This is a genomic window from Sulfodiicoccus acidiphilus (genome assembly GCF_003967175.1).
Taxonomy (GTDB): Archaea; Thermoproteota; Thermoprotei_A; order Sulfolobales; family Sulfolobaceae; genus Sulfodiicoccus; species Sulfodiicoccus acidiphilus.
Genome location: NZ_AP018553.1, coordinates 630,893 through 688,563 on the forward strand (window position 1 = coordinate 630,893; position 57,671 = coordinate 688,563).

Consider the following 57,671-nt stretch of genomic DNA (forward strand, 5'->3'; position numbering starts at 1 on the left):
GGTAGGAGGTTAACTTGAATCCCCATGAGGGCCTAAGGACGTTAATGGCTACTACCACGGAGAAGGCCGCAGCGGCCATTGCGTAAAGTAGGACATCTTGATAACCGGTAAGTGTGCCGTAGGGATTGACGAATACGTGATTGGCAGCCCATATCAAGGACGACGTCTTGTCGAGGGATCCCACAGTGAGGAGGAAGTAGTTCACCGCCGCCACTGAGAAGAAGGCTGAGAGAGCGAAGAAAGGAGGCATATTGAAAGCCAGTGCGACCCCCAGAATGGCCCCTAGGGGTCCGTTAAGGCCTCTTGATATCCACACGTAGTCGCCGCCTGTCCTAGGAACCGAGACTATGAGACCAGTGTAAACTAGGAGCAACGGTACAGTGAGGAGGAAGGTAAATAGTGCAGCTAACCAAAGGACACTTCCCTTGATTTCGTAGGGGCTAACTCCTGTGAAGATGGCTAGCCCTGCCCCATGTTTGCCACGTTGAGCATCGTGGCGTCCAAGAGCGAAGCCCTCTTCACTAGTCCAGACGTCTCCCTCACGAAAGGCTTCATATAGGGCAATAAGCGAACAAATACTTAAGACTTTCGACCGAATGTGTGTTCTGCAAGAATAGTGTGAGAATAATATTAGCTTGAAAACCCTTACACACACTCTCGACTCTAAATGGGTCACTCCTTCGATGAGAAGGCAACGGCCAACAGAGCCAAGGAACTCACGCCGACCTTGAGTACGTCCTCGTCTATTTTGAATCTAGAACTGTGGTTCGGGTAGACGCAACCCTTCTGTTCGTTCCTAATACCTAGGAAGTAGTACATGCCGGGAGCCCTCTGGAGGAACCTCGAAACGTCCTCCCCTCCCATTATTGGCTCGATCTCCACAAGTGGGAAACCGGCCTCGCGGAGAACCGCAATGGCCTTGGCCGTCACGGAGGGATCGTTAACTGTAACGGGATAAGCGTTGGGTTCAAAGAAGACCTCGCACTGCGCCCCGAGGGCTTCACATACTCCCCTCACAAGGTTACCTAACTTGATCTTGACGGACGACCGCAGTTCCTCGTCTAGAGTCCTTATTGTACCTTGGATCACGGCCTCGTCGGGAATTATGTTGTCCTTAGTTCCAGAGTGCACGCTACAGATCGATAAGACCAGAGGCCTAGTCTGAGGCACCATCCTAGCTCTCAGACCGTAGATCGCGTTGATCAGTTGGCCCGTTACAAATATGGGGTCTACCGTGTCGTCTGGCTTGGACCCATGGCCTCCCCTTCCTCTCACCCTCACTCTGAAGGAGTCTGGGGCTGCCATTATGGGTCCAGGGCGGTAACAGATAACTCCAGCTGGACAGTCGGCCATCACATGCAAACCGAAGACGTGGTCCACGTGGGGATCTTCCAGGGCACCGTCCTCTATCATGGGAAGTGCACCTCCTCTACCTCCGTCCTCTTCCGCCGGCTGAAATAGGAACTTTACCGAGCCTCTGAGGAGGTCTCTGTTTGAGGCCAGGACCTCAGCAACTCCCAGCAGGATGGCTGTGTGGGCGTCGTGACCACAAGCATGCATCACGCCAGGCACCTCCGACCTAAACTGAACGTCGGCCTCTTCATTGATAGGGAGGGCATCCATGTCAGCCCTCAAGCCCACGACCCTACCTTCCCCGCCCCTGAGGACTCCAACGACTCCAGTTCCACCTACACCTGTTCTCACCTCCATCCCCAGGGATCTCAGCTTGGACGCCACCAATGCAGAAGTTTCTCTCTCCGCATAGGAGAGCTCAGGCCTCCTGTGTATCTGCCTCCTTATGGAAATCACCTCCCTCTCCACCGCCATGGAGCTTTCCACTATCCTCTTCACAATTCCCGACTCCACGTGTAGAAGTGGAACACTAGGTTATAGGTTAAGAGAGCCTCTGCTCTCCTCTTAGGGCCCTAAACGGGCAGCCTAGAGTTTTCTACACTCAAGGACAGAGAAACTTAAGTTGTCCTCGGAGGAGTTTGTGTCTTGTGGCTGACTTCGGCGATCTCGACTCGGTGGACCTATACTCTAGGTACAGGGCGTGGGCAAGACTGGCCGAGGAGATGGAGCTGGGAGTGGTTAAGCCGACAGCTTACCTGAACCGAAAGGCGAGTCTTCTCGACATGGTGTCTAACGGGGTCGGCGTCAAACTACTGATAAGGTTCTGCGAACTCGGTTTCGTAGATTGGAGAGATGTGGAGAAAGTTAAGGAAGCTGCCCTCGAAGTTATCCCGAAACTTCCCCAACAGTGTAGACCTCATGTATCTGAGAAAGAGCTAGAGAAGAGAAGGGATCTCGCGTTTCAGTTCTACGAGTCTGGACTCATCTCGGCCGGTGTACTTCGTTCCCTCGTCGACATCTACGAGGAGGAGAACTTCGTTCGTGCCGTCAAGCTAGGCCTAGTCAACAATCCGAGAGACTACGCCCTCTCCAAGTTGAAGGTGGGTGAGTTCTGGAATGCGGTAGAGGACCTACTCAATTACGGAGTAGTGAACGAGGAAGACCTGAGGGAATTGAGGGAGAGTTACCTCGCCTGCCTAGATCGCGGTGGGTGCTGGGGTGCCAGTTACCTGACGGTAAGACTTGGTGTAGTCGACGTGGATGAGTTAAAGGAGAGGAGGTCGTTCCTAAGAGACTTGAATTCGTTGAACCTAGAGGCGTTTTCCTTCCTCCTGGACGTGGGGGTGATTGGAGAAGTCGCAGACGAAGAAGGGCTCAGAGAGGAATTGAGGGAAGTCTTGAGGTCTAGGAGGACTGCTAACTCTTAGGAATTATGGCCATTCCTCCATCTGTTGGACTGAGCTCCACCAGTTTGGCCCCAACCTCCTTGGCGAAATTCAAGGGAGCCTCAGTGAAACGGTAATTGTCAACGGCCACGATGCCACTCTTCATGTAGCGCCAAACCGTCCTGAGCTCGAACATGACATTAGAGTAGGTGTGCTCTCCGTCGTGGAGGAAGAACTCCACCTCTCCCAACTCCTTGAGTAGAGGTTCCAGTAGGTCCGAACTCCTTCCAAGGTGAAGCCTCCACTTGGTCTTCAATTCCTCTGGAACTAGGAACCCCACCTTCTCCTCTCCCTCCTCGCCGTACTTAGCTCCTATGTCTATAGAGTGGAGCTCCCCATTTTCTAGGGCCGAGAGGATAAGCGTCGTGGAGACCCCAGAGCCTACTCCAGTTTCAACTGCGACCCTTGGAGAAGCGGCCTTCACGGAGGCGTAAAGGAAGGGCCTCTTGTCCCTCGATAGTTGCCACAGGTTCCTCTTCCCCAACTGGCGATCGAGACGTTCACTGATCATTTCTGCCTCCTCCCTCCACTTCCTCAATTGAACCTCGTTCACACCTAGGAGATCAGCGAGTTTCACCATATCCACAACACTGTGTTGTATTTGTTGTTTTTAAAACTTAATAGAAGTGAAGGCCGTGGGGCTCATTAACTAATTTCACCTTCGTGTGAGAGAGGGCGTGATCTCCCCTAACTTCCTTTTCGTAGTCTCCAAGGTACCCGTGATGGTGGATGGTTTGATGGGAACTTGGGGTATAGGGCCTTAAATTGACTTGGAGCAGGTACAAAAGGTGTTTATACTGTCAGTGTTAAGGCAACCGGTGAGTCGCTTTTGAGGGCGATATTGGTGAGCCCCCCAAAGGAGGGGAGTGAGCTAGCTGATGTCGAAAAACCTCCCGAGCCAGGGAGGGGAGAGGTTCTAGTTAGAACCCTACTAACTGGTATATGTGGAACGGACAGGGGGATTGTGTCGGGTAGGCTAAAGTTCGCTCGCCCCCTTTGAAGAAAGATAGGCTGGTCCTAGGTCACGAGGCAATTGGAGTAGTTGAGGCGGTAGGGAGCGGAGTGGAGCTCAGGAAGGGAGATCTAGTAGTCCCCATAGTCAGAAGAGGGTGTGGCGTCTGCCTTAACTGCAAGGTAGGAAGGCAGGACTTCTGTGAAACCGGAAACTTCGTGGAGGCTGGAATAAGAGGCCAGGACGGCTTCATGAGGGATTACTTCGTGGACCAAGAGGTGTACATGGTGAGGGTGCCTCCACAACTCAGGGAAGTGGGAGTACTTAGCGAGCCCCTCTCGAACGTGGTGAAGGGAGTAGAAGAGCTGTTTACCCTCCAGAGAAGGACCTTATGGACGTGCGAGGACTCTACTTTCCAGTGCAGAACCGCGTTCGTCATTGGTTCTGGACCAATCGGCCTCCTTTTCGCAATGACGTTGGTGACTGAGGGTTTTAACGTCGCTGTGTTGAACAGGAGGGACCCCAACGAGGTGGAGTCCAAGGTGACTGAGGCTATAGGCGTCAAGTTCGAGAAGTTAGGCGACGGTCTTCCTTCGCCCGACCTCATAGTTGACACGGCAGGATCTCCAGTGACCCTCCTTAAGCTCCTCTCCAAGATAAAGAACAACGGAGCGGTGGTCCTCTTCGGAACTACGTCGGGCGAGAGGGAGGAAATCTCCGCCGACCTCATAACGGAACTCGTGGAAAGGAACATACTCGTGGTGGGTAGCGTGAACGCCTCCAAGGAACACTTCGCCAAGGCAGTCACTTACCTTTCCCTTTGGCACGACCGGTTCCCCGAGGCACTGAGGACAATGATAACGTCTGAAGTTAAACCAGAGGAGGCAGGAGAGGCGTTGAGAAGCAAGACCAAGGGCGAAGTGAAGACGGTGCTAAGGTGGTCCCAGTGAGCTAAATGCTGCAATCTGCTCGAGTCTCAAAGCTTCTTAACCTCCCACGTGAAGTACCTCCGTGGTGGAGGAAGGCTTCGTAAACGTGGGAGGAATCAGGCTCTACTATAGACTACATGGAGAAGGGGAGCCGCTCGTAGTGCTTCACGGAGGGCCAGGAGGTTCGTTGGACTACCTCGAGCCTCTGACGGACCTAGTTAAGATGAGGGTCCAAGTCCTGCTCTACGACCAGTTCGGCTGTGGAAGATCTGAGGACCCACCAGACGAGAGCTACTACACCATAGACTACGGAGTGGAGGAGGTGGAGGGTGTTAGAGAAACATTCTTCGGAGATAGGAAGGTCTTCCTGTTGGGCCACTCATACGGAGGAGCCTTGGCCCTGGCCTACGCACTTAAGTACCAAGAAAGCCTGAAGGGACTCATCGTCTCGAGTGGACTCTCTAGTGTCCCACTGACCATCAGGGAGATGAGGAGGTTGATATCTCAACTGCCAGGGCATCAAAGGAGGGCAATAGAGGAGCACGGAGAGAAAGGAGAATTCGACCATCCTGACTACGTAGAGGCAGTGAGTGAGTTCTACAGGAGACACCTATTGAGGGTGGAACCTATGCCTGAAGCAGTGAAGAGGACCTTTCTGTATACCGAACGAAGGAAAACCTACAGGATCATGAATGGACCCAACGAATTCACGATCACTGGAACTATAAGGAACTGGGACGTAACTGAAAGGCTAGACACAATAAGAGTTCCCACCCTAATCACTGTCGGGAAGTATGACGAGGTTACACCCAAAGTGGCGGAAGTGATCCGTTCCAAGATTCGAGGGTCGGAGCTGGTTCTATTCGAGCGAAGCTCCCACATGGCCATGTGGGAGGAGAGGGAGAGGTACATTGAGGTGTTGAGCGACTTCATAGCCAGGACCTCCGCTAAGCGAACTTGACTCCCCCTTCCTTGATGCCGCGCCTGATCCTGTACACCGCCAAGTAGTTCACGAGCATCACTGGCAACGCACTCACCAAGGCAGCAGAACCAAGTTGGCCCCAGTTAACGTATTTGTCACCTAGGGCGTCCAGGGCGAATATGGTAACGGTCTCGGCCCCCTGAGGTGGAAACCCAGGGGAGAAGGGGGTATTGGTCAACACTAAAGGATAGAACAACGCATGCCAAGAAAATATGAAGGAGAGAACGAATGTAGAAATGAGTGAAGGCCCTATCAATGGGAGGATTAGCCGAAAGAACTTGTTCTTCACGTCGAATACCTCCGCGGCCTCGAAGTACGACCTGGGGAGATCCAGGAAAGAGTTGGTGAGGACCCACACCGAGAACGTTGCCGTGAAAACTGGAATGGATAGGACGAGGGCCCACCACGTGTTGACGAGGCCCGCATCATACATGATGAGGTATACGGGGATCACGAAGGAGGTCACGGGCATTGCGTACAGGAAGATGGAGAGGGGAAGGATCCACCTCCCCTTTCCTGTGGAGACCTCGTAAGCTGCTGGAGAAGACAGGAAAACTGAGAGCAGGGCAGCCAATGAGGATACGATGACGCTGGACACCATGTAGGGCCAAGACTCCACCATTGTCTTAAGGAAGTAGTGGGTCGTTAGTCCAACCGGTGCGAGAACGGGAGGACTCCTGAAGTCCAAGGTTGCGCTCCTAAATGCCACCAGCACCATCCAGTAGACGGGAATAACCAGGAAGGCCAGGACCACCACGGAGCCCGATCCCAAGAGAGCCTTGAAGACCAAGTCGGGCAACTTCAATCCCACTGACGGAAGAGTAGGTCTCTTGGCCCTCAACACCCTGAGGAGCCCTAGGGCTGGAACCACTGCTATCAACGACAACACTGCGGCGAAGAAAGCCCCTCCTGTCACGTTGTTCAAAACGCTCATCTGCTCGTAGACCACGAGAGGAAGTGTAGTGGAGGAGAACCCAGGACCTCCTCCCGTCAAAACGAAGGGAAGGTCGAAGTTGCCCACCGAGAGAGTGAAGGACAGGAGGAGGGACACTAATATCGCCTTACCCACGTAGGGTATGGCAAGCTCTCCGTAGTACTTGGAGAGGGGTATGCCCATCACCTTGGCCGTCTCCCTGAATTCCTTGGGAACGGACCTTAGAGAAGAGTAGGTTATCAAGAATGGTAATGGGACGGTACTCCATACCCCCACCAACGTGATTCCCCATATGGCTGTGGAGGCCAAGTTCAACGGATCGAACCTTATTCCAAGTAAGTACGTGAACCAACCGTACCCACCGTAGAGACTTATTCCCCAAATGAGGGCAGATGAGGTGAAGGGAATGGAGTAGGGAAGCATCGCGAGTCCAGAGGTCACCCTGTCTTCTAAGGCGTCCGCTGAGACGGCGAGAAGTAGCCCCAGTCCCGTAGAGGCCAGTGCTGTGATTGTGGCGAACGCGAAGGTGTTGTAAAGTATGAGCCCCACTGGTAGACCCTTCAGGGCCTCGCTTATGCCAGCGGGATTTAGTCCAATGAGGAACGTCCAAAGGAAGGGAACCAAGCCCAACAAAAAGAGGTAAACTAAGTAAGGGGCCGAATACCTCAAGCGCTCACCCGAGCTGCTGCGTCCAAGCCTTCGCTGCATTCTGGAGAACGAGGGTGGCGTTTGTCTCCTGGCCTGTCAGGTAGTTATAGACCTGGCCGTTGAAAGAAGGTATAAGGTAGGAGTACGTAGGAGGTATGTTGGGGGGGTTGGCGTATGCCAGCTGAGCGTATTGGTAAATCAGCTGGAGGTCAGCCCTAGCCGTCTCAGGAAGGGAGGTGTTGGAGAGTAGTAGCGGGTATACAGATTTGGACACTGGGTAATCGTGGAACTTATAGTAGAGCGTCTCTTGCATCTGTTTCGAGAGAAGGAACTGCAGGAACTCTATGGCCAAGGCCTTGTGATGAGAGAACCTGCTCACTCCTAGAAAGTCAGTCCCTGTCTCCATGTACCCACCTGGTAAAGGTGCTATACCAGTTGTAGAGGAGACATTAGTGGGGAAGTGTGCTATCTGTGTCGAGAAAACGAAGGCCCCTGGGGAGACCCCCTCCTCGTAGAGAGTTATTATGTTGTCGTAGTCCACTTGCAGTTGCGTCGGGGACGGCTCGTAACTAATTAACTCGGCGTAGGTCTGGAGGGCATCAACTCCCGCGGTACTGTTGAAACTAGGTATGGGATAGCTAAGCCCCTTAGGAACGTAACCTGTGAACATCACGTTGTATCCAGCTATTCCCTTGGGGTTTCCTCCGGTTAGATTGGAGTCCCTGGAATAGTACCAGTAGAACACCGCTGGGAATGCGTCTATTATGCCGTGTGACTCATGGTCGTCTATGAGGAAACCGTACTTCGTGATGTGATGCGACGTCAAGAACTGATCTGCGTCGACTACGTCAGTCCAGTTCTGCCAAGTGAGAGGAGAGAAGTTAACGTGATACTCCTGCTCGAACTGGTTGGCGAGAGTTTGGTTGTCAAATATTGTCTCGTTGTAGATCATTAGGTAGACTGCGGTTGTGAGAGCTACACCGTAGTACTGCTGCTTCCCTGTAGTAGTGTTGTAAACCACCCCTCCGAAGAACTCCTGGGCGTTCAGTAGGTCAGAGAAGTTGAACTGTGTGGAGTTAAGCGGTAGCAGGTAAGGGGTAAAGGACTGGGCCGAGGTTGAGGTGAAACCGACTAAGTCGTACTGTGAGGAATGTGCCTCTAACGTGGTGAGTTGAGTGCTCACGTAATCACTGAACGGTTCCCCCACGACCTCGACTTTGACTCCAGGGTGTTGAGCGTCGAACTGGTGGGCCGCGTATTGGAGGAAAGTGCAGAGGTTCCCACTGAAGTAGACGAACTTGAGCTCCACCTGTTTGGAAGACGTGTTCAAAAGATAGGCGAATGAGCCCACTGCCGCTACTATGACGACAACTACTACTATCGTGGCTATCGTGATTCTGGAGATTGCCTTCATATCTGAAACAAAAGTTCAGGTAAGAGTAAAAAAGATATTCAGTACTCCCCTTTTCTCCTAATGAGAGTTACGCCGCTCCTGTACCCCCAGAAGTAGAATGCTATACTGACGATTACGAACACTACGTTGTCTATGGGGAATGGAAGGTAACCCTGCCCTCCGAAGTAGGAGCTACTGCTGTAGGATATGGCCAGTATCGCCAGCATGTATATGGGGAGCCAGAGACCGTACTTCAGTTCTTCCTTACTCACGCCCTTGTATCTGGCATAGAACACTAGGAAGGGGAGGCCTAGAAACACGGTAGTGAGCAGAATAGAGGTGGCCTGCCACCCGGACCAGAATATCATCAGGCTAGACACTACGAACGCTATAGGTGCAAGTACCTTAGCGGCCGGTAACCTATAAGGCCTTGGCGTGTCTGGATTTGTCTGCCTTAATACAGCGAGGCTGACAGCACCTGGAGCGTAGGCGAAGAGCAGTCCGTCTACGACTAGGCTGAAGATGGACGAGAACGAAGGAAATAGAGCCAAGAAGACTATAGAAACCACTAAGGAAAGAGTCGTAGCAGCTATGGGTATCCCCTTACTGCTCATCCTTGTGAGGAACCTGGGGAAAACGTTGTCGTACTTGGAGAGCGCGTAGGCCACCCTCGAAGCCCCTCCGAAGTATATGAGGCCGTCCTTAAAGGACGCTATGATGGCTAGGATAAGAGCAGATATGCCTATAGCCATCAGTCCAAGGGCGTCAGAGGCAGAGACGTATGGGTAGGGAAGAGAGTTCAACCCAGACCAGTCCCCTGGCTTAAGACCCAGATACGACCAATTCAAAGTGCCAGCGAAAACCAGACTCTCCAAGATGTAGACAACGAAGACTATTAGGAGAGTAGCCAGGATCGCTCGAGGAACAGTTCTACCTGGATCCTTGAGTTCCTCAGCGTAGTCTATGGGTTGCCTGAACCCTCCGTAACCATATATCGTAGCAGAAGTGGCCAAGAAAACGCCAGTCACTCCGAAAGGTACGAAGCCACCCCAGCTGGGTTGACTTAGGTAACTGCCGTGGAAATGGATCCCCAAGGCGACTATGAGGAGAGCTAAGAGTCCTAGGGTAAGTATAGTCAAGCCGTTGTTCACCTCCGCCAAGCGCCTTATTCTCAATATATTGATGATGTATACTAGCAATATCCCGACCCCCGTTACACCTATACCTAACGGGGTGAGTGTTTGGTTGGCGTATAGTGAAGGGAAGAAATAACTCAAATACTCCACGAGGGCAATAATAATAGAAGCAGACGCTAGGGTGTAACCTATGTAGGCTCCCCAGCCGTTAAGTACCCCGACTAAGGGTCCGTTGCTCTTGTAGGGGAAGTAACCCACACCTCCGGCCTTCGGCCACGTGGTACCCAACTCTACGTACACGAGGGCGACAGGGAATATCATTAGGAGGGCGATTATCCACCCGAGTATTCCAGCAGGTCCTCCAGATGCGAGAACCGAGACTGGAGTGAACGCTACAGCTGGGCCCAAGATCGCTCCTGTAGCTAAGAACACCACTGACCAGAAGCCTATTTCTTTCCTGAACTCGGCTTTTCTCTCCTCAGCCAAATCAACCACCAGTCAATCTGTTTGGTGTGGAAAAAACACTCAACATTTCCCTTTTTTCTTTAAGTGTCATGAACACAATAATGCCATTATTTCACTATCTTATATATCTTCATGAGGGGCGATGGATCCGTAGCACAGTGGGACTTTTATATTTAGGTTTTTAACTTCGCTTATGGACTTTCCGAAACTCCTGACGGACGTTCCCAAAAAGGTGGAGAACAAGGACTTAGACAACATCCTGGCCTACACTGTCAGGCAGGAAGTCATCAACTTAGCTGGTGGACTACCAGATCCCTCTGTGTTCCCTCACGAGCAACTGAGGGATATAGCGGAGAGGGTCCTCAAGGAGAACTTCGACAAAGCACTCCAATACTCTCCCGCAACGGGAGTTCCAGAGTTCAAGAAGGAGATCGTGTCTTACCTTTCTAGGGGACTCGGGATCACCGGGATCACTGAGGACCAAATCCTCGTCTCCTCTGGTTCGCAAGAGGCGCTCTTCGCACTAGCGATGACGACAGTAAGCCCTGGTGACTACGTCTTTACAGAGAACCCTACTTACTACGTAGCGGTGAGTGTGTTTAGGGCCTTCGACTCGGTTCTCTCGGGAGCACCAATAGTGAAAGGTCAATTGAACGTGGACCTGTTAGAGGGGAAGGTCAAGGAGACCCCACCAGAGAGAAGGAAGTTAGTTTATGTCATGCCGAATGCCCAGAACCCCACAGGTGCGTCCATGTCAGAAGAAACGAAGAAACACCTCCTAGAGGTGGCTGAGAGGTACGATCTGACGATCGTGGAAGACGATCCCTATAGTTTGATAAACTACGAAGGAAAGACTCCAAGGCCCCTGAAGGCGATGGACAAGGAAAACAGAGTGATCTACATGTCGACCATGAGCAAGGTTCTGGCCCCAGGTCTTAGGTTGGGTTGGATGGTGGCAGACCCTTACCTCGTCAAAGCAGTCACCAACGTGAAGCAGGTGATAGATCTCAACACTAACACCCTGTCCCAATACGTGGCTGCGTACGCCCTCAAGTCTAGAGTAATAGAGAACAACTTGGAGAATGTGAGGCGTGTTTACACGTCGAAGAGGAACGCCATGGTGGACGAGTTGAGCGAGGTGTTCAAGGACAAGGTGGAATTCGTGAAGCCCGAAAGTGGTATGTTCGTCTTCGCCTTATTTAAGGGGGTGAACACTAGAACCGCTCTGGAAAAGGCCATAGCTAACTCGGTGCTTTACTTACCTGGAGATTCCCTATACGTCTCTGATCCTCAATACAATTCTGCCAGACTCAACTTCACTTACCCTAGTGAAGATAAAATAAGGGAGGGAGTGAGGAGGTTGAAAAAGACCTTCTACTGAACCTGTCTCGTCTCCACATCGATAGGGTTCCTTATGGCGTAGAGGGCCGGACAGCGGGTCGCGGCCTTCTTCACCTGTTCCCTCACGTCCTTGTCTGCCTCAACCTCTAAGACCAGCTTCCTTATTATAGGGGAATCGGACGGTGCGACTACTGGTCCGACGTCGTAATAGACGTGCCCCTTTATCCTGAGCCTTTCTAGCTTAACTCCGTCAAGGGCGCACTGAATTGCCAATGTGGAAGCGTAACAGGACATCACCCCGAAGAGTAGGTAGCTGAGGGGCGTAGTGTGGACTCCCTGCCCTCCAAGTAACTTGGGCTCGTCTGCCGTAACGAGGAACTTGGAGAGGTCGGACCTAAGTTCGGCCACGAACATGGGACTTCCATCTAATCTAAACTCTCCCTCTATATGCTTCTCAACCCTGATTCCTCCTTCTTTCTCGGCCTTCCTTTTGGCCTCTAGGACTGCGTCCAAATCTATGTTGTTTACTCTCATGATTACTCCTCTATGGCCAGCACTCTAGCTGAACTACCACTGGCACCTTGAATCTTCAGGGGCAACGCAGCTACCGTGTACCTCTTACCTTGTTGCAGTTGATCGAGGCCGTAGAGGTCCTCGATTATGGCAGCTCCGGCCCCTAATAAGAGCTTGTGAACGTGAAAGTCCTTGTGTTCGTAGGGCTCTATACTCAAAGTGTCAATTCCCACTAGTCTGACCTTGTGGTCCAACAAGAATTGAGCTGCGTCGAGTGTGAGGCCTGGGAAATCGTAGAGGAACTCCCTGGTGAAAGCCCTCTTCTTGCTCCATCCGGTGTTGAAGAGGATGGTTGCCCCGTCGTACTCTGGCTTCCAGAGCGATTTTATGGCCTCGGCGGTGATTTCCTTACCCCTGAGCGGAGGGGAGAGACAGTAACCGTCGTTCACCAAAACCGAGAGCTCTAACCTATCAACAGTGGCCCCTCGTTCATCGAAGTGATAAGGAGCGTCCACGTGTGTGCCTGTGTGGGTAGAGAAAGAGAGAGTCTCTATGCTGTAACCGTCCCGGCTAGCTATCCCTGTTGGTACGATCTCTACAGTTGGATGGGTGGGCCAGACTGGCATGTGTGGAGCTAAAGTTACACTCAGGTCGAAAATCTTTCTCCTATTCATTTTAACCCAGTCCACCATCTTACTATAAAAATAAAAAGGATTTTGAGCGTCAGCTCTAAGCTTTCAAGGACTTTTTCCTCAGATTTGAATGGAGTTGGGATCCTGACCTAGAGTAGGGCAAGGAGAACGTCTCTCAACCTAACTCTGGCGAATAGTCGTAATTGAGTCAGATAGGGGTGAACCTGGCCGTCTTTCTGTTCACTACACCACAGAAAGGAGTTGAGGAGCTTTGATGGTACGTTATCAGCGCTAGGGACATCTCTAGTCCAATGTTTCCTCGAGTACTTCCTGGGTTGAACGTGTGAGAAGTAGGTCCCAGGGTATTTAGTGAAGTCGTTTCACGAGGATTTGAGTATTTCAGGATCATCTAAGTTTTTCTAGACGTCCCTTCCTTCGATGTGAACTACCCCGCCCTAACGGACGGGGCATCTCCCGGTGGGGATTTCCTGCTTCTCGGAGGAACCTCGATCCCCCTTCACCCACAGCGGAGGTTCCATCGAACGGAACCGTCCTGTGATGCCCCGTGTGGAAGAGAGGTTACGGGGGGTTTCCTCTCCACGGGCGTGAGTTCCCCCAGTCCCGAGGGTGCGACCCAGCTCTCACAGCCGAGGTCTAAGGAAATTTAGACATGCAAACATAAAACGTTTCTATAAGGGGGCCATCCGTCCCCTCCCTTACGGAAGGGGACTTTCGCCCCCTCAACCCCCGTTAAACTTAGCTCTTTCCCGCCTACCTTTTTCCGTCTTCGATAGGAACGAGGAGAGTCCCCCGATACGTCCGTGGGTGAGGGATCATTAAGACGTCTACCTTGCCTTAAAGACGCTCCTGAGTTCTCTCGTGAAATATGACCCGTTACTACGTTGACTTCTCGTGGATGAAGTCCCCCAGGATCGAGGGCCTGTAGGTGGGCTATGAAGCGTTAATAGACATAGTTTGATGCTAGGGAAGAGTCGTCCCAGAACTCACAACCGAACGATGATGTTATGAAGCGACCTGGATTTTTATTATTCTAAATCAGATTTATAAAATAAAATTACAGATACTTCCTTTAAAAACTATTTAAATAGTACTACTCTAACAGTTTGCCTGAAGGGGAATAGCGTAGAAACCTCCTGGGGCGCACCTTGACTTCCTGCCCCTCCATAAGTTCTAGCTCCGGGGATGCCACCACCTTGACGGATAATTCCCCTGACCTAACGTGCACTATTGTACTCGATCCTTGGTACTCCAAGGAAGATATCGTTCCCTTCACACAACCCACACATTCACTGACCAGCTCAGCGTCCTCCGGCCTGAAGGCCACCCACTCGTCAGAGTTCCCTCCAAATACTGAGGAAGGGACGAGGTTGATCGTTCCCACGAAGCCAGCCACGAAAAGTGTCCTAGGCCTGCGGTAAATCTCGTGAGGTGTTCCCTTCTGTTCCACTAGGCCTCCGTTCATCACAACCATCTCGTCTGCTAGGGCCATGGCTTCTGACTGATCGTGTGTCACGTGAAGGACTGTTATTCCAAGCTTACGCTGGAGAGACTTCAGGTAGGACCTCAACTCGATCCTAAGCTTCGCGTCCAAGTTAGATAGTGGCTCATCTAAGAGAAGTAGCTTAGGCTCCTTGACTATTGCTCTCGCTAGGGCGACCCTCTGTTGTTGTCCCCCAGAGAGTTGCCTCGGATGTTTGAATAGAAGCTCCCCTATTCCCAAAATCTGAGCCACCTCCTTTACCCTCTTTTCCACTTCCTCCTTCTTAAGGCCCTTCACCGTTAGTGGAACTGCTATGTTGTCGAAGACGTTGAGGTGAGGGTAAAGGGCGTAGTTCTGAAAGACCAGCCCGACGTTCCTTTTCCAAGGCGGGTCGTTCGTAATGTCCTCACCATCAAGCACGATTTTCCCGGCATCTACTTTCTCCAAGCCCGCAGTCACTCTGAGGAGCGTGGTCTTGCCTGCCCCTGAGGGGCCTAGTATGACGTTGTAGGTCGCCCTTTCGAATTCGAGCTGCTCGACGTTAAGTACTACTGCACTCCCGAACTTCTTCACTATTCCCTTGAAGCTGAGGAAACCGGTCATCCTTTGAAACCACCTACCCTGTAGAGCTTATCGAGTCTGTTCCTCATGAAGTAGAGAAGGATTACCGCGGGGATAAGACTTATCATACCAGACGCAGCCAATGCACCATAGTGAACCGACTCGTGACCTAGGGTCGCCCCTATGAATATGGAGAAGGTCTGGGCTCCATAGGGTGAGAGTAGGTTCATGTTAAACGGAGAGTAACTCAGAACCAATGGGAATATGAGGGCCCCCCAGGAGATCAGGAAAGAGTAGAGGACCGCGACTGCTATGACGTCGGAGCTGGAGGGGAGTATCATCCTGAAGAAAGCGGTGACCTTGTTCATTCCGTCCACTTGAGCGGCCTCATCGACGTGAGCCGGGAAATTCCTGTAGAAGTTGTAACACATCCAAATGACCACAGGAAGGACGAAAACGGGGTAGGACAATATGAGAGCCCACCAAGTGTTCACCAAGCCGAGGAAATTCATTATTTCATATATTGGAAGCATGAAAATTATGGCTGGCAGAGAGTAGATGAAGAGAACGAAAGTGAGGAAAGCCCTACCTCCGAACCCATATCTCGACATTGCGTAAGCGGCGGGAGCTCCTATGAGGACGGTAATCATGAGGACACCGGCGGCAGTGATGAGGCTGGAAACGATGTAGGGAAGTCCCTGAGTCAACGCATTGAGGTAGTGAACCAAGGTCGGCTGGGAAGTTAAGATCACTGGAGGTATAGAGAACACCTGAGAGTAAGGTTTTATCGACTCCAAAACTAACCACGCCACTGGGAAAAGGAGGAATAGGAGGTACACGGCCGTCACAGTACCTACGGCCCACCTGGGCGACGAACTGTTGGGGAACTTTACCCCTACCCACTGCCACCTCGACCTTCCCCCAGATTTTCCTCCACCCAACATGGAGCGAACGAAGAGGTAGGCCAGAGCGGTAGACATACCGCTCATTATGAGTATCAAGACAGCCGCGTATCCTATTATTCCACCGAAGAACTGCTGGTAGGAGTAGTAGGCGAGGTCTACAGCCGTCATCGGTGGCATCTGCCCCTCGGTCACGAATATGGGATCGAACGTGAAGGTCGCGAAGATGAGCATGAGAACTAGGGCTGTGAGGATGTTGGGTGCGACGTAAGGTAGATCCACCTGCATGAACTTCCTAATTCCCACCAGGCCGTCCATATTCGCTGCCTCCTCTATTTCCCGAGGAATGGACTTCAGTCCGGCGTATATCACCAAGGTGGCCAAGGGGAGGCTCTCCCAGACGTCCATTATCACGATCATCCATATGCTCGTGAACCAATTGAACCTGGCGAAATAGTAGACAGGCCCGTAGAACGGATTCAAGACGAGTTCCCACGAAACGGCTGCCGTCACGAAAGGTATGAACGAAGGTAACATGAAGAGGACCAGGAGTAATTTCGAGTCGACCCGCTTCAGTATCGAAGCGAGAGGGAGCGCCAAGGCTACGTCTATGAGAGGTACTGTAACCATGTAGATTACGGTGTTAACCAACACTTTTCCTATGAAGGGATCCGTGGTTAAATCGAGGTAGTTGGACAAGCCTGCCCACACGAGGGCTCCTGTGGTAGTCTCCTTTTGGAAGGTGAGGACTACGTTCCCTACTATGGGGTAAACTGTGAAGACTAGAAAATATACTAGGGCGGGGAGCGCCAAGGCCGCGCTCCACTTGTCCGCTCTTAGTTTCGTTACAGCACCACCTGCTGCTGTTCTATGTATGTCATCCACTCCTTGGCTGCTGTATTCAAGGCAACAGTGGCATTTGGTTGAGAGCCAGTTAAGTAATCGTAGACCTGGGTGTTGAACTCGGGAATTAGGGTCTCGGAGAAGGTTGATATCCTTGGCACAACCGCGGCGAGCCGAGGAGGTATGACAGCGGTCTTCAGGAAGGGCACGAAGGGTCCTAACCAAGATAGGTTGGAGTTCTGGCTAGCCTCAGCTATCCCGGTGTAGGTACCTGGAATGTAACCTAGCTGTTGGATCCCCTTCTGGTACTCCTCATTTGAAAGCGCGAAAGCAACGAACTCGGCCGCCACCTTGGGGTCGGGACCGTACGGATTTATCCCGAGGAAGGTTGGAGCTAGTCCTGTAGTCTGTCCAGGTAGGAGAGCTATTCCGAGGTTCCCTGCTATCTTTGAGACAGAGGAGTTCTCGTATATTGGGATGAAGCTGGTCCAAGCTATGAACATTGCGTATTGTCCAGTTAGGGGGAAGTGTTCCTGCTGATCGTAACCTATTGGCTGGACGGTGGGAGACGGCTCGAACTGGATTAGCTTCTTCCATATTTGAAGGGCCTGCACTCCAGCAGTGCTGTTGAAGGTTGTGGTCCAAGTCCCGTTTAGGTAGGCAAAGTAGGAGTAGAAGCCTGGGGGGGCCGGAGTGTAACCTGGGGTGTGATCCTGTTGCTCGTAGTAAGCTATTAGGGGAGCGGCCATGTCTATTATGGCGTGGTGAGAACTATCTGGTATGAGAAGGGCGTACTGGGCCGCGTGGGTCTGGTTAATGAACGAGGCCAAGTCGTAGAGCTGGGTCCACGACGTGAGGTTCTCCGGACTGAAGGGGAACCCGTATTCGGCCTCGAATTCCTTGGCCAGAGTCGCGTTCTCGAATATGCTTTTCTGGTAACCCAAAACGTACCCGAACACGCTATGTATCGGAACTCCAACAACCGAAATCACTGAACCGTTTGCTGCGTAGTAGTAGCCTCCGGCTTCCATCTCTGACAGGATTAGGTTGGATCCGTTAATTATCGGATTTGAACCGTTCATGAATTGCTCCAAGTTCATTAGGTAGGGAGCTAGGTCAGGCGCCTGAGACGGGTAATACATTATTATGGCGGGTTGAGGTGCCTTACCTTTTAGCGCAGTTAAAGCTGTAGTCACCATGTCACTGAACCCTACGGGTTCCAAGTTGATGTTGACGTTGGGGTGGAGAGCGTGAAAGTCCTTGGCCACAATTGATAGATACTGCTGAGTTTCACTTCCGCTGTCCACCATCACGGTCAGTGTGATGGGTTTAGCCACGGCCGCTGTGCGAGAGGCGTAATAGGCGTAACCTCCTCCCGCGGCCAAGACTACTATAACCACCACTAAAATCGCCACGGTTAGCTTTCCTATCCCCTTCCTCTTGGGGATCGAACTCTTTCTCACACGTGAATCGTGAACTTTAGGGGTATAAATATTATCATAAGGTTTAACTCCTCTGGGTGATTCGGCTTCCATTGAGCTTGTCCTACAGTTCAACTATTTCTAGTTTCCCTCATTAGCCAGCGTAACCTCATTAGCCTATATAGATTCCCGCTTTTCCACGCGCTTTCGCGTTTTACAAAAATTGGGGGTTCAAAGGGGCGGAAAGCCTCGCCTTTCACGGCGAGGATGGATAGCCCCCTTGTATTTATACTTCTTTGTTAAAATTTCTCTTAGTGGTACTAACGACGCTCCTCCCCAGCTCGATCGAGGGCTTAATGGGACTGAGGGAGGAGCAACCATCGTCTCTCTTCTCCCTTAAGGGACTAGAGCTTTGCGATGAAAGTCCCCTCCTCTTCAAATGGGAGTGGACCTCTGATCCACTCGACTGCCCACCAAACGAGAGATGTAAACCCGAACCGATGGTGGGAACGACGAGCCCTCTGGATGGGAACCCTCGCCCTTTAGGGCGGGGAGGAAGTCAGACGGACTACCTCCATTAGTATAGACTTTGCGAGTAACTTCTTCTATTTTCTTACCCGGGCCATCGGAGACATTAGTCACTTTATAGTGGTTATTGATACAATCAAATCCAACAAGGCTGGTCCAAGGAACAGATGGAAACGATTGAGATCTCCACAAGAGTCTTCTACTTACGAAATTGATCTATTCCACATTCCATATATTTTTCTCTTCGATGTGTGGTCCCGATTATATCGAGAAGTTCCTCACCAAACTTCCCCTTTCTACATCTCCTCTCACCTAGAGAAGGCCTACGTTTTTCACGTGCTAATCGAGGAGTATGGTTACTTTTTACTCGGCTCTGTACCCTGTACAACGTGCTTTACCCTGACTACTTTAGAGACCACAACCTCTATTCCTTGGCTTCTGGAATAGCTAACTTCCTAAATGTGAAGAGGGGGAGAGGCAGACCGGTAGAATTAGGAGGAAGGAGGTTAGTCCTTCTTTTATTTGATGGATTAGGGTGGTCCACTCTTCAGAAATCGGGATTCGTTCCTCCGTCAGGTTCGACCCTTGAGAAGTTCACTACGGTCTTTCCCTCAACCACCTCCACCGTCCTCACTACCCTCTTCACAGCCCAGACTCCAGGAGAGCACGGTGTACTAGGCTATACCTCGTTCTCGAGAAAGATAGGTTCCACTGTAATTCCGATAAAGTACACGTTCTCTGGGTTAGGAGAGAGGGATTCCCTCAAGGAGATAGGACCTTTCGAAGGATTATTTCCAGGTGTGAAGCCCTACATCTGGGAAACGCAAGCTAAGGTCGCTTCAGTCTTACCTAAGGGAATGGAGTCTTCCTCCTTCATAAACACGGTACTCAGGGGGGCGACGATTAGAACGTCCTCCAATTTCTGGGACTCGTTCGAGAGCCTCGATTCGCTACTGTCGGCCCAAGATAGGTACGACTTCATTTACGTATACCTATCGGAGGTGGACTTCCTCTCTCACAAGTACGGTCCCACATCTTGGGCAGCCCTGAGCTCATCTAGGGAACTTCTCGAGGCAACAGCTAGGATGGCCGAGAGGCACAGAGATTATTCCTTCGTCGTGACGGCCGATCATGGCCACGTGGACTCTAAACGGGTCTTCCTGAACCGCGACCAAAACCTCCTAGATATGCTAGATTTACCTCCTTATGGAGACTCAAGGGCCATCTTCATGAAGTCCAGAAGAGAAGTAGGGGTGTACGTCAAGGAGAAGTACCCACAGCTGACACTCTTCGGGCCTGACTCCTTCGACTCGCTGTTTGGCGGAGTCTGGGAGAGGAAGGACATGCCAGACCTAGTTGCTGTTCCCAAGGACGAGTCGGCGTTCATTTTCTCACCTAAACTTAGAGATCCAGAGTACGAGGCCCTCAGGGGGCACCACGGTGGACTGCTGCCCGACGAACTAGAGATCCCAGTCTTGAAGCTCAACCTATGAGGAAAACCAGAATGATGGGCCTGGACATCGATAGTTGTGACAAAGAAGGAGATATTCGTAGCTTACGACGTCGACGTCGTGGCGGGATGGCTAGTATCCTATGGAGGGCAGGACTCCCCTCACGACATCTCCAGGAGAGCGTTAGCTGGAGAGGTGGGAATACCGAGGTTGCTTAAGCTCTTCAGGAAGTACAAGCTTAAGACGACTTGGTTCATTCCACGCCACTCCATAGAGAGCTTTAGGGAGCAAGTGGAGGAGGTCGTGAAGGACGAAAAGGAGCTAGGAACACACGGTTATTCCCATGAGAACCCAGTGAGGCTCAGCCCAGAACAGGAAGAGGAAATTCTAGTCAAGTCCTACAAATTAATTAAGGAAGATCAGGGGATACCACCAGTGGGAGACACCGCCCCCTGGTGGAAGATGTCTCAGAACACAGTACCTCTCCTCTTGAAGTACGGTTGTAGGTACGATAGGAGCATGGCTGATAACGACTTCCAACCATTTTACGCTGGGGTAGGGAGGCCTTCGCGAAGGTAGATTACTCCAAGTCGGCCAGAGAGTGAATGAAAACGACAAACCTTGGATATCCAGTTGACTTGGTCCAGTCTATTGCCAACTGGTACCTAGACGACCCTCCTCCCATGATGTTCGTCGAGGCCTCCCCTAACGGTTAGTGGTTTACCAACGCTAGAGACATAGAACAAATGTGACGGGATCAGTTCGATTGGATGTGCAGGGAGATGGACTACACCGTCTTTCCACTAGCTATACACCCAGACGTTAGTGGAAAGGGAGATGTGTTACTAACGCATAAGAGACTAATAGAATACTTCCTTAAGATATCAAGGGGTTGAATTCAGGCCCTACGCCGAGCTGGCCGAAGAGTTCAGGAGGAGATTTCCCTTCCCTAAGTCCTCCTGAGGTACGTATCTTTCCCCTCAAGCCAGTCCCTGCGTATTGGACTGAATATGTCCACCTCCTCTGTGTCCTCTAGGGCGGTCGCAGCGTGGGGAACGTTAGACGGTATGGGTAGCACCTGGCCCTCACCTACAACCACCTTCCTTCCTTCTATCTGAAACTCCAAGGCTCCCTTGAACACCCAGGTTATCTGTTCACTCTCGTGGTGGTGCTCGGGAACGAAGGTCCCCTTCCTCAGGAAGAGTTTGGCCACCATTACGTTGTTGAGATAGACTAGCCTCCTTGAGATGTTCGGTGAGACCCACTCTTCTGTCACTTGATCCCACTTGATTTTATCTATCATAGTGAAGGTTACACCTCAATAGATTATAAATGTGCAGGTCTTACGCTTTATTAGAAGACTTCACAGATCGACAACCTGAGCTTCAGAGTGAATGGTTCACACTTCTCTCCATCTGGAGAACCTCACTGCTAGGACGGGGTAAACTACTGCTTCTAGAAACAATATCAAGGTAGGTAGGACGTAGCTTCCTCCCCATAGTCCAAACTGGGATTGGAGTGCCAATGATGCGGGGGTCGAGGGGATTACCATGAGAGCGTCTACCATAGACGACGAGAGGACAGAAGCGGGATAATAGAGAGGAGGAATTATAGTGAAAGCAACTGAGAGGAACCCCGCAAGTCCCCACGCATACCTCACATGTTTAAGAGCTGAGGCTATGAGGAAGGAAAGGGACGAGGAGGACATCATTATTAGAGCTACTACGAGCAACGTCCACAGGGAATTGAAAGGAGTGAACATGCGATACACCTCTCCCAAAGCTATGTAGGTTAGAATGCCTGGTGCCGAGAACAACAGGTTACCTAGAGTCAAACCTAAGAGGTAATCTAAGGGCTTCGCTTCGGTGGCGACCACAAGATCTTGGAGCTTTATCTCTAACCTGAGGAAGGCGAAGTCCCCTATAGAGGTCAACGAGTTTCCGACCACAGTGCCTAGGAGCCCTCCTAGTACCGCATACTGAACTAAAGTACCACGGGAGATCACGTAGATGAGGAAGAGCAAAGACAACGGGCTGACCATATAGGAGAGGACGTAGATTGGTCCTCTTTTCAAAGCAGAGAGGCCGTAGAACCAGGCCAAGGCCGCGATAAACCTAGTTCTCCTGTAGCCCATACAACACGAAGAGGTCGTCCAAACTTATAGGTTTGATTACGTAACCATCACCCACCAGATCCCTCGCCCTCTCTTTGTCGAGATACGCTATCTTACTTCTCCCCACCTTGAATCCCTCCTCGTACCCCTCTACCCTCACCTTTCCCTCCAGAGGTTTCAAGAGGGAGCTAGCGGTCCCGGATACAATAACCCTCCCCTGGTGCATGAGAACTATCTCCTTCGACAATTCACCAGCCTCCTCCATGTAATGAGTGGTAAGTACGACCTGCGCTTTCAGGTTCTTGACTATTGACCACACCTCCATCCTTGACAAGGGATCTAGTCCGGTGGTTGGCTCGTCCAAGAACACGACTTCCGCCTCAGAAGCCAAGGCCATGGCCACGAAAACCTTTCTCTTCATTCCTCCCGATAGCTCATCGCAGGGTTTGTCCTTGAATTCCCAGAGGCCTACTTCCTTAAGACTTCGCCTAGCAGACTCCCCGCCTCCTTAAAGGTCATCCCGCGGGCCGTTAGGTACATTACTACGTGTTCGAACGGACTGGCCATCCCTGCGGGTTTGGCCTCTTGCGGGATGCTACATACGATGTCTCTCACCTTCCGCGCCTCCTTAACTACGTCGTACCCATTGACCTTAGCGTGTCCAGAAGTGGGTGCCAGTTGGGTAGATAGTATCCTCATTAGGGTCGTCTTTCCGGCGCCGTTTCTACCTACTATAGTGAGAACATCGACATTTGAAGAGAAAGTTATCCCCTTTATAGCCTCTAAGTGTCCGTATCTCTTCCTAAGGTCCTGTACCTCTATCATTGTTTATTGTGAAGACTTCACCTGGAAATAAGAGTTGGTGCAGATAGGACCCAGTGAACTGCCCCGCCCTCGAGTACATGGCGGCTTATCGACGAGTCCCACTCCCTCGAGCGAACTCGAACCACGTTGATAGCGGAGGTCGCAAGGGGCCTTGTCAACCGTGTGGAAGGGAGGTTACGAGTTTCGTCCTTCACCGAGTTCCCCGCGGTCACTAGGTATCCACCTTTACGGCAGAGGTGCGATCGCTCTCGTTTCACGAGTGAAACGTTTCTACGAGTGGACCTTCCCTGGAGAGGGGACTTTAACCCCCTCAAACGTCAATAAAGTAAGTTCGCGACATTTTATCTCTAAGTAGAAAACGAAGCATTAAAGGAAGTAGGCGAGGTAGGAAGGGATACGTTGGATCAGTGGTCAGTGCTCTGTTTTCCGTGCCCAACGTAGACTATAGATACTGTTAGTTGTGCCTGTAGGTGTGAAGTCGGGGTCAGCTCCCTTCCGGTCGCGTAAACCGTGACAACGAAGTTTCCCCTTTCCAACCTGACGAAGGCCTCAGGATGGTTCGAGCTGAGGATCACTGCCCTTCCATCCTCCCCCTTATTAAACACCACGAGGACGTGCACATCCGACAATGTGGAGGAATTCCAACTCAACTTAACCTCATATATTCCCTCCCTCGATGCGGTGTAAACGAAGTGGTAAGAGAAAGATACGAAAGCCCCTCTTTGACTTGGATGTATAGGAGCGGACCTAATTACACCAAACCCAAGCACTGCGCTGGCCGCAACAGATAGTAGGAAAAAAATTAGAAGGAGCTTGTTCAATTACACCCCCCAGCCTAGCTTCGGTTCCCGTCACTTTGATTGTCGGCGCCTTGGTTGTTGTGACCGTTCCCGTGATCTCCGTGGTGATCTCCGTGGTCGCCTCCACCCACTGGGTGGATTATAAGCAATGGTAGATTAGTTACGTTGGACGGGCCTATAGGTTGTTGCGCCACTTGGTAGTACACGGTTATGTTCACTGTGTATGTACCGTTAGATAAGTATATCTGGTCGCTATGCACTCCAGTCGGGGAAAGGATCAAGACATTCCCAGACACTTTAACTACGACAGTGAAGTTAGAGAAAAGGTTGCTGAGTAACTCGTCGTGTAGGAGATCTATGGAATAGTTGCCTGACTGCCTAAGAGTTACGGTCGCATTAGTGGTGTAGTTTCCCTTCTCACCAGCACTCAGATTTCCAAGATTCAAGTAGGCTGGAATTATGGTGGCTCTTTGCTCGGTGGCCGCGGGGATGTGGAAAGAAACGTAGGCTAATGGGCCGTAACCCATCACCCCGGCCCCAGCGGCACCTGCCCCCGCCCCTGCTAGGAGCAAGGCTATTGCCAACAGAGTTGTTTTCATTTTCGCTCTGTTTGAGCGCTATTCGTTTTCCACCTTATAAGGTTACGGAACGGAACGGCAAAAACTTCCCGTTCCACTGAGTGATATTTGAAAAATATATCGTTTCATCGGCTACACTTGCTTTTCCCTAGAACATTAAGATAAATTGCAGTTACAGAGTTATTACCAAGTTTTATAGGTATAAAAAATTATATAATAAAGTATTATTTAGTTATTTCAGATCTGAATAGAAAGATGAACATGATAAGCGAAGAAGTATATATTAAACCAAGGAGTTCGAAAGAGAGATAGAAGTTGCCTTCTGAGAACAGGTATCCCGAGACAGATGGCCCAGCCGTCCTTATGTAGGAGTTCACCGCACTGAGGAAGCTATCGGCCCTCGCTATTTCCTCCTTCCTCACCGAATTGGTGAGCATGTTAAGTATGATGGGGTTGGAGAGGTTCGACAGGACGTTCCTAGTCAAGTAAAGTACCACGGCAATCGGAACGATGGGAGAAAACGGCAGGAGAACCGTGGCTAGTGTCTGAAAGCCAAACATAATAGCGACAGCCCTCGCTCCACCGAACTTTTTCCTGATGAATGGTGCTAACTGCAGGGTGCCCGCAACCACCAGCGAAGATATAATGGAAATCAATGATATAGTCTCGCGGTCTAGACTGAACCTGAGGTGCCACCAGAGCGAAAAGAGGGGAAGGACTAACCCAGCTCCAAAACCTATTACCCACTGGAAGGTGAACTTGGAGACCTTCCTGAGGGAAGGTACGTTAAATTCCAGCCTACCGGTGCCGGAATAGTTCTCTTTTACGTAGACGTAAAGGAGCAGAGAAGAGAGTAGCACGAAGACCTCAATTAGGAAAACTGTGGAGTAGGGGAGCAACCCAGAGATCAAGTAACCTATCACACCAAGGGAGATGGCCACGCTAGAGGCCAGACTGAAGGCGCTGGTGCTGTCATCGGCCTTCTCCGCCAACAAGGCGGTTATATTTCCGCCTGTAGTGAACGTAAAGAATACGGCGAAAAGGTAGTAAACTCGAAAGTAGTAAAAGGTGAGGAGAGAAGCTACATATATCGAGTTAAGGACTATTGTTGCCTTTCTTCTTCCCCAGGCATCTCCTATGACTGAGAAGATGTAAACTAGCGTAGAGTTAACAAAGTAGCCTAGGGAGTACAACTCGCCGATTAGGAGTGGGGAAAGTCCTTTAGAGTAGAAAAACAGTGGCACTGCAACGTTATTGGCGCTTATGCATATGGATGGGAGTCCAAAAGCTAGCGCGAGGAGAAGTACCTCTCGCCTTGGCACTAGATTTAAGGGAAAAGAATCTATATAAAACTTGAGTTTAGGCCGCGCCCACTATCGCGTCTATTTCTTTGAGGATGTTGTTTTCCACTTCAGCGTTCCAGATCATCTCTGGTACGTCCACCACGAGAAAGAGCTCCGAGAGTAACACTGCCTCCACTAAGGTAACTCCTATGTGCTGGAGCCACTTTCCTACACCCATGGTGACCTTGAAGCCGTCGGACGTCCTAGAGAAGAGGATTGAAAGGGCTCTATCTGCAGCTATTATGTCCCTGAGGATACCCCCTTTCCTTGCCTGGAGTAGAACACCGTTGTCGGTACTTGCGACCTGCGTTTTCCATCCTTGCGCGCTCAGCCTCTCGGAAAGGGAGTTGGCCAACTGTTGTAAGTCGGCGCTCACGTGATACACTTTCTCTTTCTTAAACAAACCCATTAAGTCGTCTACAACCTGGCCATTTTAAGAATTTTCATAACAATGGAATTTCCCTGTGAGTCGAGCTATTCTAAACGACGACTAAAACGGTAGCGGGTTACGACGTGTCTAAGTGAGGTTGTCCATACAGCGTTCAGGTGACGGAGAAACCTAGAGGCGTAGCGAACCGTCCCCTCTACTACAAACTCCCCTCCTGGCTGGACTGTACCTTGAACGTCTAGAGGAAGGGCCATAGACTTCCCATCGAACGTGAAGAAACCCCTCTCCTTCGTATTGGATCACAAAAGAGAAGCAACGGTGAGGGAACCCCTGAAACTGTGGGGAACCTCAAATAGGGGATCGGAAAGGAGTCTACTCTTCTCCATCAAAGAAGTCCGTCCCCCTCGTTGAGAGGAGGGACGGAAAAGATTAAAAGAGTAAACTTGCAGTAGACTGTTTTAAGGTGGCAGCAGTGCACCACAATACAGTGTTCAAGGGAACCGCCTACACGATAGTCGAAGGAGAAGGGGCGGAAGTCCTCCTGTTGGAGGGAAGACCTATAGCCGCGACCTGCGCAGAGCATGGATCGCACCAGATAGGCGACCTCAGTTGTCCAAGAGTGTGGAGATTACTGGAAGATCTGACCTACGACCTATGAGCTATAGCGGCTACCTCTATTTTGGCCCCTCTGGGGAGGGCTGAAACTTGCACCGTAACTCTAGCTGGAGGTTGTTTAAAGTATTTTCCGTAAACCTCATTGTAATCATTGAAATCCTTCAAATCTACTAGGTACACGAAAGTCATTACTACGTCCTCTAGAGCCAGCCCAGCCTCATCCAAGACTGCCTTCAGGTTCTCCATCACTCTCTCTGTCTGCTCCCTTATTCCTCCCCTCACCAACTCGTTAGTGGAGGGATCCACTGGTATCTGACCAGAGATAAAGAGTGTCTCCCCGACATCCACGGCTTGAGAGTATGGACCTATAGGTGTTGGGGCCTGAGTAGTTCTCACGACCTTCTTCATTGATTGAACACACTCTCAAACCAGTTAAAATATGTTCTACTACGGTATAAAATGGCCCTTCATTTCAGATTCAATGGTTCCTTGTACATTTTCTGTGACTACAGCGGAGAGGTTACCTATCCCACCCACTCGAGGAAGCTTCAGCTCGAACATTTTTCTGGGAAAGCCCAAAACTGAGAGGGGGAGCCCTATAACTCACTCCCACTAGTCAAGTGTTTACCCAGGACGTGACTCATCCACTTTTACTTTCGATTCCTCCGCGAAAACCCCTTGAGTGATCACAAACCTTAAACTCATTGGGCCGGTCGAAGAGGCCGCCGCCCTCCCATCAGACATCCGTCACCCCCGAGACCTCTTGGGCGGTGCCCGTCGTCGGTTGGGAGGGCGTCGCGGGAAATTTCTGGGTAATATAGCACAAACTCAATTAGCATCGAAACGATGCTTAGAAGCAATTAAAAGTAACGAATGCCACACGAACGCGTTAAAGTCTAACACTAGGTGAACCCATTTAAGAAAGAGCTTTCTAGAAGGGTACATAAATTTAGGAGTCTTCCTCACATTCGTAGTACCAATAACGCAGGGCCTTCCTAAGGTTTCAGACTCACTCCTTTTCTCCAGTGGTTCTAAGATGCATCTGGTAATGTAGAGCGAGCAACATGTCCCGCTCAGTTATTATTCCTTGAAGCTCCCCAGAACTCACGACCAAGAGCGAACCTATCTTTTTCTGAACGAGGATCGACGCAGCATCCCTCAAGTCGATGTCTGGATCAACTGTGATCACCCTCCGGTTCATTACGTCTCGAACACGTGCTGTTAATATATTCTTGGGGGAATTATTAATCACAGACTCTGCTAGGGACCTAAGCACGTCCGCTGCCGTCAGCATTCCTATTACCTTCCCATTACTTAGAACCGGAAGTCTCCTGAAACCCCTCCTTACCATCCTTCCTGCTGCGTCCATCAGCGGTTCATCATCGCTGACCACGTTGACTCTCCTTGACATGAACTTCCAGACCGGACCGGTACTAGGGAGTTCCTTGTAAGCCAGCAAGAGCTCCCTCTCAGTTACTAATCCACGTGGCCTCCTCTCCTTGTCTGCCACAGGAAGGGAACCGAAGTTACGAGCCACCATTATGGTCAAGGCATCCATTAGTTCGTCGTCAGGACTCACAGTGATGGGATCCCTGTTCATTACATTAGAGATCTTAGTTGACGCCAGCGATGACACCTCAGCCTCTCGACACCCACTGTAACATTGAGTTATGAAGAAGGATATTAGGTCTCGCGTTGATACGACCCCCCTCACCACTTCGTCTGCTACTATGACTCGCCCTATTCCCCTGTCCCTGACCTTACGTAGGGCCTGACCCACGAGCTCCTCAGGCCTCGACAGCGGAGGATCTGGAATCATGAGTGTAGCGATCTTCATGAAAGAAACTCGCCTAACTAGTATTAAAATGGAGCTTTCGGACAAAGCTTTAACTCCGATCATCGAACCCGTTCCCATGAGGTGGAAGGTAATAGTCCCCGTGGCTACTACAATACTAGCAGTCGTGATAGTGCTTTCGCTTTTTATCGTCGCTAGGGGACCGGATCGGTTTGACGGATTCCAGAGGGTCACCTACCAATACTCCACAGGTCCTTTCATCATGGACGGACTCCACGTTGTAAAGTGTGTCAGTGTTGTATACAAGAACGGCAACTCTACCCTCAGCGGATACATGTTAGTCTTCGGAAACCAGACCGCTGCAGGAGAATTCGCACGTCAGTACGTCTCACTCATAAACGATACCAATGTCAAGGAGATAATGGTGGGAGGGGAAAACGTTACCCTATTTAGCTTCAATGAAGGAAAGGGTTACACTCTGATCGCAGAACAGAGAGGTACATTCATAGCAGTCTCATCCTACGACGTGAGCCTACCTACGCTGAAGTCCTTCTACTTCTTCTTTCTGAGCACCTACGATCCTCAATGATGCCTGGCCACTGCCTCTGCTCTCGAAGGGGGAGGAGCCGAGCTCCTAGCGTCGTCCAGAAAGAGATAGAGGGTGGAAGCAGCCAATCTCCCTAGAGCTGCACTTAAGAGTAACAACCTCAAGGAGAAGGTCTGCCCCAGGGGCGCCAGGAGGGTGGCCATGAGCCCTCCCAAGATCCCTCCAGCCAAGGCACCTACACCTGAGAACGCGTTGTAAAAGGCTATACCCCTTCTCTTATCCTCTACCTTGTCGAACAGATATGAGTAATATGCTGTGGAGGATATGGAACCAGTGAAGCCGGACACGATCTGCGCTCCGTATATGTCGTAAACCGAGGTGCCAAGCGCGTAAGCTAGGGGGAAAGTAACGAGGCCGAGTCTCCCGAGGAACATCATGAACTTCCTGTACCTGTCGACTAAAGCCCCTATTCTCCTCTGGAGGATGAGCGTAGAACAACCAGCTATAACAGAGGTGAGGCCAACCTGCAAAGCGTTCATGTGATACACATACACCTGTGCTAAGGGGAAGAGAGGCCATGCAAAGGCCCAAGTTGCGTTAAACGCGGCGGTGATACCAAGGAACTTCCATACTTTAGGGAGGGAGGGTTTGGAGGGCCTGGCTTCGGCTACTTCCTCCCATCTCAGGGTTAGCAGACCATTAGTTAGGTATATGGAGCCCGATGCTAGGAATACTGGCGCGAAGTTAGAGTAATTTGAGCCAACTAGCAAGCCCGTGACCAAGGTGGCGATCAACCCCCCGATGGAGGAGTAGAAACCGTACTCGGCCAAACGCTTTCCTCTGGCTCCAATGCTGAACCTCTCAAGGACTATGAGCCAGCCGAATGTGGACATCCCAGATAGGCAGGAAATGGCGATGTAGATCCCAACGTATGCCGCCGGGTAATTGATTCCTATAGCTACCATGAGGTACCACAATATCCCGACTGAGACGTCGGCTAGGAGGATCAGTTTCTTGGGGGAGGTCTTTATGGAGGACAGTGCAAGTTGTGAGATAGAAGAGAAGAAGGTGTTAGCGGTGGCTATTATTCCGAGATCTATTCCGTCTACACCCAATAAAGCAGCTAGGAAGTTAACGAAGGGTTGAGTCAGACTTGACGCCAAGGTCTGTAACACGGCATACGTCCTTAGTTTAGCCACGAAGCGACATTCATCACCCTGCCGCTTAAATCAGTGAGGGGACGGTTCCTTGGGGGAAGTTAAAACAGGGTGTGCAGGAGACGACTAGGGTTAGGATCGTGGAAGATCACCCTCTGTATTCGGGCCAACAACGCACAGCTTTTTAGCTTAATAACTCACTTACCGTCATGTCCACTCTCGAGGCTGCTCTACTGAAGGCAGAGAAGTGGGGTGCTCAATACGCCGAGGTGAGGTTCCACAAGAACTTCAGTTCTCAGCTAATTATGCTCAACGGCAACATAATAAGCAACGAACAGGACTCCTCATCTGGCTACTCTCTAAGGACGTATAGAGAGGGACACCTAGACTTCTATTCCGACGACACTAGCCCTCCAGAGCCGACTTCTACACCGATAGGTAGGGGTTGGGAAGTAGGTGTGGACTTGCATGGCGAAGTGGGAAATGTCGAGTTCTCCTACGAGGGGAGGCAAAGCTTCAGAGAAGTGGACCTCGCGGAGAAGCTAGAGCTGTTGAAGGGGATCTTCGATCAGGCGAGGGCACTAAAGTTGAACAGCAAGTTGGAGAGATTGACGTTGAACTACTGGGAGGGAGTGGAGGAGAAAGAGGTGGTGAACTCTATTGGGCTGAGGCTTCGCTCTAGGGTGGGCAGAGTTGGACTATGGTACTCTTTCACGCTTAAGGAGGGAGACAAATACATTACGGCCTCCGTAGAGGAATTCGGAAACTCTGGGGGATTCGAGAAGGTGAAAGAATGGAGGGCCATGGAAGCCATAGCTGAAAGGATCAGATCGGTAGACGATTTAGTAAGTAGAGGGAAGGCTCCCAGCCCAGGAAAGAAAGACGTCATAGTGAGCGGCATGATAGCTGGAATAATAGCCCACGAGTCTGGAGGTCATCCCTTCGAGGCAGATAGAGTTCTGGGAAGGGAGGCGGCACAGGCGGGGAGAAGTTACCTAAACAAGGATTGGATAGGAAGGCGTATGGGAACACGGGTCCTGAACCTAGTGGACGATCCTACATTGGAAGGTAGCATGGGGTTTTATATCGTGGACGACGAAGGGGTGAGAGCCAGGAGGAAGTTCCTGATAAAGGATGGAGTAGTCAACGAGCTCCTCCATAACAGGTTCACTGCTTCGCGTTGGGAAACCAGAAGCAACGGCTCTTCTAGGGCGATGGACTACGAGTCTGAACCTATAATAAGGATGTCAAACACGTTCTTCCTACCAGGTAATGCTAAGTTCGAGGAACTCCTCGAGGACGTGGAGGACGGTGTATTCTTGAAGTCGTACATGGAGTGGAACATTGACGATACGAGGTGGGGACAGAGGTACGTAGGACTTGAGGCCTACGAGGTGAGAAGGGGTGAGTTAGGAGACCCACTTAAGTTCCCGGTGCTCGAGTCCACCACAGGTGAGATATACTCGTCAGTAGACATGGTTGACGATACCCTGACTTTCTATCCAGGAACGTGTGGGAAGGGAGAACCAAGCCAGGGGGTTCCAGTGTGGCTTGGAGGGCCAGACATGAGAATGAGGGGCGTGAGAGTGAAGGTGTTGGAGTGATGGAGGAACAGTTTAAGAGCGTAGACAGTTACGCCGTTCTCACCTTCGAGTATAAAAGGACAATGGTGAAGTTCGCCTCCAACGCTATCACGGTGACCCAGCGATGGAAGTCCAAGGCTTACAGCGTCGTGCTAACTTCCGGTGACAGGACAGCGATAGCCGGAGGAAGAGGGAGCGTAAGCGACGCACTGGAGGAGGCGAGGAGGAAGTTACAATACTCCCAGACTCCTTTCCCAGTTGTCTTTCCTAAGGACGAAAGGAAAGTCGTCAAGAGGATCACAAATGGCGAAGTGGAGGGGGCCGTGAAGGATCCCTCCAAAGTAGTGGAACACGTACTCAACTCCTTCGAAGTGGACACGTACGGTACCATAGACATAGCCCTAATGAGTAGGAAGCTTAAGACGTCTGGAGGATTCGAGGGGGAGGAAGAGAACGCGAATGTGACGGCATACTTTAGAGCCTTTAAGGGGGAGAACAGCGGGAGTTGGGCTTGGTCTGGGAATTCGATAGATTACGTTAAGCTAAGGGATACCGTGCGCAGGGCCACGCGATACGCCGAGCTGAGCGGTGAAGTGAAGATAGAAGACGGACGGTACAACGTGGTGCTGTCTCCCTTAGTCTTCTCGAACCTGATAGGGATCGTGGCCTGGATGTCGTCTGCTATGTCCTTAGAAGTGGGAAGCTCCATTTTTCTAGGGAAAAGACCGGGCGATGCAGTGGCCTCAGAGAGACTATCCCTAGTTGACTCTCCCAGATCAACCTATTTCGGGACGTGGGAATTCGACGACGAAGGAGTAGATACTTACAATAAACCCATAATAGAACGGGGAAAGCTCGAGACCTTCCTGTACAATAGGGCCTTAGCAGAGAAGGCCAAGAGGAAGAGTACTGGGAACGCTGGATGGGTGTTCCCAAGGCCGTGGAGTCTGGAGGTGGGAGAGGGTGATGTAGGAGAAGAATCCCTCTATTCTGGAGCCTCTCTGCTCTTCAACAACAATTGGTACACTAGAATGCAGAACTACGTTGAGGGTACGTTCTCGACCGTCGGAAGGGATGCCATAATCGTGTTAAAGGATGGAAGGGAAGTAGGGATAGCTAGGAGATTGAGAATAGCTGACAGTCTTAGGAACTTGTTATTGAACGTGGAATCTCTCTCGAAGACGAGGTATCCCATAAGGTGGTGGGAGGTAGAGACGCCGACTGTAAGTCCCTTTGCCCTAGTGAGAGGACTACGAATATCCAGGGCCTCTTAGAGGAACGAGAGGATGCCCATCCTACCCTTCCTCCATAGGTAGTACTTCTCAATGAACCTCTTCATCAGTCTCCTAATCGGGGACTTCTTGACACTTACGTAGGTTCCTCCCCAGGGGACGTCGCTCCTAATGTGAAGTCCGAACTTTCCGAAGTCAAGTATGTTGATAAATATAGGCTTCAGGACCTTCGCCCTTCCACTGGCGTTGAGGCCAGCGACTGTCCCCATTCTCATTGCTAGCTCCCCCAACTTAGGGCCTTCCAAGAGGTCACCTGCTACGTAGACCCCTGGTTCCACCTCTAGAGACGGGCCGGGCGAGAGGAAACGACCGATCAGCTCGTGGGGTTCAGGGGCCGTTAACTGGAACTCGCAGGACTCACCAACCCTGACTCCTACTTCACTAAGGGAATCGTCTACTACCTTTGAGACCTCCTCTCCTAACCACGAAAGTGGACTTCCACAGTACTTGACCTCGAGACCCCTCTGTCTGAGGTACAATAGGGCCTGAATAGCAATGTATTCATCGTAATTGTACTCAACTCCTAACGACGGCCTGTTAGAGGACCTCAATTCACGCAGCAACTGATCTAGTCTAGGCCTGCGACAGCCTAGTGCAATAACCATCTTGTCTGCTTGGACTTTTCTTCCTCCCACAATAATCCACTTCCCCTTGAGGTCCAAGTCATTGATGCGCTCAATCACTGCTCCCTTCGGAAGCTTCGAAATGTAAGGGGTGACCCTTAATAAGTTCCGCAGGTAGGCTGTGTAGAACTTGAATGTGGAAGAGTCGGTAATCAAGGTGGCCTTTCCCCTGAGCGCGTAATACGCGTTGACTCCAGCGTATCCGGCTCCAAGTACGAGCACATTCAATTTAATCACCAAGGTTTAGAGTGTCTTAGAGAAGACAGAGAAGAGTTTTAACTGTAGAACAGAAGGAAATCAAACAGGATTTCAGGAGGACAAAGCCAGATGTAATGAAATTTAAAGGAGAGCGTCGCCTGCGAAGACTCGCATCCTTTGTAGATAATTTATACGTTTTGAAAATCTTTTCGTGCCATTATTGCTCTATCCCGAAGGAAGTTCAGGACTGGGCTAGGAACAGCGGGAGCTCCTCCCCCCGGAAACCTGAGGAGTTAAATGGAATCCCTAATTATTCAAATGAGATAGTTAGTCCTTCGAATCTCACTACTCCCTAAGTGAGACCTAAAACTCGAAACGATTGCGGGAGCCGCGAACAACTTTGAATTTAACTCTCAATAGCGAAGGGAAGTCAGAGGTCAATAGAGGTCTCGACATGGAGGCTTTTGTTCCCATCTATCGAAGGAGTTGCGTGGAGTTAGCTTATTCGGAGGAAAGGGAGGTTATACCTTGGTCTGAAGTTAGGAACATAACTCTTCGTAAGGTGAGGGAGGACGAGATCAGGTTCGTTGTTGAGGATGTGGAACTCGCCTACGTCCCTATTCCCCTCCTTCCTCAACTTGGAGAGGTACTTGTCCTATCCAACGGAGCTGTATTCTCGGAGGGGATGGAGATAAGGTCGTGGAGAAGCGGAAATAAGCTGTTCGTACCTAGTTCTCACTCAGTCCACTTTTACTTGGCCAGGCTGTTCACAAACAGGCGATGGATTCCAGTCCAGGATAGAGGATCAGCAGATGCAGAAGTAGTAGAGGAGCCTGGAAATCTATGGGAAAAGTGGAAAGGTAGTTGCGGTGATGTCCCTATTCCATTGAAGGTGGTGGTTTCAACTAAGCTGGATCAGAAGACGTTGTTAGGAATCAAGGTAGAGTTGAGAAGGTCCGCCGCCCTCGCGGAAAATCATGGGAGAATAAAATCAGTGACGAAGGAGATGGGCCTCAAAGGCCGGAGCGCCTTAGAGTGTTTCATAAAGCTATGTGAACCTTTTTGTGGAAGAGCCAAGTTACTTCTCCTATAGCTAAGTGAGGCAGATAAGGAGCCACAATGTGTCCTTCGCTAAACTTCCGCGTCCTCAATACATTGTTTACAACATGCTTACCCATGGCGTAACTTGTTCTCACTCTATATTATCCGAAGTTGAAGGGGAAGACCGTAGTGAGGATCCCCTCATTTAAATTCAACCTCAAGAACTCCCCGTGACACTCTCGATAGCGTGAGTCCCCTAAACGTCCAGGAGAAGGTCCGCGAGGCGCTCCTCCGGCTCGCCTAGCAATATGTAGGTACCGAACTAGATCGGGGTTCGGATGAGTATGGGCGCCTGTGGGCAGGGGACTCATCATACATTCACTTTTCCTGGGGGTGTATAGCAAGTCTTCGACGAAGGGAATCCCCACCGCGAGGATGTTCCTTTCGCGGGGGTGAGTTCACCATTCTTTGCCCCACTACAGCGAGTTTCCTGATAAGTTAGGTAGACAAATCAGGGGCTCTTCCCTTTCTTGAAGAGAACTTCTATGACCTTCACAAGGAAAGGGAGTGAAACGGAACCGAGCATAGCTCCGATCTCTAGGGACAACTGAATAGGAGTCGAAGAGACGAGAACTGAGTAAAGTCCATATGTTACTAAACCTGCTGTGAGAAGTGAAAGGAGGGAATGAAGAGGCCTTCTGAAGTAAAAAGGCATCGCGAAAAACGTCAGCCCTAGAGTGAAGTAGAGTAGTGCCACTGATGGAGCTACTGTCAAGTCATAGTAGGAGACTGGATATGGGAGGCCAGCCATCAAGGTGATCAAGAAGACGACGCACAAAAGTAGGAACAGCTTCCTTGATCTGAAGCCTACCCATATTAATCTTTTTATAGCCGTAAATTCTGCAATAACCAAGGCCGCAGCAGAGATGGAACTAAACTTCACGAAGTAGGAAGGAACAGAGAAGAAGGACGATATAACGAACATGATGGAGGACAGCCCGAAGACGTAAAGAACGTACCTAGGACGCCCAGGCTGGGAGTAAGGAATGAGAGTGACACATATGACCACTAGGGCTGACGTGAGGGGAGACAAGAAGTCAATGGGTGGGAAGGCAAGATAAGGAGAAAGCTTCCAGCCTATGGGCAGAGAGAGTAGGACCTGCGAAACCGCCATGATCAAGAGGCCGTAGTATTCCAAGTTTGTTAAAATCAGTACCAAGATAGAAAAACCCAAGGTAGATGTGACAAGGTAGAACTCCACTCCCCTCAATCCTAAAAGCCAATAGCCGATGTAATCTACTGTGTAGGAGAGGTAAAGGAAGTAGCTACCCAACCAGCTTACAAGCTGTACCATGCCCAATTTGGTTGAAACTCGATTGACGTAACTGTAAAGTCCCTGCGAAGGCCACTCGCTTCGCAACATAAGGAAAAGGGTAAGGAAAAGGGGAGAAGTGAGGGCCACTGTCTCTATGGAGGTTAGTAGACCTTCGTGGAGCGCCACTATTCCCATGGGGGCAACGGAATTGACAGCGAAACCTAGAGTTAACACATTCCTCTTGTTCACTAACAAAGATCGCGTGTGCGAGGAGAAAAGCGTTGAGTGAGTCTCTGGCATCTGTCGACTTGCTCCCTCGCCCTAAGGGGCGAGGATTTTCGTCTTTTGTAAAACGCTGCTGGCATTACCTTCAGCCTCTCATTATGATTTTCGGCCAACAGACACCCGTTCTTAAACTGATCTGTAGTGTGAGGTCCCCTAAGTTCCTATATTACGGTAAGACGGATATCAGAAGAATGGATCATTGGTTAACATGGAAAGACGGTGCCCTCCTGATAGAAACACCTGCTTTGAAACAACCCAAACTGAGTCTATGGCCTTTTGATTTGCAAGAAGGAGGCGAGTGGATATATCAAAAGGGAGAAAACCTGGTAAGAGAAGTCGATGGAAGGCAGGAGGTACTGAGAAAGGCTGCGGGTGTTAGATTCGTGAGAGTAGGGGAGGACATCGAACAAGTCCGCCTCATCGGCCATCTCGAGTTCCTCGGAGAAGAGTATGACGAGGTCCAAGAATATTTAGGAACTATCGTTCTTCTCAATGGAAAGAAAGTTACTGTTCTGAGTGGGGGGAAGACCTGGTCAACCGACAGAGGAAAGGTTACCGTGAGGGGGAAATATGTGTCTGTGGCTAAGAATGGACTAACGGACGTGTGGAACGGAGAAGAGGTTTTTACAGTTAACGGAGAAGGTTACGTGGTGGGTCAAGTCTCCAGTAGAGTCGTCTTCAGGGAGAAAAACGGTATCGTAAGAGAGGCCGGGGGAGGAATTATTGGTTTCTGTGGTGGAGACACTTACCTTCTAGGGGAGACTAGAGGAAGGACTGTAATATGGTGCGGCGGATCAGTGCGACTCCTTATGAGGGATGGGTGGAGAGAACTGGGGAAGTCAGCGAGCCCACTCTCGTGCTCCGCGGGAGAAAATTTTGCCGTGATAGTGGGAGAGGAAACCACCATAACGAACATTTTCGACTTCTCAAAGGTATCTGGCCTGAGGAGAGTCTACAGATCCGCCGTTGATGAAAAGAGAGCCTTCCTTACGTCTGAGGACGGTACGTTGGGTATCCTAGACGTTTCGGAGGAAGGTGGAGAGGTGGTTAACGTTCTCTCCCAGGTAACGGAAGGGAGAGGGGCAAAACTGGCAATTAGTGGACCAGGGGAGGTCAAAATAGGGAACGAACTAGTGGAGGTCGCTAGGGAAGATGGAGAGGAAATGGTGATCGAGGTGGAACCACGGTGGTTGGAGCCTGTAGTTGGAAAGGTGACAGTGGAGAACATGTTTTGGAGTTCAATTAACGAGGTGTGGATCGAGGCTCCACCTCCTCAAGTGGAAGTGGAGGGTGTTGAGGCCAAGGTCGCACCCTTGGGAAAGTATAAGTACGGAGAGGGGAACTCCGTGGTTTTCTTGAAAGTGCATTACTCCATTCCTGGCGCTATTGGATGCTCTTTGATTGTAGAAGCCATGGGTAAATCCCAAGCCTTTATTGCGAAGGGAAAGGGAGAGTGCTCCGCTAGGCTAGTGGGTACGCTCAGTCAGCCCTCTCCCTTCGAGGTTAGAGTTTCGCTCAGAAGGTTCGAGAAAGTGTTAACTACCCTATCCAAGACAGTCACTCCCACAATTATCAACAAGCCAGACAGTCAACCCGTGAGGAGTAAGAGTAGATGGGGGAATGTGGAGGAGGAGAGAACTGTGTGGACAGACGGTGAGTTCGTCTGGAGTGCAATCTCTAGAAACCAAGTAGATTACAGGGGAGTCCTCTTCCGTAGGGTGGGAGAATACTCCGAAATTATCGGGGGAGGGTGGAGAAAGGAATTAGGAAGGTGTTGTGGAGGGGAAGGGAATTCATGATAGTCGGAGTAGAGGATCCTTTAGAGGAAGCCAAGGTGGAGATTGAAGGTAGTTGGGTAGTAGTTAAGACAACAAACTACTCTCCAATTGAGGTGATTCATGGCCTTAGGTCAGCTAGAGGAATAAAAGAGGTGAGGGTGCCTCTTGATCCTCCTTACACCGAAATTAGGGTAAGGGCCTACGAAAGCGGCCTAACCTGGGAGAGGACGTTTAAGACTGACATCGTTCTTCATTTATCGATAGCAGTAAAGGACGCTCTATCGATGTTTAGGGAATTGGAAAGTTACGGCGTGGTCTCGGTGTGAGATTTCCCAAGAAGTTGACGTGCAGGAAAATTTGCTAGAGGAATATAACGTGGCCGGAGCCACGGTGCGAATAATTGAGGGAGAGGATGGTGGCAGATACGAGGTGATAGAGCCAGAACCAACGCAAGACGAGAGAAGGACAGAGGAAGAGATAATGAAGGAAATTTACTTGTCCTCAGAGGAAGACGTAGAGGAGGCCATGATGAAGGCCGTGGCCAAAAGAGCCAACAGCCCGGAGTCAGCCGAGAGGATTCTCTACGACCTAAAGAGAAGGACCCTCTATGGTAGGATCACTGTTCCAATGCTTGATCCAGATGTCGAAGAAATCGAGTGTTCCGGCCCAAGCAGGCCAGTCACGGTAATCCACAGGAGGTACTCGCAGATGAGGAGATTGACAACCAACCTGGTGTTCCCAGATGATATAGAGGTATTGAAATTAATAGAGAGGGCAGCGGGGAGAGTTGACAGAAGCGTCTCCATAGCCAAACCATACATCGAGATCTCCCTTCCTGAGGGACATCGTCTGAGTGCTACGATTTCATCCGAGATCTCGATTCCTGGAACGACGTTCGATGTGAGAAAATTTCCACAAGAGCCAGTCAGCGCCTCAAGGTTGATCAAAGAAGGCACCATTACTCCGCTCCAAGCTGCGTATCTGTGGTACCTCATGGAATTCAGGCCATTCATCATTGTGCTCGGAGCGACTGGAAGTGGTAAAACGACTCTGCTGAACGGTCTGCTGAACTTGCTCGATCCAAGAATGAAAATAGTAACTATCGAGGAAACCCCAGAGCTCAATTTACGAACTAAGAACTGGGTCAGGCTCATAGCAAGGATGGGCTCGACGGAGTACAAGGTCGACCTATCGGATCTGGCTAGGCTCTCTCTCCGTTACAGGCCAGACTATATGGTGATAGGTGAAGTCAGGGGTAGGGAAATAGAGGCTCTAGTTCACGCCTCAGCGTCTGGTCACGGTTCCCTGACTACCTTCCACGGAGCTAGGCCCACTGACGCCGTCACCAGAATTCTTGATTTGTTAGATAGAGAAGTGGCAACACTCTTCCTTCAGAACATTTGGGTCATGCCAGTTATGGCCCCATCTTCTTCAGGAGAAAGGAGATTATCTAAAGTGTATGAAGCCGTCAGAAGAAAAGGAAAGGTGAGGTTCGTCGAGGTCCTTAGGCACCCCCTAATTGGGGGAATAGAGGATCCCTCAGTTTTAGTGGAGAAGTCGCCTCGTCTCAGGTCATTAGTCAAAGATTTTGACCTCAGAGAAGCGGAGGTGACAGAGGAACTGAAGACAAGATCCTCCATTCTTTCATCGATGGTGTCTCAGAACCTCCTAGACCAGGACTCATTGTCAACGGGGCTTCTGAGGGAATTGGGGAGGAGGAAGGGTGAAGCTAAAGTCCACGGAACTATTTAAGGGAAAGGTGAGCTTTTATCTAGAGCTTCTTGGAGAAGACGCGGAGAAATTAAGGAAGGTAGAGAACATTCTCCTTTTTGCGACCCTCCCTCTAGCCCTCACAATATCCCTGGCCAGTGTTTGGAATCCCTACTTTTTGGTATGCCTCGCCATCCCAGTTCTCCTTTACTTCTACATCCCTATTTACCTCTGGGCCAAGACAGTCGAACTCAAGTCGAGACTAGCAGTTGAGGTACCCTACTTCGCGATCCTCGCTTACGTGAACGTCTCTGTGGGAAAGGGAATCGTGAGGTCCCTTTCAGAGGCAAGTGAATTCCCAGGCTTAAGAGACGTCGCTAGGGAGTATAGAAGCGTGGTCAGATACGCGAAGGCCATGAGGGTGGGCCTACAAGAGGCAGTAGCCAGGAGAGCGGAATTGCATTCGGGCGACGCTCTAGGTAAGTTCTTTAACACTTACTTAACTTCAGTTAGGGCCGGAGACGAAGTTAACGGATTAAGAAGGGCGGTTAGGGAGGCGTTAGACGAATTAGGTTCAGGATTCCAGGAATACGTGGAGAGGGCCTCTGAACTCGTTGAGGTCTCCTTTTCAGTCCTACTCCTCCTTCCAGCACTACTGGTAGCTTTCTCTGTTCTTTCTGCGTCGAACGGAATGACGCCCTACATTCCTCTACTAACACTGCCACCTATTATTTTGGCTATAGAGGCTTCCCAACCCAAGGTGACTACCTTAGAACTAGGAAAAAGGGAGTTAATCACGCTAGTTTCCTTGATACCTTTTGCTTTCCCCATTCCTTTATACCTCAGACTTTACATAAGTGAAGTGTCGCTGGCCCTCACTTGTTTGCCTCGGTACTTGGAGCTGCTAAGGGGAGAGAAGCTGAACGACAGTATGCCAAGTATCCTAAGGGAACTTTCGGAACTTCACAGGGTAGGTTATGGCGTTAGATATGCGTTATCTAGAGCGTCTAGCATAAGCAGGGGAGTTAGTGGCACCTTATTTAGGAAGATTAATGTGGCCACCAAGTTGAACGGAGAACTCCCCGCTTTAAACTCCACTTCTAATGCCTTCAACTTCGCCTGGGGACTCATAAGAACGCTAGATAAGACAGGCGGAAGAGAGGTGGATTGGTTGGCTGAGCTCTCCAACCTAGTCTGGAACATGAACTCCTCTCTCAAGAAACTGAGATCGAGGCTCAGACCTTTTGAGGCCCTATCTCTGTTGTCTCCCTTCTTGATCTCCTTCACGTTGGGCACGATGGGAAGTATAGTTGGACAAAGTGCTGATCTGAAGGCCGCAATTATGGCCTATACCTTCGCTACTACGGTAATTTTCTCTAAACTATCTAAATTCACCTTAGTGGACGTTCCAACTCTACTCGTCTCATCCTCCTTAGCTTTGGTTGCTATCCAATACTTTCTCCCCACTCTGACGCATCTTTAGACAAAGATTACGTCGATGAAAAGGAAGGCCGTGTCTTCAATCTTGGGGACCGTCCTAGTGTTGGCTGTTACGCTCGCACTGGGGGGTCTACTTTACTCCTACTCTCAGGGTTTGTTTGGGAGTTTAACTCAGCAAGCACAGCTTCAGGTGTCCTCTCAACTGGTGGTAAGTCCTAGTGGAGATGCTGCCCTTCAGTTCTCCCTTCAGAACTACGGAAATGTGGAAATCAACGTAACTCACGTCTCACTACTATCTCCCACGGGCACTATAACATACTCTAACCACACAACCATTGTGATAGAGCCCGGTCAGACGGTACAAGAGGTTCAAGTTGGAATACAGGGAGTTGTTGCTGGGCAATACTACACGTTGTTGATCGAAGGTGTCACGTCTGGGGGAAGACTTATCAGACATCCCAAGAAATCCTGGCCCAGAGCTAAGAGAGGGCTATCCAGCATCCTTTCCTCACTGATAGTAACTGCCGTAACGTTATCGCTTGCAGGGGCGTTATTGGGTGCGTTCTGGGGGAGGGTTTATAATTCGGAATCCGTTCTTCAGCAGAGTGACCATCTTTACGATGAGCAACTCCAGACTAGGCTGGAGATAGTAGGATTTGGGAACACAACGTCGAGCTACTACCTATTCAACTACGGAGCATCTAACGTGACTGTGACTCAAGTCGCGATAGGAAATCGGATAGTAAGAGGAAACTGGGAGATCCCCCAGGAACTATGGTGGAGCTTAGTAAACTAGTCGGAGACCGTAAAGTGGATGGTAGGTTGATAGTAATAGCTAACGACCTAATATTTACTTCACAGACATAGATATTTTAATTATATTCTTTAAGAAATTTTAAGAATATCGCTGAGATTTCCTGTCTGGCTTATCCTCCTATCTACGTTAATAGCTCGTGGTGTCTTACTCCCCTGAGAGCGAACTATTTGTGACCGAATGTGAATGTAGGAGGATACAAAAACGTAAACTACCCCGCCCTCACGGGCGGGGCTTCGGGGTTTCTGGTACCCTTCGCGGTGCACCTTCATCCCCCCGACCCGTACCTCTCGTTGAGGCACGGGCTACGTTGATCGACGCGTTTAAATCGCGGTTATACGTCATGCCACATTTAGGACATCTGTATTCTCTTCCGTCCACGTGGGTAACATGCCCACATCTGTGACATGGGTGTATTTCTAGGGTTAATGTATACCACTTTTATACCGTTGATCTTCGCTTTGTACTTTATCATTATTCTGTAGTTTTCTAAATGGCAAAGAATGGAACCTCCTATCGAGTTTCTTGCTCTCCTTGAAGTTCTCCCTAATTCCTGTGAGTTTCTCCACGACTATCACTGGGGAAGGAAATTGTTTGGCGTATTCTACGATCTTCTTGGAGACAACGTGAAGCTCGTGATTAACAGTCTCGCTCTCCTTCCCTCTTAGCCTCTTCATCACGTCTAGTCTTCTCTTTTCCTGGAGCTTCTTCCTGATGCCGAAGTACTTATGTCTAATTTCCTTAATCATCGACCCTTCGAAGAAAGTACCTTTGGTGGGTTTTCCGTTGAACAGTACGGAAGGGGGATCACGGAGGGTTTCCTCTCCACGGGCGTGAGTTCCCCCAGTCCAGAGGGTGCGACCCAGCTCTCACGGCCGATGTCTAGAAGACGTTGGAGTCTCATTACGAAAACGTTTCCATAAGGAGGCTATCCGTCCCCACCTTAAGGGTCTTTCGCCCCCTTAACCCCCATTATGACAAACCTAAACTACGAAGAAGCTATTTGTTTCAGGCGAGGAAGCTCCATCCTCTACGTTGAACATCACTAAAATGAGATCACACTAACTAATGACCTGACTAATGAGTGTCCTATGGAAATCTAAACATCAGACTTAAGGAGAGAACTGTATATCTAAATAACGAATACCAGGAAACGGATCGGTTCTGGAAGGAATTGGGGTTAGGCCAAATGAAAAGGGACTTGATCCTCCTTACTCTAGGAGGTGCTTCCTTTGGGACAGCCGCCATATTTGTTGCTATCTCATCTATGACCCCCGCTACTATAGCAGTTTTAAGGTTTCTTTTGGCCGGTGCGATTCTAGCGACTCTGAGAGGAACTCTGAAGTACTTTAAGAGGACTTTTCCATATGCCCTCCTACTCGGCATTCACATGTTCCTCTTCATTCAGAGCGTGAAGTCCACTGCTATTATAGACGCCACTGTCCTAGTTTCTACCTCTCCCATATTCGCCATTCCTATAGCGAAGGGACTAGGTGTGAATGTGTCAAAAACGGACCTCTGGGCTGCCCTGTTGGCGGTTCTTGGAGTAATAGTCATGAATTACCCTCTTGTATTGGGAGAGGTCCTAGGTAATGTGGAAGCGCTAGGTGCAGCCTTAGCCACTGCCTTCTATACGATCCTTCTAAATAAAAGGACGTGGGACGCCGATCCGATATCAATGACCTCAAGTATATATCTCGAGGCGGCTCTCATTATGTCACCTCTTATCTTAATTCAGGGAATTGGTGTTCTAAATGCCAGGTCTTGGCTAGCTATAGCTGGTTTAGTGGCCTTACCTACGCTAGTGGGACATAGTACTGTGATTTACCTGTCAAAGCGCGTCAGGCCTCAAGTGATAGATACGTTCACTCTCCTAGAACCAGTGGTAGCCACGATCTTGGCATTCATCATTTTCGGACAAATGCCTACAAACGATCAAGTGGTAGGAGCCACAATCGTGATATTCTCATTGGTTCTCCTTTTCTTGAGGTCCTAGTTCCACATAATATAGTTTGTATAAGTAGGTAATCTTCCTATAAAAGAAGATTTTCGTCACAATCTGAATCACTTCTCCATGTAATAATACTTCAGCCTAAGACTCTCCTATAAGGTCTTACAGAAGCCGATGTAAGCGGGTCGCGGATCGCTTCTGGTATATGTGAGACTAGGTCCGAGGCGGTAAGGTGGTCTCCTAGCTTAGCGTGGGCCAGACTTCCAGCAACACCGTTTATGAAAGCTCCAACATAGGCGGCCTTGAAAGGCTCTATTTTCCTCGCCATCAACGCTGCGACTATACCAGTGAGGACATCTCCCGTACCTCCCACAGCCATTCCCGGATTTCCGCTCTTGTTCAACTTGAACCTTTCTCCATCGGTTATCACGTCAAAGTATCCTTTCAACAACAAGACGCACTCTCTCTCCTTAGCTGCCTCGGAGGCCTTAACTATCCTCTCCCTCCCCTCACCGCTCTCTTTTCCGAAGAAAATCTTAAACTCTCCAGCATGAGGAGTCACAACCACCTTCTTATACATCGACCTTCCCCTCAAGACCTTGAGGGCGTCGGCATCTATCACGGCTGGTTTCTCCCTCTTTCTTAGTTCCTCGAGGATCAGTTCACAGGCTTCCCTCACGTTCTCAGAGACCCCTAGGCCGGGGCCAAGCACGATCGCGTCGACTCTCTCTATCCACGGTGTTAGCTCTCCCACGTTGGAAGGAGAAAGTTCCTTTCCAGTTAGTTTTATAGAAATTAGGTCTGGAGAGTATGTAGATATTGTCTTTGCAGTCTCCTCTGGAGAAGCGGTATATACTAGGTCAGCTCCTGTTCTCAGGGCCCCGAGACTGGCCAATGTAGGTGCTCCACTAAAGGTCTGGTTTCCACCTATTACCAAGACCCTACCGAAGTCACCTTTCTTGGACTTCATTGATCGCGGCTTAATCGTTTCAAGCACGTCACCGGGACCAACGTAAATTGAAGCCTCTGGAGGTATTCCGATGTTGACCTTCACGACGTCGAAATTCCCCGTTACTCCACCCTTTACATCGTGAAGTGCTATGACTAAGTTGGGGACTACGTAATCACCGAACGTCATGCCACTGTCAGGATCCATGCCAGACGGTAAGTCTATGGACACTTTGTAAGCCCTAGTTTCGTTAAACAGCCTTATGGCTGTCTTCAAAGGCTCCTTGGGAGCAGCCTTGAGCCCAGTTCCCAACAAGGCGTCTACCGCAACCGCATACTCCCTAGGCTCGTAGTCCCATACATTCTCTATATCAATGGAGAAATCCATGTCCTCGATGATCCTCAAGTTTTCAGCCGCGTCTGGATGCTTCACTTCCCCAGTTAGTACTACTTTGACCTTAGCTCCCTCCCCGGCAAGGAACCTCGCCGTTACTAGTCCGTCGCCCCCCTTTCCTCCATGTCCCACGAATATCACGACTTCTTTGTGTCTCACATCGATCCTGTTTGAGATCTCCGCTGCTACAGCCCTTCCGGCATTCTCCATTAAGAGTCGAGTTGGAACGCCGAGAAACTGCGAGTTTACTTCTAAGACTCTCATTTCGGATGTCGATATCACGCTTTATTGCTCTCCGACCGCGTATAAAAAGAAGATTCGATTAGATGAACATTGCCGATGAACTTCACTAACACCTAGCCGTAGACTCCCTCTACGTTCCTCGCAAAAGGACGAACTTCATCACTTCTAAGTTGGGAATGGTGTCGTCGAAAGTTAGAAGTCTTGCTAGGATTCCTAGGTCCTCTAGGCGAGTTCGGATTAAGCATATATACGAACCTATTGACGTGCTTATTGTGAGGCTTACTGTAGCGGTGATTTTAGGCGCGGTCTTTTCCATGACGTTGGCGTTGTTGGTGGGTGTGGTGGTAACTGACTTTCCCTTGAATCATCCGAAAATTGTCGTTATGCTAAAAGATGAGGAATTAAGTATAGGTAACCTTTCCTCAGGGGAGAAGTTCTACTTCATTTCTACGTCTCAAGCCACGAATATCTCTTATCAGTCTAGTCCGTTCCCAACTTCCACCATCGCAGCCTTTAACGAGGCTCCTACTACCGTCACTCCCATCCGGGACATCTCTTCACAGAACTACACCTCCTCTACCTCAGGCCAGGCCTTCTACGTCTCGCCCCAATTCATCGTGGCCAACTCCTCTACATTCACAGTAACGGTGAAGCTAAACGGTAATTCTAACGTCACTATCTTCGTTGTACCTGGTGCCTTTACAGCCAACTACCGTTTAGTGAACGAAGGGACAATAAATGAGTTAATAGTGACCTATCATCTAAGAGGAAACTTAGGCAAAGGCTTCCTAATTCTTCCGATTGAAGTTAACGGAAAGTTAACCTACGTAGATGTTTTGCTTGGTTGATCTGTTCGCCACCCTGGTGGTCCCCTCTATAGGGTTCGTAGTTCCGACCGTTGGTTTGGGCCTACTTCCGCCGTTTGGCTTCTGTGGGTTAGGGCCACCACTCCGCTAGGTGGTACCTCGAGGGTTCCTTTAAGCTGTGTCGGTGGAAGTCTGATCTCTACGAGAGGAACGAAGTCGAAGTCACTCCCTTGGTCCCGTCGGGCTAGAATGTCGTTGACCTTTCAGAAAATAGGTTCACCGAAGGAGAGTTGGAATCATAAGCTGCAGCCCTAGGGAGATTGAGTTTTCAAGGTTCTGTATAGGGGCCTCGGACGGGGATACTTTCAACACCTCTCAGAATATCGATGCTCCTCATAGGCCCATGGACTTCATGACGGTATACACTCGCCCCTCACTCTCTGGAGTGGAGTGTAGAGGAGACCTGCACTTCCCTCCACTGACTCCTCTGTATCTCATTGCGGCCTTAAGGAGCGCTGGATAATCGCCCTCCATTATTGCCTCCACTAGAGTCGTAAGTTTCTCCTGTATTTTGAGAGCTTCTCTGAGATTTCCATCTCTTGTCAGTCTCACAGCTTGTACCACTAGTTCTGGGGCTACGTTACCACTGCCAGCTACAGTGCCATCAGCTCCTCTTGCTATCGCATCCACTATCAACCTATCCTCACCCATGAGGCTGTTAAAGCTTGAATTGGCCTCCTTGGCGTAGGCTGTTAATCTAAGGAAGGCCACTAAGTCGGACGTGGTGTACTTCATCCCGCTCACCACCCCCTCTTCGACCAGTTTGTGGAGAGCTGTAGGAGGAAATTCGTACCCCACCAGGGAAGGAATGTTGTAGACATAGACCGGCAATCCCACCTTAGCTATAGACTCATAGAACTTCACTATTCCCAACTCGTCCGTCCTATGATAGAGAGGAGGTATAGTTATTAGCTCACTCGCTCCAACGTCTGCGTACTGTTTCGCCAGCTTCGCGGCGTTGTACGAGGAGTTCTCATTTATTCCTGCAATTACCTTACCTTTTCCATGTTCAACTACAGTTCTCACAACTAGGACCTTCTCCTCCTCACTTAACATATTGAACTCTCCAGTTGTCCCTAGGGCCATTATCCACTCTATTCCCTCCCTTAAGAGATATCGTGTTACCTCACCCAAGGCATCTAGGTCCAACTCTTCTTTTTCGTTGAACGGAGTGACTATTGGAACTACTATTCCCTTCATTTACGTTAGGGACTCCCCAGTCATGTAAAAACCTTTTGGTTGATATGGAGAAGACGGTTAACTACTATTCACAGTTAAAGTGAAACCTGGCGAGGAATCTTTCTCCTTCTTCGGATGATGTCGATATGCCTCTCATCGCAGCTATTCCTAGACGGAACTATTCAGCGAACCGATGTATCCCAGCCCAGGAAGGATTCCCTCCAAGGGGGCTCGTAGTCCCACCACCAGTTCCGGTTTACATCTCTCGTTTGGTGGACAGTAGGGGCGGCATCAAAGCTCCCCATCCAAAGGGAGACTTCCATTCCCGAGCTCTAGTCTCTCAAGAGGGAAGATGCCAATTCCCCCAGTCCCATTGAGCCCTCGATCGGGCTGAAAGAGGGAAGTCGTTAGTATCTCTGAGAAAATTTTAGAAAAACAATGTTTAAATGAAAGACCGTCTGGTCCCACCAAAGGCTTTGCCCCCCTTCAACCCCCATTAAGATAAGTAATGCTCCCCGTATCGCCAGCAAAGGCTTTTGACTAACCTCCGACGAGTCGAACAGTTTCACAACCCGTCCTCCCACCCCCACTAAAGGACGAGGTTTGTCGTTAATAGTTTATCACTTATCATCGATTAGAAAGTATCTATTCTTTGAGTTATCATCGTAAACTATCACACTGGATTCCTCAGTAATGGTAGCGGCCTTCTCTGCAGAGGGTTGTCCACCTTTTACGTAGAACATTGTTGTCCGTGCTAGCCCAACGGGGAAGGACCAGACGATCTCCTTCAAGAAGTGAGGAACTCTCTTCAGGAAGTAGCTCTCGGCGTTCTTCAATAGAGCTAACTTCCTAGGGTGAACTCTGGTCTTGAGAAGCTTGCTTCTAACCCACTTTCTGATGTAGAACGAGTAATTTCCATAGAACTGCATGAGTTGAATGAGGGTCGGATGAACTCTGGTCCTCATGACTGGGGTGAGCAAGTCGAACTGCGACCAGTCCAGCGTGAAGAGCTTGCCGTTCTTAATAGCGTCGACGAAGACTCTTGTACCTGGAAGGGGTGTGTATATAGAGAATTGAACTCCGTCAGCGCCTACGTCGGATAGCTTATATGCAAATTTAACAGTTCTCCACATGTCTTTCAGGCCCTCGTACGGAGCTCCCAATATTAGCCCCACTAGCACAACTACTCCGTTTTCGTCTAGAACCTTAACTGCCTTCTCAGCCCACGAGGTGTTTAGTCCCTTGTGCATCTTCTTTAGAGTTTCCTCGCTCCCGGACTCTACTCCCAAGAACGCCACTTTGAGTCCAGCGTTCGCGGCCTTCTCAATTAAGGTTGGATTCCTCGCAGTGATATCTGCCCTCATTTGGGCTATCCACTTCACTTCGACTCCCTCGTTTATCATACAATCGAACAACTTCTCCCTCTGTTTTATGTTGGGGAAGACAACGAAGATGTCGTCAACGAAGAAGATCCATCTATATCCGAGGGACTCAACCAGCTTAACCTCCTGCATTATTCTAGACACACTCTTGTTCCTCCACTTGTTCCCCCATGTGGGTGTGACAGAACAGAAGTCGCAAGCGTAGGGACATCCCCTAGATGTCTCAATACATGCTACACTTTCCCCCTTACCGAATATATCGAAGGTATACTTTTCCCTGTTAACCAAGTGAAACGCCGGAACGGGGATCGTATCCAAATTTGTTATAAGAGGCCTTGGTTTAGTTTTCCTGATCTCCCCTCCCTTGTAGTAGGCTATCCCCTTCACGTCCTCAAGCTTCATCTTGCCGTTAAGGCAATGCACTAGGTCCACCATAGTACCGTCTCCCTCCCCAAGCACGACTACATCGAAGCCTCCCTTCAACGTCTCGGTGGGGGTAAACGTAGCGTGATGTCCCCCAGCCACGAGTACAGTATCTTTGAGCTGCTCCTTAATCCTCCTGGCGAGCGAAAGGGAGACCTCTTGGGCAGCGGTTGCATGGATCGTTATCCCCACAACGTCTGGGTCCCACTTCGTTGCCTCATCTACTACCGACTCTACTGTCATCATTCCGTCGGCCTCCATGTCTACTACTCTAGCTTCTGTACCTTCCACACTCAATACATCTCCCGCCAACTGGAGAAGACCCAACGGTGTAGGGAGGAAGCCAAAGCTCTTCTTGTAGGCAGTCTTGGTGGGATTTATCGGCCTAATGAAGAAGGCTTTCATGACATGGACTATTGAGTAACCAAGTAAAGCTTGTTCACAAAACGGATTTATGCTGTTATTTTTTCCTGAGAGAGGAAATTTAAACCTCGGAAAAGGGTTTAACCTCGTCCATTTAACTGCATCGCATGGAGGGTAGGATAAAGGTCGTGGTGGGGAAGTTGGGACTGGACGGACACGACAGGGGAGCCAAGGTTATCGCTAGAGCGCTGAGCGAGGCCGGAATGGAAGTAGTGTACACTGGACTAAGACAAACTCCAGAGCAACTCGTGAGGACCGTCGTTCAGGAGGACGCTGACGTTCTTGGAGTCAGCGTACTCAGTGGCGCCCACATGGAGCTCATGTCGAAACTGATGGAATTGCTCAATCAAAGAGGAATTAAGGACATCACCGTGGTGTTGGGAGGTATTATACCCAAGTCTGACATAGAGAAGCTACGCTTGTTGGGAGTAGACGGCGTCTTCCCCCAGGTACTATGATTGATGAGGTAGTGAAGTTCATAAAGGGCAAGGTCGCCGAGAAACGAGGGAAAAGGATTGAATGAGTTACTGCGGCTAGCGGAGCAGGGGATGAACTAGCAATATCTAAGGTGCTCAGCGGAGTAGAGTACTTGAGGGAGGAGTCCTACAGTTATTTGGACATGCTCATAAAGAGAGCAGGAAAGGCACACGTAATAGGTGTGACGGGTCCGCAGGGTGTTGGAAAGAGTACGCTCATAGGACAGGTAGCGAAGGCTCTCTCTTCTTCTGGGCGAAGAGTGGGAGTAATAACTGTAGATCCCACGAGCCCCTTCTCGTCGGGCTCGTTCATGGGGAACCGAGTTAGAATGAATGGGTTGGACAAGGTCTTCATTAGGAGCCTGGCGACAAGGGGGTTCGCAGGAGGAGTCGGAGTGCACGCTGCCCTCCTAATAGAGGCAATGGATGGACTGGGATTCGACGAAATAATTTTAGAGACTGTGGGGGCTGGACAGGTGGACACGGACGTGATGCACATGGCACAGACGGTAGTAGTAGTCCTAGCCCCCGGGGTCGGAGATGACGTGCAAGCCCTCAAGTCTGGGCTGATGGAAATCGGACACATCTACGCCGTCAATAAGAGGGATCTTCCGGAGTCGGAGAGGCTAGTACAACACGTTAATTTCGCCCTATCCTTGAGGGGTGGAGAGTGGAAACCTAGGTTAGTGCTCACGGCGGCCCAAGTAGGGGAAGGGATAGAGGAATTGCTATTGGCCTTGAGGGAGCATCTAGCTTGGCTAGGGAGTATAGGAATCGACGAGTCCCTGAGGAGGAGACGGCGAAAGCTCCTAGAACTTCTCTTAATAAAGAGAGCTGTAGAGGCGGTGGAACAAGCGTTAAGGATCTCAGAGGAAAGGGTGGAGGAATTCGCTCGAGGTACGGCAGGTCTGAGGGAGATCGTCAGTGAAATAGCCAGGGAGGTGAAGATCTAACGGCCGAGGAGGCTCGAAGGGCTTTCAAGAGTGGAAGGCCCATGCTTGCTCTTTCCCTGGTTAAGGGCTGGGTGAAGAGTTACGTAGAGGAAGTGGCGAGAGACAAGAGAGTAGAATTGGAACAAATCATGGGAGACCTCGATCCCGATTGTCTTAGTTTGCTTAAGGCTGTGTTGAATTCTCCCGCACTAACGGAGGATTTGGCCGTGTTCGTCCCCAAACCGAGCGAGGAGGAGTTCGAGTCGCTGGTGGCAAAGGTTCAGGTTTGTTTAGGAAGGCTGTAAGATTTTCTATTTCTCTTAATTGAAGTCATATCCATGTACGATTTCACTAGACTCCCCACGCCTATTACACCGACCACTGAAACAACTAAGACGAATCCGACGTTAACTGCATCGAGATTAGGAATTGGGTTACCTGTAGATATTGATAATTGATCCAAGAGAGGAAAAGCGACTATTAGAAGCCCTATAAACATGAAGGCTATTCCGCCGTAGTAGAGAGTTCTCCCTGCCGTACTTCTTCCTATTATAGAGATTTCTTCTTGGGTTAACTTTTTAATCCTTGCTAAATTAGCGAACGCGGCACCGAAGAGGATCTGCATCGACATAGTCCCCAACCCGAACATTGCCCCAGGTAAGGGGCATAAACAACACTGGGGACTTGGGGTGCCAATACGAAGGTCACTATAGTAGCGTAGGCTCCGAAGCCGAAGCCGGCAATAAGTCCGTGCAGCACAGTCATCTTCAGGGGGACCTCCCTATTATGTGCCATGTCTTCACTCACCCTCGACGCGCTGGACGTGTGATGTGGATTGCCCCCAAGCAGTTTGTCCACAGGTAGGTGTATGTACCTTCCTTTTAACACGTACGAGCCAGCGACTGCCATTACCACTCCCACCACGATGTAGACGGGACCGTCAAGATTGTACCTCTGGTAGAAGGCCGCTAATCCGACGAAACCAAGTGTGGTTAACAAGGCCCTCTGTGCAGTGAAACCCGTCGAAAAGAGAAACCCGGCCTTCATTCCCCTCCTCGTACTGTAACTGCCTACGGCGTAACTGAAAGTTATAGGCCACGTGTGCTCATCTGGCGTGGCACCATGCATCATGCCTAGCAAAAACGAGAGGAACATGATAGCAGGCAAGGTCAATCCTTCCGGGGGATTCAACAACAGGTTTAACAGGGACATTTCAATCGTATTAGGGTACCCCTAATACGATAAAAAGTTTTCTCTAGCCACCTCTATGTACCGACCTCCTTCCCGCCCTGAAGGGTGAGTGTTCCCCGAGGTCTCAGGTATTACACCCCTTTTACTGGTCCTACTCTGTTGTGGTCTAACAGGAACTTTCAATTCCTTCTACGATGCTTCCAACTTCCTGAGTTTCTTCTCATGGAAACCGTTGGGTAGGAATCTGACCACGTTGGTTCTCTTGTTCCCGAACTCCCCCTGGTAGACACCTTCCCCTGATGTTGCGGGAGAGATTAGCTCCCGCTTCTTACTCTCTAAGGATTGACCAGAAGAGGAGATCGAGCACATCTGTTGTACGTGGTATTTTACTATAAGGGGGCGATCCGTCCTCACGGAAGGGGACTTTCGCCCCTTAACCCCCCAATTATCTTAAAGTCCGTTTATCGCAAAGGAGATTGAGGGGCGGAAGACCACAGTGAGGGGGATAGCCTCCCTCATTTAAATGTTGGTTTTCAAGAAACTACACCAATGATACTCTCCGACGGAGGTAAAAGTTGCTGAAGAGCCTAGAAGTGGGGGTCGGAGAGGTACGCCTCCGTCCCGTCCAAGGCCCTTCGTGAGCACAAACGAGTCAGGCAACGCTAGGGGCCAGGACGGCCCTCGGTGCATGTTGAGCCCTCTACCCGTGTCTGGTTACGAGCAATAGGGCCATGAAGCAGGAAACTCAGTCCTCCAGGTCGGGGAGAGTTCACCTAGCTGTAGTACAATAGAGTTAAATGGCGGTAGAGACTTAATAAGATCGTGGAGGAACTAACAGGGACTAGGCTGAAGATATACTATTTCCTCCTCTCGCAAGGCAAACCCATGAGTCTTCGCAAAATTCAGAGAGAGCTAAACATCAGCTCGCCTAGCGTCGTTCAGTACCACATAAAGAGACTGATGGAAATGGGGTTGGTCTCTGAGACAGACGAGGGCTACGTTGTGAGTAAGGTAATCTTGGAAGACTACGTCAGAATAAGGAGCAGTCTTCTCCCGAAGTCCCTTTTCCTCAGTTCCTTCTTCGTCACCTCGTTAATAATAGGTATCCTCCTTTGGAGGGAAACTGAGATCGCGCTGAGCTACTCCCTTTCAGTAATAGGTGTAGCAGCAGCCATTACGATAATTGACTTTATGAAGAAAAGGCGCAAGGTCAAATTCTGACGACGTAGTAAAGTGTGAAGAGTGAAGCTAAGTTCACAACTGAGATGAACAGAGAAGGCATAGAGTACCTCAAATCGCTTCCGGCCGACCACATGTAGAAACTCACAATTAATATCGTGTTTTCCAGAGTCAGTAAGACGCCTAGAAAGGCCAGGGCTGCAGTAAGGGTAGACTTGACCTTCCCTCTAAGAGAGAAATATTCCCTCAATATCAACACTGCCAGACTCAAGGCTAATATCTCTAGGGCGATGTTGGTGATCCAGATAGCGTGCACGTGCGTTGAAAGTCTATGAATGATATAAGCTTTTACCAGGTTTTAGGACGCGTAATCGATTCAAGTCTTTAAAGAGGATCTGCGCAGCCTCTCGACAAGTTCCTCTCTTCTCACAAGGTTACCTTCAGCGTCGACTAGGAGACTTCCAGCTTCCCCAGTCCTTCCCCATCCCACATACCAGAGAAGTACTGAACCTATCAGCATCGACATAAGTGCCCACTGCACCACGTCGAAGGAAGTGAAAGTGGTGAATAGTCCCCACATGTTCAGGCCAGTTACTAGTAGGGGAATAGTTACACCTCCTACCGTAAGTGAAGATATCCTACTGAGGAAGACCGGGACTCCCACGCCGTCCACAATTCTACCGACTATCCAGAAGAGACTAGAGATGACACTTATATCGAGGAATGCCTGTTGAAATCCCTCGTATAAGGCGGTGATTACACCTATCGCGGCTGTAATAATGCCGACTGTGAGTGTAGCTATCACGGGCTCTGAGGACTTTGACAACTTCCTAAAGACTGAAATTGCGCTGTTCTCCCTAGCAAGATTAAACAATATCCTAGATGAGGCGACCGTGGTACCCACATTGGAGGCGAGTAAGCTATTGATAGCAAGGGCCGTGACTAACGTGAAAGCTACTGGACCGATCTTCTCGGCCTCAATGAGCAACGGTTGTTGGGCAGAGGACAAGCCCCCGAGGGAAGGACCCCAGAGCGCCACCAACGCATAGGTGCCGAGGAACATAGCGGTTCCTCCCAAGGCGAGAGCGAGCCACATCCCCTTAGAGACTGTACTTGTAGGGGACCTGCTTTCCTCCCCGAGATAGGTGGCTGTCCCGGCACCAGATATACTCACGACAGAAAGTATGAAGGCAGTAGCTAGTCCTTGTGTACTAACGTGGGCATCGAAGAGCCTAGAGAGCTGAAGACCCCCAGTGAAGACCGCGACCCCAAACAAGGAGAACAGGAGAACAACCTCTGCGGTGGCGCTTATGGTCACCACGTATCCTAAGAGCTTTCGTATGTTTGTCAGGGAAATGAGAGAAGGGTAAGCGACGGCAGCTAGTGCTGCCACCCACAACAGCCACTGAGGAACGATGAAACCCACGAGCGAGCCCACTACCCTTACGATCACCACTACAGTAAGCACGTTTACTGCGTTCAAAAGGACGTAAGCGAACAACTCCGTCACTGCCTCGAAGAAGCTCACTTCCTTCACTCCCCACGCCACAGAGGAGAAACTATAAAACCCGCCTGCGCTAGCCACTTTGTCTGAGTAACGTGTCAAGGTGTATATCCACATTGCGCTCGCAATTAGAGCGAGAACTGTGGCAATAACAACTGAGCCTCCAGCGTATTCAACGGCAGCAGAAGTAGTCGAGACTACGCTCCCAAGGGGGGCTGTGACCGCCATAGCTTGTGCGTAACTTTCCTTGAGACCAAGAACTCCCCTAGACAGCCTCTCCATCGCCATAATGTTCTCCCTTTAAGCTTTTCTGTCTATGTTGAAGTTAAAAACCTTCCTGCTCGTGAGGGAGATAAAGGATGAAAGCTTATAAGAGATGCCATAGCAAACTTTTCATCCGAGCTTAAGGGGTGGATGCACTGTTTCTAACCACACGTCTAGAACAGAATTAATAGGTGAGGAGAAACGAAAAGTAGGTTAAGTTTAAGGTAACAATACCGCATACTTGATTGTTGCTGAACGACTGAAATTTTTAAATCGTAGATGGGAGGTAAACTGAATCCTTTCTGAAAGATATAAGCTTAATAGAATTGGGACGGCCACCAGTCAGCGACCTTGTCTACCTTTAGGCCTAGAGTAGAAAGTATAGTTTCCCGATCTTCTGTACCGAACCTCACATCGAAGTGCACCTTTAGCAGGGGGTAAGGATATCCCCTAATTATGGGGACTGAAGTTAGAAGTGATAGAAGTTCCTTGATGTCTGCTCCACTAGTCCATTCTAACTTAAGAACCGGTCCTCCTTTCTCAAGTCTGACGAAAGATTCTAGGAGAGTTACGTTAAAGAAAGAGCCTAACCTCACCTCCCGTAGGTCGGAGAAGCCAGGAGACGCCGTTAGAACCTCGTAGAGATAGTGATCTGGGTAACCGAGACCCATGGATGACGCCCGGGAGGTCTTGGAGATCCAGAGCACGTTGGGAGCATGAATCACGGGATCTATAGCCCTAGTCAGATCTACTTTCAGTTCATTTAACGAGTCCTTTTTCAGTAAGTTCAGTTTAGCTTTAAGGCTACCATCCATGAGCACTAGGTCCGCTGAATCAAGGGAGTTAGAGGCTAATCTGAGCTCCATCATGCTCATATGGGCGCCTACTACGTCTTTACCGTTCTTACCTGGTCTAAGAACTCCCACGCGTGCGTCCTCCAGCAAGACCCTCGTGGTCTCGTCGTGAACTAACACCTCCGCGTCCACCGCATATATTACTCCGCCCCTAGTTTCCCTGTAGAACATCCCGCCGTCTACTGCTGCTACAGAGGCCTGAACGGGGGAGGGAGTGAACTCCTTCCAGCTTTCCCGCACAGCTAATTTGACCCTATCAGGGAAGGAATTGGGCGAGGGCAGCGGATCTGCACAAACCTCGGGCCAATGGAGGGTAACTTGCTCGAGGACCTTCTTTATCACTCAAACCTCGCCTCTTGTGGCCTCCTTTCCAAAACCTTGCTCCTGCCGTCGTTAACCACTTCGATTATATTGTCCCCCGCCGTCTCCAATTCCCTATCGTGTGTGACCACTATGAGTTGAGGTACAATACTCACTGCGTTCCTCACTATATCCACCAACTCGCTCCTCCTAGATTCATCTAGGTGTATAGTAGGCTCGTCCATAACCATGAATCCTATCTCTTGTGACGCCATTCTTGCAAGTGCCAGTCTCAAGGATATCGCCAGTGCCACTCTCTCGCCTCCACTGAGAGCCCTCACATCCACCCACTGCCTATCAGGTCTATAGGCTCTGACGCTGAACTTCCCGTCATCGTTCACTACCTCGAAGTTGGAGAACCCTAGATTGAATTCCTTGACTACAGAGTTAAGATGGTAATCTAAAATGTCCTTGGCTCTGGTTATCAGATATCCCTTGAGTTTGCTTTGACCTAGAACTGTCCTCAACCTGTTCAGCCTCTCATACGCAACCCTCAACCTCTTAACGTCTTCAGCGGCCACCTCTAGGTTCCGAAGTTCCTCTGAAATTTGGCCTAGCTCTCTCCTTCGCTCTTCGTTCTGCCCACGGAGACTGAAGGTAACCTCCGTGAGCTTCCTCTCCCTTTCTTCTAACCTAGCCACCTCTTCTTTAACCTTCTCTAGTTCCAGTGGAGTGTAGTTGAGGGATCTTAGCTCCTCTTCCTTGACTTCCAGTTGTCTCCTGTAGTCCTCAACAGACTGACTCAATAGGTAAGCCCTCTGTTTTAGCTCCTGTAGCCTATCTAATTGCGTCTGAGCGTTCCTCAGCTCGCGTTCCATCATTTCTACGTATCGCTCATCTATCCCCTGCAATTCCGATTTCAACCCTTCCTGTTTGGCTAGGTTGTCCCTCAATTTCATCTCGAGCGCTTCCACCTGCCTCTTCACTCTCTG

The 57,671-nt window shown here is 50.1% G+C and carries 51 protein-coding genes and 5 pseudogenes (2 of these 56 running past the window's edge); 23 read left to right on the forward strand and 33 right to left on the reverse strand.

Going from position 1 to position 57,671, the window contains the following annotated elements; all coding sequences use genetic code 11:
- A pseudogene (locus HS1genome_RS03335) lies at window positions 1–555 on the reverse strand (amino acid permease) (it extends 959 nt beyond the left edge of the window).
- Between the two features lie 117 nt (window positions 556–672).
- A complete protein-coding gene (cpsA, locus tag HS1genome_RS03340; protein WP_268243603.1) occupies window positions 673–1,854 on the reverse strand; it encodes a carboxypeptidase CpsA in 1,182 nt (393 codons plus the stop codon).
- Between the two features lie 146 nt (window positions 1,855–2,000).
- Here cpsA and HS1genome_RS03345 point away from each other — a divergent pair, with 146 nt between their 5' ends.
- Complete coding sequence (locus HS1genome_RS03345) at window positions 2,001–2,780, forward strand: hypothetical protein (protein ID WP_126449610.1); 780 nt, start codon at window positions 2,001–2,003, stop codon at window positions 2,778–2,780.
- On the opposite strand, the gene HS1genome_RS03350 is transcribed toward HS1genome_RS03345, so the two are convergent.
- Window positions 2,770–3,378 (reverse strand): class I SAM-dependent methyltransferase, encoded by a 609-nt coding sequence (locus tag HS1genome_RS03350; RefSeq protein ID WP_126451297.1) that lies wholly within the window; start codon window positions 3,376–3,378, stop codon window positions 2,770–2,772. The two genes, HS1genome_RS03345 and HS1genome_RS03350, sit on opposite strands and share 11 nt — an antisense overlap.
- A 416-nt stretch (window positions 3,379–3,794) precedes the next feature.
- Between HS1genome_RS03350 and HS1genome_RS03355 the strand changes: the two genes are divergently transcribed.
- Together HS1genome_RS03355 and pip are read left to right on the forward strand one after the other, a co-directional pair.
- A complete protein-coding gene (locus HS1genome_RS03355) occupies window positions 3,795–4,700 on the forward strand; it encodes a glucose 1-dehydrogenase (protein WP_232018781.1) in 906 nt (301 codons plus the stop codon).
- Between the two features lie 61 nt (window positions 4,701–4,761).
- On the forward strand, window positions 4,762–5,640 hold the full coding sequence (gene pip, locus HS1genome_RS03360; protein ID WP_126449611.1) for a proline iminopeptidase: 879 nt from the start codon (window positions 4,762–4,764) through the stop codon (window positions 5,638–5,640).
- Here the strand turns inward: pip and HS1genome_RS03365 are convergent.
- From HS1genome_RS03365 to HS1genome_RS03375, 3 genes are read right to left on the reverse strand one after another with little or no spacing between them, the layout of a single operon-like run.
- Window positions 5,627–7,264: an ABC transporter permease gene (locus HS1genome_RS03365; protein WP_229768115.1), complete on the reverse strand. Its 1,638-nt coding sequence runs from the start codon at window positions 7,262–7,264 to the stop codon at window positions 5,627–5,629. The two genes, pip and HS1genome_RS03365, sit on opposite strands and share 14 nt — an antisense overlap.
- A 4-nt stretch (window positions 7,265–7,268) precedes the next feature.
- Window positions 7,269–8,657: an ABC transporter substrate-binding protein gene (locus HS1genome_RS03370; RefSeq protein WP_126449613.1), complete on the reverse strand. Its 1,389-nt coding sequence runs from the start codon at window positions 8,655–8,657 to the stop codon at window positions 7,269–7,271.
- Window positions 8,658–8,695: 38 nt separating this feature from the next.
- Window positions 8,696–10,267, reverse strand: a complete 1,572-nt coding sequence (locus HS1genome_RS03375; RefSeq protein WP_232018782.1) for an APC family permease — start codon at window positions 10,265–10,267, stop codon at window positions 8,696–8,698.
- A 163-nt stretch (window positions 10,268–10,430) separates the two neighbouring features.
- Here HS1genome_RS03375 and HS1genome_RS03380 point away from each other — a divergent pair, with 163 nt between their 5' ends.
- Window positions 10,431–11,618 carry an aminotransferase-like domain-containing protein gene (locus tag HS1genome_RS03380; protein ID WP_126449615.1) on the forward strand — a complete coding sequence of 396 codons (1,188 nt, stop codon included), beginning with the start codon at window positions 10,431–10,433 and terminating at the stop codon, window positions 11,616–11,618.
- Here HS1genome_RS03380 and HS1genome_RS03385 read toward each other — a convergent pair.
- The 5 genes from HS1genome_RS03385 to HS1genome_RS03405 form a co-directional block, all read right to left on the reverse strand.
- Window positions 11,612–12,112: an OsmC family protein gene (locus HS1genome_RS03385; RefSeq protein ID WP_126449616.1), complete on the reverse strand. Its 501-nt coding sequence runs from the start codon at window positions 12,110–12,112 to the stop codon at window positions 11,612–11,614. The genes HS1genome_RS03380 and HS1genome_RS03385 overlap by 7 nt on opposite strands.
- A 2-nt stretch (window positions 12,113–12,114) precedes the next feature.
- Entirely contained in the window at window positions 12,115–12,765 is a 651-nt protein-coding gene (locus HS1genome_RS03390) for a cyclase family protein (RefSeq protein WP_126449617.1), read from the reverse strand.
- 1,069 nt (window positions 12,766–13,834) lie between these two features.
- A complete protein-coding gene (locus HS1genome_RS03395; protein WP_126449618.1) occupies window positions 13,835–14,827 on the reverse strand; it encodes an ABC transporter ATP-binding protein in 993 nt (330 codons plus the stop codon).
- On the reverse strand, window positions 14,824–16,572 hold the full coding sequence (locus tag HS1genome_RS03400) for an ABC transporter permease (protein WP_126449619.1): 1,749 nt from the start codon (window positions 16,570–16,572) through the stop codon (window positions 14,824–14,826). Before HS1genome_RS03400 ends, HS1genome_RS03395 begins: the two co-directional genes overlap by 4 nt.
- The gene (locus tag HS1genome_RS03405; protein WP_158613708.1) at window positions 16,533–17,993 is read right to left on the reverse strand and encodes an extracellular solute-binding protein; all 1,461 of its coding nucleotides are present in this window, start codon (window positions 17,991–17,993) and stop codon (window positions 16,533–16,535) included. The genes HS1genome_RS03400 and HS1genome_RS03405 overlap by 40 nt, the downstream gene beginning before the upstream one ends.
- A gap of 272 nt (window positions 17,994–18,265) precedes the next feature.
- Between HS1genome_RS03405 and HS1genome_RS13155 the strand changes: the two genes are divergently transcribed.
- From HS1genome_RS13155 to HS1genome_RS12340, 3 genes are all read left to right on the forward strand, one after another.
- Window positions 18,266–18,532 (forward strand): hypothetical protein, encoded by a 267-nt coding sequence (locus tag HS1genome_RS13155; protein ID WP_126449621.1) that lies wholly within the window; start codon window positions 18,266–18,268, stop codon window positions 18,530–18,532.
- A gap of 336 nt (window positions 18,533–18,868) precedes the next feature.
- On the forward strand, window positions 18,869–19,972 hold the full coding sequence (locus HS1genome_RS03415; protein WP_158613709.1) for an alkaline phosphatase family protein: 1,104 nt from the start codon (window positions 18,869–18,871) through the stop codon (window positions 19,970–19,972).
- A gap of 36 nt (window positions 19,973–20,008) precedes the next feature.
- Window positions 20,009–20,509 (forward strand): polysaccharide deacetylase family protein, encoded by a 501-nt coding sequence (locus HS1genome_RS12340; protein ID WP_197721520.1) that lies wholly within the window; start codon window positions 20,009–20,011, stop codon window positions 20,507–20,509.
- A 370-nt stretch (window positions 20,510–20,879) separates the two neighbouring features.
- Here the strand turns inward: HS1genome_RS12340 and HS1genome_RS03425 are convergent, their stop codons facing one another.
- The 7 genes and pseudogenes from HS1genome_RS03425 to HS1genome_RS03455 all read right to left on the reverse strand — a co-directional run bounded on the left by HS1genome_RS03425 (window position 20,880) and on the right by HS1genome_RS03455 (window position 25,998).
- Window positions 20,880–21,233, reverse strand: coding sequence for a cupin domain-containing protein (locus HS1genome_RS03425; RefSeq protein ID WP_126449623.1), 354 nt, complete (start codon window positions 21,231–21,233; stop codon window positions 20,880–20,882).
- 96 nt (window positions 21,234–21,329) lie between these two features.
- Window positions 21,330–22,064 carry an ABC transporter permease gene (locus HS1genome_RS03430; protein WP_126449624.1) on the reverse strand — a complete coding sequence of 245 codons (735 nt, stop codon included), beginning with the start codon at window positions 22,062–22,064 and terminating at the stop codon, window positions 21,330–21,332.
- A pseudogene (locus HS1genome_RS03435) lies at window positions 22,045–22,868 on the reverse strand (ABC transporter ATP-binding protein). Before HS1genome_RS03435 ends, HS1genome_RS03430 begins: the two are co-directional and overlap by 20 nt.
- A 404-nt stretch (window positions 22,869–23,272) precedes the next feature.
- On the reverse strand, window positions 23,273–23,689 hold the full coding sequence (locus HS1genome_RS03440; protein WP_126449625.1) for a hypothetical protein: 417 nt from the start codon (window positions 23,687–23,689) through the stop codon (window positions 23,273–23,275).
- Window positions 23,690–23,703: 14 nt separating this feature from the next.
- Complete coding sequence (locus HS1genome_RS03445; protein ID WP_126449626.1) at window positions 23,704–24,267, reverse strand: hypothetical protein; 564 nt, start codon at window positions 24,265–24,267, stop codon at window positions 23,704–23,706.
- A 203-nt stretch (window positions 24,268–24,470) separates the two neighbouring features.
- Window positions 24,471–25,568 (reverse strand): MFS transporter, encoded by a 1,098-nt coding sequence (locus HS1genome_RS03450; RefSeq protein WP_158613710.1) that lies wholly within the window; start codon window positions 25,566–25,568, stop codon window positions 24,471–24,473.
- Window positions 25,569–25,605: 37 nt separating this feature from the next.
- On the reverse strand, window positions 25,606–25,998 hold the full coding sequence (locus HS1genome_RS03455) for a hypothetical protein (RefSeq protein ID WP_126449628.1): 393 nt from the start codon (window positions 25,996–25,998) through the stop codon (window positions 25,606–25,608).
- Between the two features lie 442 nt (window positions 25,999–26,440).
- Here HS1genome_RS03455 and HS1genome_RS03460 point away from each other — a divergent pair, with 442 nt between their 5' ends.
- Window positions 26,441–26,635, forward strand: a complete 195-nt coding sequence (locus tag HS1genome_RS03460; RefSeq protein WP_229768112.1) for a hypothetical protein — start codon at window positions 26,441–26,443, stop codon at window positions 26,633–26,635.
- On the opposite strand, the gene HS1genome_RS03465 is transcribed toward HS1genome_RS03460, so the two are convergent.
- Together HS1genome_RS03465 and HS1genome_RS03470 are read right to left on the reverse strand one after the other, a co-directional pair.
- The gene (locus HS1genome_RS03465) at window positions 26,623–27,000 is read right to left on the reverse strand and encodes a RidA family protein (RefSeq protein ID WP_126449629.1); all 378 of its coding nucleotides are present in this window, start codon (window positions 26,998–27,000) and stop codon (window positions 26,623–26,625) included. The genes HS1genome_RS03460 and HS1genome_RS03465 overlap by 13 nt on opposite strands.
- A 601-nt stretch (window positions 27,001–27,601) precedes the next feature.
- Window positions 27,602–28,429 carry a CBS domain-containing protein gene (locus HS1genome_RS03470; protein WP_158613711.1) on the reverse strand — a complete coding sequence of 276 codons (828 nt, stop codon included), beginning with the start codon at window positions 28,427–28,429 and terminating at the stop codon, window positions 27,602–27,604.
- 76 nt (window positions 28,430–28,505) lie between these two features.
- Here HS1genome_RS03470 and HS1genome_RS03475 point away from each other — a divergent pair, with 76 nt between their 5' ends.
- Window positions 28,506–28,976, forward strand: a complete 471-nt coding sequence (locus tag HS1genome_RS03475; RefSeq protein WP_126449631.1) for a hypothetical protein — start codon at window positions 28,506–28,508, stop codon at window positions 28,974–28,976.
- Here HS1genome_RS03475 and HS1genome_RS03480 read toward each other — a convergent pair.
- Window positions 28,970–30,133 carry an MFS transporter gene (locus HS1genome_RS03480; protein ID WP_126449632.1) on the reverse strand — a complete coding sequence of 388 codons (1,164 nt, stop codon included), beginning with the start codon at window positions 30,131–30,133 and terminating at the stop codon, window positions 28,970–28,972. The genes HS1genome_RS03475 and HS1genome_RS03480 overlap by 7 nt on opposite strands.
- A gap of 167 nt (window positions 30,134–30,300) precedes the next feature.
- Between HS1genome_RS03480 and HS1genome_RS03485 the strand changes: the two genes are divergently transcribed.
- A complete protein-coding gene (locus HS1genome_RS03485; protein WP_126449633.1) occupies window positions 30,301–31,695 on the forward strand; it encodes a TldD/PmbA family protein in 1,395 nt (464 codons plus the stop codon).
- Window positions 31,695–32,948, forward strand: coding sequence for a TldD/PmbA family protein (locus HS1genome_RS03490; protein ID WP_126449634.1), 1,254 nt, complete (start codon window positions 31,695–31,697; stop codon window positions 32,946–32,948). Before HS1genome_RS03485 ends, HS1genome_RS03490 begins: the two co-directional genes overlap by 1 nt.
- On the opposite strand, the gene HS1genome_RS03495 is transcribed toward HS1genome_RS03490, so the two are convergent.
- A complete protein-coding gene (locus HS1genome_RS03495; RefSeq protein WP_126449635.1) occupies window positions 32,945–33,817 on the reverse strand; it encodes an NAD(P)/FAD-dependent oxidoreductase in 873 nt (290 codons plus the stop codon). The two genes, HS1genome_RS03490 and HS1genome_RS03495, sit on opposite strands and share 4 nt — an antisense overlap.
- 460 nt (window positions 33,818–34,277) lie before the next feature.
- Between HS1genome_RS03495 and HS1genome_RS03500 the strand changes: the two genes are divergently transcribed.
- The gene (locus HS1genome_RS03500) at window positions 34,278–34,880 is read left to right on the forward strand and encodes a hypothetical protein (protein WP_126449636.1); all 603 of its coding nucleotides are present in this window, start codon (window positions 34,278–34,280) and stop codon (window positions 34,878–34,880) included.
- A 459-nt stretch (window positions 34,881–35,339) separates the two neighbouring features.
- On the opposite strand, the gene HS1genome_RS03505 is transcribed toward HS1genome_RS03500, so the two are convergent.
- Window positions 35,340–36,392 (reverse strand): hypothetical protein, encoded by a 1,053-nt coding sequence (locus tag HS1genome_RS03505; RefSeq protein WP_126449637.1) that lies wholly within the window; start codon window positions 36,390–36,392, stop codon window positions 35,340–35,342.
- A 227-nt stretch (window positions 36,393–36,619) separates the two neighbouring features.
- On the opposite strand from HS1genome_RS03505, the gene HS1genome_RS03510 reads away from it, so the two are divergent.
- From HS1genome_RS03510 to upsA, 5 genes are read left to right on the forward strand one after another with little or no spacing between them, the layout of a single operon-like run.
- Complete coding sequence (locus HS1genome_RS03510; RefSeq protein ID WP_126449638.1) at window positions 36,620–38,227, forward strand: hypothetical protein; 1,608 nt, start codon at window positions 36,620–36,622, stop codon at window positions 38,225–38,227.
- Window positions 38,224–38,532: a hypothetical protein gene (locus tag HS1genome_RS03515; RefSeq protein ID WP_126449639.1), complete on the forward strand. Its 309-nt coding sequence runs from the start codon at window positions 38,224–38,226 to the stop codon at window positions 38,530–38,532. The genes HS1genome_RS03510 and HS1genome_RS03515 overlap by 4 nt, the downstream gene beginning before the upstream one ends.
- 31 nt (window positions 38,533–38,563) lie before the next feature.
- Window positions 38,564–39,958: a type II/IV secretion system ATPase subunit gene (locus tag HS1genome_RS03520; RefSeq protein ID WP_126449640.1), complete on the forward strand. Its 1,395-nt coding sequence runs from the start codon at window positions 38,564–38,566 to the stop codon at window positions 39,956–39,958.
- On the forward strand, window positions 39,930–41,399 hold the full coding sequence (upsF, locus tag HS1genome_RS03525; RefSeq protein ID WP_126449641.1) for a membrane pilin protein UpsF: 1,470 nt from the start codon (window positions 39,930–39,932) through the stop codon (window positions 41,397–41,399). The genes HS1genome_RS03520 and upsF overlap by 29 nt, the downstream gene beginning before the upstream one ends.
- Window positions 41,400–41,414: 15 nt before the next feature.
- Window positions 41,415–42,152, forward strand: a complete 738-nt coding sequence (gene upsA, locus HS1genome_RS03530; protein ID WP_126451299.1) for a pilin subunit UpsA — start codon at window positions 41,415–41,417, stop codon at window positions 42,150–42,152.
- A 240-nt stretch (window positions 42,153–42,392) separates the two neighbouring features.
- Here the strand turns inward: upsA and HS1genome_RS12510 are convergent, their stop codons facing one another.
- Window positions 42,393–42,551, reverse strand: a complete 159-nt coding sequence (locus HS1genome_RS12510) for a transposase (RefSeq protein ID WP_232018783.1) — start codon at window positions 42,549–42,551, stop codon at window positions 42,393–42,395.
- 44 nt (window positions 42,552–42,595) lie between these two features.
- Entirely contained in the window at window positions 42,596–42,919 is a 324-nt protein-coding gene (locus tag HS1genome_RS12515; protein WP_229768109.1) for an IS200/IS605 family accessory protein TnpB-related protein, read from the reverse strand.
- Window positions 42,920–43,359: 440 nt separating this feature from the next.
- Here HS1genome_RS12515 and HS1genome_RS03540 point away from each other — a divergent pair, with 440 nt between their 5' ends.
- Window positions 43,360–44,166 (forward strand): DMT family transporter, encoded by an 807-nt coding sequence (locus HS1genome_RS03540; protein WP_126449642.1) that lies wholly within the window; start codon window positions 43,360–43,362, stop codon window positions 44,164–44,166.
- A gap of 91 nt (window positions 44,167–44,257) precedes the next feature.
- Here HS1genome_RS03540 and HS1genome_RS03545 read toward each other — a convergent pair whose 3' ends face one another.
- Window positions 44,258–45,745: an NAD(P)H-hydrate dehydratase gene (locus HS1genome_RS03545; RefSeq protein ID WP_126449643.1), complete on the reverse strand. Its 1,488-nt coding sequence runs from the start codon at window positions 45,743–45,745 to the stop codon at window positions 44,258–44,260.
- Between the two features lie 233 nt (window positions 45,746–45,978).
- Here HS1genome_RS03545 and HS1genome_RS03550 point away from each other — a divergent pair, with 233 nt between their 5' ends.
- Entirely contained in the window at window positions 45,979–46,554 is a 576-nt protein-coding gene (locus HS1genome_RS03550; RefSeq protein ID WP_126449644.1) for a hypothetical protein, read from the forward strand.
- A 351-nt stretch (window positions 46,555–46,905) separates the two neighbouring features.
- On the opposite strand, the gene HS1genome_RS03555 is transcribed toward HS1genome_RS03550, so the two are convergent.
- On the reverse strand, window positions 46,906–47,772 hold the full coding sequence (locus tag HS1genome_RS03555) for a dihydrodipicolinate synthase family protein (protein ID WP_126449645.1): 867 nt from the start codon (window positions 47,770–47,772) through the stop codon (window positions 46,906–46,908).
- A gap of 599 nt (window positions 47,773–48,371) precedes the next feature.
- Window positions 48,372–49,961 (reverse strand): B12-binding domain-containing radical SAM protein, encoded by a 1,590-nt coding sequence (locus HS1genome_RS03560; protein ID WP_126449646.1) that lies wholly within the window; start codon window positions 49,959–49,961, stop codon window positions 48,372–48,374.
- Between the two features lie 125 nt (window positions 49,962–50,086).
- Here HS1genome_RS03560 and HS1genome_RS03565 point away from each other — a divergent pair.
- The 3 genes and pseudogenes from HS1genome_RS03565 (at window position 50,087) to HS1genome_RS03575 (ending at window position 51,692) form a co-directional block, all read left to right on the forward strand.
- Window positions 50,087–50,502 (forward strand): annotated as a pseudogene (locus HS1genome_RS03565) (cobalamin B12-binding domain-containing protein).
- A 33-nt stretch (window positions 50,503–50,535) separates the two neighbouring features.
- A pseudogene (gene meaB / locus HS1genome_RS03570) lies at window positions 50,536–51,408 on the forward strand (methylmalonyl Co-A mutase-associated GTPase MeaB); the annotation flags it as partial.
- Window positions 51,409–51,449: 41 nt separating this feature from the next.
- Window positions 51,450–51,692: a hypothetical protein gene (locus HS1genome_RS03575; RefSeq protein WP_126449648.1), complete on the forward strand. Its 243-nt coding sequence runs from the start codon at window positions 51,450–51,452 to the stop codon at window positions 51,690–51,692.
- On the opposite strand, the pseudogene HS1genome_RS03580 reads toward HS1genome_RS03575, so the two are convergent.
- Window positions 51,668–52,599 (reverse strand): annotated as a pseudogene (locus HS1genome_RS03580) (hypothetical protein). The gene HS1genome_RS03575 and the pseudogene HS1genome_RS03580 overlap by 25 nt on opposite strands.
- A 798-nt stretch (window positions 52,600–53,397) precedes the next feature.
- Between HS1genome_RS03580 and HS1genome_RS03585 the strand changes: the two are divergent.
- On the forward strand, window positions 53,398–53,799 hold the full coding sequence (locus tag HS1genome_RS03585; RefSeq protein WP_126449649.1) for a winged helix-turn-helix domain-containing protein: 402 nt from the start codon (window positions 53,398–53,400) through the stop codon (window positions 53,797–53,799).
- Here the strand turns inward: HS1genome_RS03585 and HS1genome_RS03590 are convergent.
- From HS1genome_RS03590 to HS1genome_RS03605, 4 genes are all read right to left on the reverse strand, one after another.
- The gene (locus HS1genome_RS03590) at window positions 53,789–54,073 is read right to left on the reverse strand and encodes a hypothetical protein (protein WP_126449650.1); all 285 of its coding nucleotides are present in this window, start codon (window positions 54,071–54,073) and stop codon (window positions 53,789–53,791) included. The genes HS1genome_RS03585 and HS1genome_RS03590 overlap by 11 nt on opposite strands.
- Before the next feature lie 60 nt (window positions 54,074–54,133).
- Entirely contained in the window at window positions 54,134–55,549 is a 1,416-nt protein-coding gene (locus HS1genome_RS03595; protein ID WP_229768107.1) for an APC family permease, read from the reverse strand.
- A gap of 293 nt (window positions 55,550–55,842) precedes the next feature.
- The gene (locus tag HS1genome_RS03600) at window positions 55,843–56,721 is read right to left on the reverse strand and encodes a DNA double-strand break repair nuclease NurA (RefSeq protein WP_126449651.1); all 879 of its coding nucleotides are present in this window, start codon (window positions 56,719–56,721) and stop codon (window positions 55,843–55,845) included.
- Window positions 56,718–57,671, reverse strand: the 3' end of a protein-coding gene (locus HS1genome_RS03605) for an AAA family ATPase (protein ID WP_126449652.1). Its footprint extends 1,650 nt past the window's final position; 954 of the gene's 2,604 nt are visible here — the last part of the coding sequence; its start codon lies beyond the right edge, outside the window; its stop codon occupies window positions 56,718–56,720. The genes HS1genome_RS03600 and HS1genome_RS03605 overlap by 4 nt, the downstream gene beginning before the upstream one ends.

Coding starts and splice junctions, on each gene's coding strand:
- HS1genome_RS03445 (WP_126449626.1), bottom strand. CDS start 24,267: ATGAAAACAACTCTGTTGGCAATAGCCTTGCTCCTAGCAGGGGCGGGG.
- HS1genome_RS03390 (WP_126449617.1), bottom strand. CDS start 12,765: ATGAATAGGAGAAAGATTTTCGACCTGAGTGTAACTTTAGCTCCACAC.
- HS1genome_RS03425 (WP_126449623.1), bottom strand. CDS start 21,233: ATGATAGATAAAATCAAGTGGGATCAAGTGACAGAAGAGTGGGTCTCA.
- HS1genome_RS03490 (WP_126449634.1), top strand. CDS start 31,695: ATGGAGGAACAGTTTAAGAGCGTAGACAGTTACGCCGTTCTCACCTTC.
- HS1genome_RS03540 (WP_126449642.1), top strand. CDS start 43,360: ATGAAAAGGGACTTGATCCTCCTTACTCTAGGAGGTGCTTCCTTTGGG.
- HS1genome_RS03515 (WP_126449639.1), top strand. CDS start 38,224: ATGATAGTCGGAGTAGAGGATCCTTTAGAGGAAGCCAAGGTGGAGATT.
- HS1genome_RS03485 (WP_126449633.1), top strand. CDS start 30,301: ATGTCCACTCTCGAGGCTGCTCTACTGAAGGCAGAGAAGTGGGGTGCT.
- HS1genome_RS03370 (WP_126449613.1), bottom strand. CDS start 8,657: ATGAAGGCAATCTCCAGAATCACGATAGCCACGATAGTAGTAGTTGTC.
- HS1genome_RS03470 (WP_158613711.1), bottom strand. CDS start 28,429: ATGAAGATCGCTACACTCATGATTCCAGATCCTCCGCTGTCGAGGCCT.
- HS1genome_RS03555 (WP_126449645.1), bottom strand. CDS start 47,772: ATGAAGGGAATAGTAGTTCCAATAGTCACTCCGTTCAACGAAAAAGAA.
- HS1genome_RS12515 (WP_229768109.1), bottom strand. CDS start 42,919: ATGATTAAGGAAATTAGACATAAGTACTTCGGCATCAGGAAGAAGCTC.
- HS1genome_RS03595 (WP_229768107.1), bottom strand. CDS start 55,549: ATGGCGATGGAGAGGCTGTCTAGGGGAGTTCTTGGTCTCAAGGAAAGT.
- HS1genome_RS03465 (WP_126449629.1), bottom strand. CDS start 27,000: ATGAAGAAGGTCGTGAGAACTACTCAGGCCCCAACACCTATAGGTCCA.
- upsA (WP_126451299.1), top strand. CDS start 41,415: ATGAAAAGGAAGGCCGTGTCTTCAATCTTGGGGACCGTCCTAGTGTTG.
- HS1genome_RS03455 (WP_126449628.1), bottom strand. CDS start 25,998: ATGGGTTTGTTTAAGAAAGAGAAAGTGTATCACGTGAGCGCCGACTTA.
- HS1genome_RS03560 (WP_126449646.1), bottom strand. CDS start 49,961: ATGAAAGCCTTCTTCATTAGGCCGATAAATCCCACCAAGACTGCCTAC.
- HS1genome_RS03510 (WP_126449638.1), top strand. CDS start 36,620: ATGGATCATTGGTTAACATGGAAAGACGGTGCCCTCCTGATAGAAACA.
- HS1genome_RS03430 (WP_126449624.1), bottom strand. CDS start 22,064: ATGGGCTACAGGAGAACTAGGTTTATCGCGGCCTTGGCCTGGTTCTAC.
- HS1genome_RS03575 (WP_126449648.1), top strand. CDS start 51,450: ATGCTTGCTCTTTCCCTGGTTAAGGGCTGGGTGAAGAGTTACGTAGAG.
- HS1genome_RS03385 (WP_126449616.1), bottom strand. CDS start 12,112: ATGAGAGTAAACAACATAGATTTGGACGCAGTCCTAGAGGCCAAAAGG.
- HS1genome_RS03380 (WP_126449615.1), top strand. CDS start 10,431: ATGGACTTTCCGAAACTCCTGACGGACGTTCCCAAAAAGGTGGAGAAC.
- HS1genome_RS03395 (WP_126449618.1), bottom strand. CDS start 14,827: ATGACCGGTTTCCTCAGCTTCAAGGGAATAGTGAAGAAGTTCGGGAGT.
- HS1genome_RS03475 (WP_126449631.1), top strand. CDS start 28,506: ATGAGGTGGAAGGTAATAGTCCCCGTGGCTACTACAATACTAGCAGTC.
- HS1genome_RS03350 (WP_126451297.1), bottom strand. CDS start 3,378: ATGGTGAAACTCGCTGATCTCCTAGGTGTGAACGAGGTTCAATTGAGG.